The sequence below is a fragment of the Corallococcus sp. Z5C101001 genome (genome assembly GCF_007352635.1).
GTDB classification, from domain to species: domain Bacteria; phylum Myxococcota; class Myxococcia; order Myxococcales; family Myxococcaceae; genus Corallococcus; species Corallococcus silvisoli.
Genome location: NZ_VKLU01000004.1, coordinates 227,160 through 284,830, shown reverse-complemented (window position 1 = coordinate 284,830; position 57,671 = coordinate 227,160). Strand labels below are relative to the sequence as shown.

The 57,671-nt window shown below is 70.6% G+C and carries 33 protein-coding genes and 2 pseudogenes (1 of these 35 only partly in view); 11 read left to right on the top strand and 24 right to left on the bottom strand.

Translation table 11 applies throughout. From position 1 onward, the window contains the following. The first annotated feature begins 475 nt into the window (after window positions 1–475). Window positions 476–2,062 (top strand): glycosyltransferase family 39 protein, encoded by a 1,587-nt coding sequence (locus tag FOF48_RS09725; RefSeq protein ID WP_186001846.1) that lies wholly within the window; start codon window positions 476–478, stop codon window positions 2,060–2,062. A gap of 30 nt (window positions 2,063–2,092) precedes the next feature. Here FOF48_RS09725 and ruvX read toward each other — a convergent pair whose 3' ends face one another. After that, window positions 2,093–2,548, bottom strand: a complete 456-nt coding sequence (gene ruvX / locus FOF48_RS09720) for a Holliday junction resolvase RuvX (RefSeq protein WP_143900211.1) — start codon at window positions 2,546–2,548, stop codon at window positions 2,093–2,095. Between the two features lie 214 nt (window positions 2,549–2,762). Here ruvX and FOF48_RS09715 point away from each other — a divergent pair, with 214 nt between their 5' ends. Then, window positions 2,763–4,307 carry a hypothetical protein gene (locus FOF48_RS09715; RefSeq protein ID WP_143900209.1) on the top strand — a complete coding sequence of 515 codons (1,545 nt, stop codon included), beginning with the start codon at window positions 2,763–2,765 and terminating at the stop codon, window positions 4,305–4,307. A gap of 8 nt (window positions 4,308–4,315) precedes the next feature. Further along, window positions 4,316–4,840, top strand: coding sequence for a tetratricopeptide repeat protein (locus tag FOF48_RS09710; protein ID WP_143900207.1), 525 nt, complete (start codon window positions 4,316–4,318; stop codon window positions 4,838–4,840). Between the two features lie 199 nt (window positions 4,841–5,039). On the opposite strand, the gene FOF48_RS09705 is transcribed toward FOF48_RS09710, so the two are convergent. The 4 genes from FOF48_RS09705 to FOF48_RS09690 all read right to left on the bottom strand — a co-directional run bounded on the left by FOF48_RS09705 (window position 5,040) and on the right by FOF48_RS09690 (window position 9,735). Then, on the bottom strand, window positions 5,040–6,233 hold the full coding sequence (locus FOF48_RS09705) for a M48 family metalloprotease (RefSeq protein WP_143900205.1): 1,194 nt from the start codon (window positions 6,231–6,233) through the stop codon (window positions 5,040–5,042). 56 nt (window positions 6,234–6,289) lie between these two features. Then, the gene (locus FOF48_RS09700; RefSeq protein WP_143900203.1) at window positions 6,290–7,468 is read right to left on the bottom strand and encodes a tetratricopeptide repeat protein; all 1,179 of its coding nucleotides are present in this window, start codon (window positions 7,466–7,468) and stop codon (window positions 6,290–6,292) included. A gap of 237 nt (window positions 7,469–7,705) precedes the next feature. Beyond that, the gene (locus FOF48_RS09695) at window positions 7,706–8,818 is read right to left on the bottom strand and encodes an ArsA family ATPase (RefSeq protein WP_143900201.1); all 1,113 of its coding nucleotides are present in this window, start codon (window positions 8,816–8,818) and stop codon (window positions 7,706–7,708) included. Then, window positions 8,815–9,735 carry an ArsA-related P-loop ATPase gene (locus FOF48_RS09690; RefSeq protein ID WP_143900199.1) on the bottom strand — a complete coding sequence of 307 codons (921 nt, stop codon included), beginning with the start codon at window positions 9,733–9,735 and terminating at the stop codon, window positions 8,815–8,817. The genes FOF48_RS09695 and FOF48_RS09690 overlap by 4 nt, the downstream gene beginning before the upstream one ends. A 187-nt stretch (window positions 9,736–9,922) precedes the next feature. Here FOF48_RS09690 and FOF48_RS09685 point away from each other — a divergent pair, with 187 nt between their 5' ends. Beyond that, window positions 9,923–10,231: a hypothetical protein gene (locus FOF48_RS09685; RefSeq protein WP_143900197.1), complete on the top strand. Its 309-nt coding sequence runs from the start codon at window positions 9,923–9,925 to the stop codon at window positions 10,229–10,231. 19 nt (window positions 10,232–10,250) lie between these two features. After that, complete coding sequence (locus tag FOF48_RS09680) at window positions 10,251–11,057, top strand: ParA family protein (RefSeq protein ID WP_143900195.1); 807 nt, start codon at window positions 10,251–10,253, stop codon at window positions 11,055–11,057. Between the two features lie 45 nt (window positions 11,058–11,102). On the opposite strand, the gene FOF48_RS09675 is transcribed toward FOF48_RS09680, so the two are convergent. Beyond that, entirely contained in the window at window positions 11,103–11,774 is a 672-nt protein-coding gene (locus FOF48_RS09675; RefSeq protein ID WP_143900194.1) for a polyhydroxyalkanoate synthesis regulator DNA-binding domain-containing protein, read from the bottom strand. Window positions 11,775–11,942: 168 nt separating this feature from the next. Here FOF48_RS09675 and FOF48_RS37700 point away from each other — a divergent pair. The 3 genes and pseudogenes from FOF48_RS37700 to FOF48_RS09665 all read left to right on the top strand — a co-directional run. Continuing rightward, window positions 11,943–12,041, top strand: a pseudogene (locus FOF48_RS37700) (zinc-ribbon domain-containing protein); the annotation flags it as partial. A gap of 1,200 nt (window positions 12,042–13,241) precedes the next feature. Then, window positions 13,242–14,372 carry a DUF3426 domain-containing protein gene (locus FOF48_RS37000; RefSeq protein ID WP_255442024.1) on the top strand — a complete coding sequence of 377 codons (1,131 nt, stop codon included), beginning with the start codon at window positions 13,242–13,244 and terminating at the stop codon, window positions 14,370–14,372. A 6-nt stretch (window positions 14,373–14,378) separates the two neighbouring features. After that, window positions 14,379–15,170: a hypothetical protein gene (locus FOF48_RS09665; protein WP_143900190.1), complete on the top strand. Its 792-nt coding sequence runs from the start codon at window positions 14,379–14,381 to the stop codon at window positions 15,168–15,170. Here the strand turns inward: FOF48_RS09665 and FOF48_RS09660 are convergent. Next, entirely contained in the window at window positions 15,167–15,391 is a 225-nt protein-coding gene (locus tag FOF48_RS09660; protein ID WP_143900189.1) for a twin-arginine translocase TatA/TatE family subunit, read from the bottom strand. The two genes, FOF48_RS09665 and FOF48_RS09660, sit on opposite strands and share 4 nt — an antisense overlap. Before the next feature lie 118 nt (window positions 15,392–15,509). Between FOF48_RS09660 and FOF48_RS09655 the strand changes: the two genes are divergently transcribed. Continuing rightward, window positions 15,510–16,226 carry a glycerophosphodiester phosphodiesterase family protein gene (locus FOF48_RS09655; RefSeq protein WP_143900187.1) on the top strand — a complete coding sequence of 239 codons (717 nt, stop codon included), beginning with the start codon at window positions 15,510–15,512 and terminating at the stop codon, window positions 16,224–16,226. Here FOF48_RS09655 and FOF48_RS09650 read toward each other — a convergent pair whose 3' ends face one another. The 3 genes from FOF48_RS09650 to FOF48_RS09640 all read right to left on the bottom strand — a co-directional run bounded on the left by FOF48_RS09650 (window position 16,227) and on the right by FOF48_RS09640 (window position 21,639). Continuing rightward, window positions 16,227–17,135 (bottom strand): hypothetical protein, encoded by a 909-nt coding sequence (locus tag FOF48_RS09650; protein ID WP_143900185.1) that lies wholly within the window; start codon window positions 17,133–17,135, stop codon window positions 16,227–16,229. Window positions 17,136–17,325: 190 nt separating this feature from the next. Beyond that, on the bottom strand, window positions 17,326–20,571 hold the full coding sequence (locus FOF48_RS09645; RefSeq protein WP_143900183.1) for an MXAN_5808 family serine peptidase: 3,246 nt from the start codon (window positions 20,569–20,571) through the stop codon (window positions 17,326–17,328). 216 nt (window positions 20,572–20,787) lie between these two features. Next, window positions 20,788–21,639 carry an EI24 domain-containing protein gene (locus tag FOF48_RS09640; protein ID WP_143900181.1) on the bottom strand — a complete coding sequence of 284 codons (852 nt, stop codon included), beginning with the start codon at window positions 21,637–21,639 and terminating at the stop codon, window positions 20,788–20,790. Between the two features lie 59 nt (window positions 21,640–21,698). Between FOF48_RS09640 and FOF48_RS09635 the strand changes: the two genes are divergently transcribed. Next, complete coding sequence (locus tag FOF48_RS09635) at window positions 21,699–23,036, top strand: glutamate--cysteine ligase (protein WP_143900179.1); 1,338 nt, start codon at window positions 21,699–21,701, stop codon at window positions 23,034–23,036. Between the two features lie 54 nt (window positions 23,037–23,090). Here FOF48_RS09635 and FOF48_RS09630 read toward each other — a convergent pair whose 3' ends face one another. The 6 genes and pseudogenes from FOF48_RS09630 to FOF48_RS09605 all read right to left on the bottom strand — a co-directional run bounded on the left by FOF48_RS09630 (window position 23,091) and on the right by FOF48_RS09605 (window position 35,387). After that, window positions 23,091–23,717, bottom strand: coding sequence for an outer membrane protein (locus tag FOF48_RS09630; protein WP_143900177.1), 627 nt, complete (start codon window positions 23,715–23,717; stop codon window positions 23,091–23,093). Between the two features lie 119 nt (window positions 23,718–23,836). Further along, a complete protein-coding gene (locus FOF48_RS36995) occupies window positions 23,837–25,405 on the bottom strand; it encodes an Hsp70 family protein (RefSeq protein ID WP_255442046.1) in 1,569 nt (522 codons plus the stop codon). Window positions 25,406–30,601: 5,196 nt separating this feature from the next. Continuing rightward, a pseudogene (locus FOF48_RS09620) lies at window positions 30,602–30,898 on the bottom strand (TIGR02266 family protein); the annotation flags it as partial. Next, a complete protein-coding gene (locus tag FOF48_RS09615; RefSeq protein WP_143900175.1) occupies window positions 30,895–31,560 on the bottom strand; it encodes a hypothetical protein in 666 nt (221 codons plus the stop codon). The pseudogene FOF48_RS09620 and the gene FOF48_RS09615, both read right to left, overlap by 4 nt. Then, window positions 31,557–34,250, bottom strand: a complete 2,694-nt coding sequence (gene alaS, locus FOF48_RS09610) for an alanine--tRNA ligase (protein WP_143900173.1) — start codon at window positions 34,248–34,250, stop codon at window positions 31,557–31,559. The genes FOF48_RS09615 and alaS overlap by 4 nt, the downstream gene beginning before the upstream one ends. Window positions 34,251–34,436: 186 nt before the next feature. Continuing rightward, a complete protein-coding gene (locus tag FOF48_RS09605; protein ID WP_255442023.1) occupies window positions 34,437–35,387 on the bottom strand; it encodes an RNA ligase family protein in 951 nt (316 codons plus the stop codon). Between the two features lie 1,629 nt (window positions 35,388–37,016). On the opposite strand from FOF48_RS09605, the gene FOF48_RS09600 reads away from it, so the two are divergent. Further along, a complete protein-coding gene (locus tag FOF48_RS09600; RefSeq protein WP_143900169.1) occupies window positions 37,017–37,298 on the top strand; it encodes a hypothetical protein in 282 nt (93 codons plus the stop codon). Between the two features lie 679 nt (window positions 37,299–37,977). Here FOF48_RS09600 and FOF48_RS09595 read toward each other — a convergent pair. The 8 genes from FOF48_RS09595 to FOF48_RS09560 all read right to left on the bottom strand — a co-directional run. Beyond that, the gene (locus FOF48_RS09595) at window positions 37,978–38,421 is read right to left on the bottom strand and encodes a serine O-acetyltransferase (RefSeq protein ID WP_143900167.1); all 444 of its coding nucleotides are present in this window, start codon (window positions 38,419–38,421) and stop codon (window positions 37,978–37,980) included. Then, window positions 38,403–39,623, bottom strand: coding sequence for a GNAT family N-acetyltransferase (locus FOF48_RS09590; protein ID WP_143900165.1), 1,221 nt, complete (start codon window positions 39,621–39,623; stop codon window positions 38,403–38,405). The genes FOF48_RS09595 and FOF48_RS09590 overlap by 19 nt, the downstream gene beginning before the upstream one ends. Before the next feature lie 33 nt (window positions 39,624–39,656). After that, complete coding sequence (locus FOF48_RS09585; protein ID WP_143900163.1) at window positions 39,657–44,246, bottom strand: hypothetical protein; 4,590 nt, start codon at window positions 44,244–44,246, stop codon at window positions 39,657–39,659. Window positions 44,247–44,318: 72 nt separating this feature from the next. After that, window positions 44,319–49,436: a hypothetical protein gene (locus FOF48_RS09580; RefSeq protein WP_143900161.1), complete on the bottom strand. Its 5,118-nt coding sequence runs from the start codon at window positions 49,434–49,436 to the stop codon at window positions 44,319–44,321. A 6-nt stretch (window positions 49,437–49,442) separates the two neighbouring features. Continuing rightward, on the bottom strand, window positions 49,443–50,528 hold the full coding sequence (locus FOF48_RS09575; RefSeq protein WP_143900159.1) for a hypothetical protein: 1,086 nt from the start codon (window positions 50,526–50,528) through the stop codon (window positions 49,443–49,445). Continuing rightward, complete coding sequence (locus tag FOF48_RS09570) at window positions 50,525–53,164, bottom strand: hypothetical protein (RefSeq protein WP_143900157.1); 2,640 nt, start codon at window positions 53,162–53,164, stop codon at window positions 50,525–50,527. Before FOF48_RS09570 ends, FOF48_RS09575 begins: the two co-directional genes overlap by 4 nt. Further along, window positions 53,161–56,337, bottom strand: a complete 3,177-nt coding sequence (locus FOF48_RS09565; RefSeq protein ID WP_143900155.1) for a poly-gamma-glutamate biosynthesis protein PgsC/CapC — start codon at window positions 56,335–56,337, stop codon at window positions 53,161–53,163. Before FOF48_RS09565 ends, FOF48_RS09570 begins: the two co-directional genes overlap by 4 nt. Window positions 56,338–56,569: 232 nt before the next feature. Continuing rightward, window positions 56,570–57,671, bottom strand: the 3' portion of a protein-coding gene (locus FOF48_RS09560) for a hypothetical protein (RefSeq protein ID WP_143900153.1). 134 nt of this gene lie beyond the right edge of the window; the window shows 1,102 of its 1,236 coding nt (coding positions 135–1,236); its start codon lies off the right edge, out of view; the stop codon is at window positions 56,570–56,572.

The window sequence follows — 57,671 nt, the reverse complement described above, 5'->3', positions numbered from 1 at the left end:
CCCACTCCGAAGAGGTCCCAGGCGACGACAATCGCGAAGCTTCCGCCCCTTCGGGACCCCGCCGCGGAGTGGGACCGCGCGTCAGCTCGTGTCGGAGGGGAGCTGCCCTCCTTCACGGGGTGAAAAGGCACTTCGATTATAAGGACCCGGACGTGCCACGGGAGGAGCCCCCCCGGTGCGATGTGTCGGGTCCCACCTCTCCCAAGCGCGCACTTCCCGACGCTTGGTCCCCGCTGGAGAACACCCCGGACAGGCGTGCCCCCCTGTGGGGCGGCGTCCGTGTCCGCTCCACATGTCGGCGTGACGGCCGGCGCACCGGTTCCGCCCCGTCCAGAAGGGTCCGTAACGGCGCGAATCCCACGCTGCTCGGGGAAGTGTTTCGTGTGGAGGGGCGGCGGCAGGCGGGCGGGCATCAGCCAGGTGGGAGGTGCGCCGGCTTGGCTTTGAGGCCTGCCTGCGTATCCTCGCGCGCGCCATGGTTCCCGCCTCGAGTCCCGCCGCCGCTGCCCCCACCCCCGCCGTGCCCGGCCTGTCGGCCGTCCCGGCGCCCCAGCCCGAGCCGTCCACCCGGTGGTTGGTGGGCCTCTTGCTGGTGGCGGCGCTGCTCCCCCGGCTGGGGGTGTTCTTCCTCAACGAGAACCTGTTTGGCGACGCGGTGGTGCGCACGGAGCTGGCGGAGCGGTGGCTGGCGGACCCGCACGTCATCACGTCGTACAAGGATGGGACGTTCCAGTTCGGCCCCCTGCACCTGTACCTGGTGGGCGCGGTGCTGTCGGTGTTCGAGCGCGACGTGGCGGGCCGGCTGGTGAGCCTGGTGTTCGGCGTGCTGTCGGTGGTGCCGCTGTTCGCGCTGACGCGGCGGCTGTTCGGTTGGCGTGCGGGCGTGGCCGCGGGGCTGGCCTTCAGCGCCTGGGGCATGCACCTGCAGTTCTCCACCACCGCGGGCAGCGAGGCGGTGTCGCTCTTCTTCATGCTGTGCGTGTTCGCGTTGGTCGCGGAAGGGGTGGAGGAGAACCGCTTTCAGCCGCTGTTCTGGGGCGCGGTGCTGCTCAACTTCGCGTGCGCGCTGCGCTACGACGCGTGGATGTACATCCCGCTGCTGACGGTGGCGCTGGTGTTCAGCAGCGAGGACCGGGTGGCTTCGCTGACGCGCGCGGTGGGCTTCGGGCTGGTGTGTCTGCCGTTCCCGCTGCTGTGGATGCAGGGCAACGAGCTGGCGCACGGTGATCCGTTCTTCCCCATCAAGGCGGTGGACGCCTTCCACCAGCAGTGGGTGGTGGACTCCGGCGGGGCGGGAGGGCCGCTGGGCTGGCGGCTGCAGCAGCTGGGGTTCTGGCCCGCGGTGGCGCTCTTCACGCTGACGCCCGGCGTGGCCCTGCTGGGCGGGTGGGGCATGGTGAAGGCGTGGAAGCAGCACCCGGAGACGCGCTGGCTGGTGGTGATGGCGGTGGTGCCCGCGCTGTACTTCACCTTCCGCGCGGCGGTGCTGCTGAGCTTCGTGCCCCTGGCCCGCTTCACGGTGACGCAGCTGGTGCTGCTGCCCGTGTTCCTGGCGCCGGGCTTCGCGGCGGTGGTGGGGAGCCGGGGCGTGCTCGCGCGGCGCCTGGTGGTGGGCGTGAGCGCGGTGCTGGCGGTGGTGATGCCGGTGGCGCTGGGCATCTACACGTTCCGCACCGAGGGCGGCCTGCACGACTCGCTGCGCCCGGTGAGCCCCACGTCCACCAACCCGGTGGCGGTGATGCAGGTGGCGCGCTTCCTCAAGGAGGAGGTGGCGTCCCGGGGCGGCGCGGCGGCCATCGACGACGACCCGCGCTACATGGACCTGCAGGTGGCCTTCTTCTCCGGGCTGCCGGAGATGCGCATGGCGCGCGTGCGGTGGGACACCTTCCGCCAGCGCATGCAGGACGCGCGGCCGGACGTGCTGGTGCGCTTCGACCAGGGCAAGCTGGTGAAGGACCCGGGCGTGACGCTGGAGGGGCGGACGCTGACGCTCGACGGCGTGGCGTATCAGGAGCAGGACGGCTTCTCGGCGCCGCTGCACGTGTACCGCCGCCAGCCGTAGCGGTGGCGGGGCGTCCAGGGCCTGTGACGCTCAGGCCTCCGGGTCGTAGTCGTCCGGGTCGTAGCCGTCGTCCGCGGGGCGGTGCGCGTCCAGCCAGCCTTGCAGGATGAACTGCGCGGCGAGCTGATCAATGACCTCGCGCCGCTTCTCGCGGCGGACGTCCGCCTCCAGCAGGGTGCGCTGGGCGGCCACGGTGGACAGCCGCTCGTCCCACAGCTCCACGGGCAGCCCCAGAGCGCTCTCCAGCACCTCCGCGAACTTGCGGGTGGCCTCCGCGCGAGGCCCCTCCGAGCCGTTCATGTTGAGCGGCAGGCCGAGGACGAAGCGCGTCACCTCGTGCTCCTTCACGAGCCGGGACAGCTCCGCCAGGTCCGCCTTGAGCGACGCGCGCCGCACGGTGGTGACGGTCTGGGCGGTGAGCCCCAGTCCATCCGAGACGGCCACCCCGATGGTCTTGGTGCCGTAGTCGAGCCCGAAGGTACGCATGGGCGCGGGACTCTAGCCGCAATCCTCCGCCCTGGACCGCCCCGTCCACCTCCAGGGACGCCGCCGCGCCGCCCCTTCTCGCAACCCCTGGATTCGACTCGGCGCGTGCGTGCGCGTGCCCGGCATCGCCGCTGCAATGCCCCGTCCCGTCCGAAGAGACAGCGCGCGGCACCTTCCGGCAGCACCCACTTCAACCCGTCGCGCGGGAGTTTCGATGCTCGACATCCTCAAAGGCGTGGCCAATCTGCTCGGCGGCCCGATGGCCGCCGTGGTGGACCTGGGGGGGAACGCCCTGGGTCTTCCTCCGGTGCTGACCCAATCCATCAAGACGGCCGCGGGGGTGATGACCGGCAACGTGATGATGGCGGCCAGTGGCGCGCTGGGCGTCGCGGATGAGCTGAAGAAGAACCCCTCCGCGAAGACGGAGTACTGCGCGCCTCGGGACGCGGCGAAGGCGGGGGCGGGCTACGCGACGGCCGCGCGGACGGAGGACTCCCGGACGCAGGGCCCGTCCGGGAGCCGCAGCCCGTTGGATCCGAAGCTCCTGGACTACTCGGATGCGCTGCGCACGCTGGAGGCGAACTTCGGCTACCTGGACCTGCTGGACGGCAGGAAGGACGGCACGCTGTCGCACGGCGACCTCCAGCGCATCGCGCAGGACCCGCAGGTGTCTCCGTCGCTCCGGGAGGCGGCGAAGTTCCTCGTGGAGAACCGGGGCTTCTTCGAACAGGTGGACACGGCGAAGAAGACGCTGCTCGGCATGCCGATGCTGAACTTCAACGACGACCGCCTCGACCTGCGGAGCCTCCAGCAGGAGTCCCAGCGGCTGTCCGCGGAGTTCGCGAAGTACGGGCGCCCGGAGCGGCCGGGCCGTCCGGCTCCCACGCCGTCGGACGGTGGCCCGCAGCCGTCGGACTGCGCGCCTCCGTCCAAGGGCGGGGGCTCCGGGCCCGTGCCGGGCAGCGGAGCGGGGCGCCCGGGGAGCGGCGCGGGACGGCCGGGCGGCGGCACGGACGGCGCGTCGGGCCGGCCCGGCCCCGGCGCTGAAGGGACGGGGCGCCCGGGGAGCGGAGGGAGCACCGGGAGCACAGGGGCGTTGGATCCGAATTTCGCGGGCTACCGCGACGCGCTCCGGGTGCTGGAGCAGAACTGGGACACCTTCGACACGGCGGTGGGGACGAAGGACGGCAAGCTGGCGATGGCGAACTTCGAGGCGGTGCTGAACAGCCCCGCCGCGTCGCCCACGCTCAAGCGCGCCGCGCAGTTCTTCAAGGACAACCCGGAGTACTTCAGCCGCCTGGAGATGGCGGCGGGCAGCGGGGGCCGGGATGGCGTCGCCAGCCGGCAGGACCTGAGCGCGGAGCTGGCGGCGGTGGCGAAGCTGCCGGGCGGTTCGTCGTCCAGCGCGAGCGGCCGGAGCGCGGGGGGCACGCGGGCGCGGGACATCGTGGACAACCCGAACATGAGCATCGAGCAGAAGGTCCAGGCGCTGCTCATGGGCATCACGGAGGACACCGACGCGGAGCTCTTGGACGTGATGAACGAGATGGCCAGCGCCCGCGAGGAGCGCGCCACGCTGGGCAGCAGCGACGCGGACAAGGCGCGCGGCGCGAAGCTGGACACCAGCATGCAGGAGCTGGAGCTGCGGCTTCAGACGCTGATGGAGAAGCGCAAGGCGATGTTCGACCTGATGAGCAACATGTCGTCGAAGTTCAACGAGATGGCGAAGACGGCCATCTCCAACCTGCGCAGCGCGTGAGGGCCGCCATGGGACGCATCATCAAGCACGAAGGCGGCGAGGCGCCGAGGATGGAGACCGGAACGGCGCGCAGGCTGAAGGCGTTCGCTCGCGGGGAGACGACCTGGGCGGAGGTGGAGGGGATGACCTTCGAGGAGGCGAAGGCCATCGCGCAGGTGGGCTGCGACCTGGCGGCGGCGGGGAGGCTGGAGGAGGCGCGCATCCTCTTCGAGGGGCTCGTGGAGGGGAACCCGAAGGACTCGGCGGCGCATGCGGCGCTGGGCACGGTGTACCAGAAGCTCGGGCGGGTGGAGGACGCACTCACCGAGTACACGCACGCGCTGACGGGCGACCCGCGCAACCCCGTGGCGCTGACGGGCCGGGGGGAGCTGCACCTGCGCCGGGGGGAGCGGCAGGGCTTCACGGACATCGCCAACGCGGTGGAGGTCGATCCCCACGGGGAGACGGCCGCGGGCCGCCGTGCGCGGGCGCTGGTGAAGGCCATCACGCTGGTGGCGGTGGAGAAGCTGAAGGACGGGGCCCCGACGACGTAGAGACCCTGCTTCGGGCGTGGCGCCGTCAGGAACGTGGCGGGCCGCCCGATATGGAGAGAGGGGACGACGCTTCAAGCTTCAAGACGGATGTGCCGCCGGACAGTTGGGGAGCGGTCCGGGGGCGGCCACCGGAGGATGGGGATGGACGGCGAGGGGGAATGGAGTAGGGGCCCATCCACCGGTGGCTTCTTGAAGCGGTTCAGGGCGAGTCGAGCTGGGCGAGCCGTTCCCCGATGGGCGGATGGCTCATGCCCTTGAGCACGACCCAGCGGGGGGGCTCGGGGTCCATCTTGTTCACCCGGGCGGCCTTCACCAGCATGCGGCGGAAGGCAGCGGGGTCGCCGGTGAGGTTCAGGCCGTAGCGGTCCGCCTCGCGCTCGCGTTCGCGGGAGAGGGCTCCCGACACGGGGGCCACGAGCGTGATGAGGATGAACACCACGAGCGACACCAGGGGCTGGGTGCGGATGTCGCCGACGCGCTGGACGCCCCACCAGCCCCGGCGGGCGGAGAGGCGCAGCAGCTGGTCGATGAGGAAGAGCAGCGCCACCACCGACACGGAGGACGCGATGCGGCCGGGCCAGCGCGCCTCGTTGACGTGTCCCGCCTCGTGCGCCACCGCGGCCAGGATTTCGTCCTCCGCGAGCTCGCGCAGGATGACGTCGTTGAGGACGATGGTGCGCGTGGGGCCCTGGCCGGCGAAGTACGCCTGGATGCGCTTGGACGTCACGGAGGTCTTCTCCACCACCACGTCGGAGAAGGAGATGTCCGCCTGTCGGATCAGCGCGGTGATGCGCGAGCGCAGCGGACCCTCGGGCAGGGGCGTCTGGTCGAAGTAGAGGCGGGCGCGGTAGGGGTCCAGCGCGGACGACACCAGCATCAACAGCGCCACCGGCACGCCCAGCACCAGCCACCAGCGCCGCACGCGGCGGGCCAGGCCGTACAGGCCCACCACGAGCGCGGTGAGGGCGATGGCGCCCACGACGCCGCCCTTGAACCAGGTCCACGCGAAGGTGGCGGGCGTGTCGTTGGACAAGCCGTGCCGGTGCTCCAGCACGTAGTAGAAGTACACATTGGCGGGGGCGTAGAGCAGCTGGGTGGCCAGGTCGATGAAGAGCGCGAAGAGCAGCGCGGCGCCCCAGCCGGGCTCACCCCACAGCCGGTCCATCGCCCCGAAGAACGCGCGGCTCACCGGGGCCGTGCGCAGGAAGCCGAACCGGCGCTCCAGCGCCGCCGCCGCCGCCCCGGCCCCTCGGTGGAAGGGCCGCACGAAGACGGCCAGCAGCAGCACGAACAGCGTCAGGCGCACCAGCGGCTCCACCGCCGCCCGGATGTAATAGGGCTGGTGGTAGGCGTGGATGTCGGCGAGCTGTTCGGGGGTGAAGAGCGGTTCCATGGGCGGTGGAGCGCAAGGCTACGCCCGGCGGTGGCCCCGTGCCCAGCGGGGGCCCGTCAGCGGTGCTTCGCGCCCGCGTTGGAGGCGGGCATGGGCACGGAGACCGCTCCCTCGTCCGTCTCCGCGTCCGCGAGCAGCAGCGACTTCACCTTCTCCAGGCTCTGGCGCGTGCGGTCCACGAAGGCGCTCTGCGAACCGATGCGCTCGGCGGCCTCCAGGGTGCGCTCGTAGATGTTGATGGACTTGGTGAGCAGCACGCGGATCTTCTTGCGCAGCTCCTGGCGGTAGACCCCCGCCTCCTCCGCGTTGAGCTCCGGGGGCGTGGGCGAGCTCACCATGTGCTCGTAGAGGTTTTCGTAGAGGGCGCCAATCTGCGCTCCGGCGGCGGTGGCCCAGTAGCCGTTGCCCACGCGGATGGAGCGCAGGTAGTGGCCCTGCGCGGACAGGAGCAGCTCCGCCTTGTAGTTGAGGTCCTGCGCCAGCCCGTCGCTGCCCCGGCTGGCCTCCAGCTTCACCGCCTCGTAGTGCAGCCGGTAGATCTCCCCGACGAAGAAGTGCGCCTGCGCGGGGAAGTAATCCTCCACCTCCGTCTTGTCCGACAGGGCGTCATACGCGGCCAGCGCCTTGCGCAGCGTCGCCTCCGCGTCGTCGGTGCGGCCGGCCTCCACCTGGCAGATGCCCTGCTGCACCTGCGCTTCGATGCGGCGGCCCGCGGGCAGGTCCGCGCGCGCGGACAGCGTGGCCAGCAGCTTCGTGGCGTCCTCGTAGCGCTCCAGATGGTAGAGCGTCTCCGCCAGACGGAAGGACGCCTCCAGCGCGTCGCCCTGGCCCTTCTCCGGCTCCGCCAGTTCGGCGAAGCGCGCGTAGGCGTCGTCCCACTCCTTGAGGCGCTGGTGCGCGAGCCCCGCGTTGTAGAGGGCCTGCCGGCGGTGCGGACTGTCCGGGTGGAAGTCCGCGAGCCGACCGAAGTAGCGCGCCGCCTGCTTGAAGTCGTTGGCGGCGAAGGCGGAGGTGCCGCCCGCGAAGAGCTCCTCGTCGTTGAGGCGGTCCAGCTCCAGGTCCGCCGTCACCGTCACCGGGTCGAACTCCACCACCTGCTTGTTCGCCGTCGCGTCGGGCTTCGCCGCCGAGCCCGTGGTGCGGCAGCCCGTGAGCGTCAGCCCCAGGCCCAGCACGCCCACCCACAGCCACCGCCGGGCGCTTCCGGTCGCATCCATCCGCTTGCTGCCGTCCATGCACCTGCTCCCGTCCGGAAAGCCCCGGCGTCACCCGGCGTGGCTCCGGCATCGACACTCCGGAGACCCGGCGGGTTCCCCGGACCGCTTCCCCCGAAGGCCTCCGGGGGGCGCCAGTCTCCAGTCTAATGCGGTCAGGCATCCCGCGCGCCTGTCGCCCGTCCGCCCGGCACCAACGCGGCCACGCGCCGGAAATGCCCGGTGCCAGCGGGTGTCACGCGGGGTGGGGGAGGGCACTCAGGCGAGGACGTCGTCGCCCAGGAGGTAGCGCCCGGTGCCCCACAGCGCGGTGAGGTCGTGCACGTCCAGCCCGAAGCGGGGCACCTGGATGAGGGGCGTGCCCGGACAGGCCGCGCGCAGCTGCGCCATGCCCTCCAGGTCCTGCTGCGCCAGCACCTGGAGTTCGCGCAGCGTCTCCTCCACCTTCGCGCGCCGGGTGGGCGTCAGCGTGGCCGCGTCGCTCCACTGGGCCGGGGTGGGCACCGCGTGCACGCGGTTCACCACGATGGCCGTCATCTCCATGCGGTTCTGCTTGAGCAGCTTGTGGAAGTGGATGGCTTCGTCCAGCCGCTCCGGGTTGGGGCTCGTCACCAGCACGAATCCCGTCGTCTTGTCCTCCAGGAGCCCGCGCACGCCGCGCGCCCGTTCGCGGAAGCCCTCGTTCATGGTGGAGAGCGTCAGCATGAAGGAGGACAGCTCCTGGAGCATCTCCGTGCCGGTGAAGCGCGACAGCGCGCGCGTCACGTAGCTGCCGCCCAGGTTGAAGAGGTTCAGGCCCACCTTGCCCGCCTTCAGCGCGGGCGTGAGGAGCCACTTGGCCGCTTCGTTGTCCAGGAAGTCCAACACCCGGTTGGGCGCGTCCAGGAAGTCCAGCGCGTGCGCGGTGGGCGGCGTGTCCAGCACCACCAGCTCGTAGTCGCTGCTGCGGCGCAGGTCCCAGACCTTCTCCATGGCGATGTATTCCTGGCTGCCCGCCAGGGCCGTGGAGAGGGACTGGTAGAAGCGGTTGGCGAAGATGCGCTCGCGCTGCTCGGGCGGGGCCACGCGGGTGATGAGGTCGTCCCAGGTGGCCTTCATGTCCAGCATCATCGCGTGCAGGGAGGCCTTGGGCTTCACGCCCAGCGGCTCCAGCACCGACGCGTGGACCTCCGCCTCCGTGTTGCCCAGGCCGGACAGGCCCAGCGCGTTGGCCAAGCGCTTCGCCGGGTCGATGGTGCACACGATGCTGGGGCGGCCGTCCACCGCGGCCCTCAGCGCGAGCGTCGCCGCCACCGTCGTCTTGCCCACCCCTCCGGAACCCACGCAGATGAGCACGCGCTTGCTCGCGAGCGCCGCTTGCAGCGCCGTCATGCTCCCGTGCCTCCCGTCACCAACGCATCCAGGTGCCCCATCACCGTCTCCACCGCGTCCCGTCCGAACCGCGGCACGAACAGCCGGGGCACCGTGTACACCGGCGCGTGGAGGTTGCGCTCCAGCTTCGTGCCTGCGAGCACCGCCTGCGAGGCCCGGTCGTGGTGCGCCTGGGCCACGCGCAGCAGCTCCGGGTGGTCCACGAGCGCCTCCAGGTCCGCTTCCGTGAAGCGGGCCGGGAAGGCCTGGTTGAGCACCGCCGCGTGCGTGCGGATGTGCACCCGGTCCCGCAGCGCGCCGTGCAGCTCCAGCGCCTCGTTGACCGGCATCTCCTCCGGCAGCGCCACCAGCACCGCGGCGGTGACGGCGGGGTCCACCAGCAGGTCGCGCATCTTCAGCGCTTCGCGCGTCATGGGGCCCGGGGGCACCGTCTGCAGGAGCACCTGCGGCACGCTCAGGAAGGAGATGGCGTGGCCGGTGGCGGGCGCGTCCAGCACCAGCGTCTCGTACTTCCAGCGGCCGTCCGGCAGCTTCTCCTGGAGGTGGAAGAGGATCTTCCCCAGCAGCACCAGCTCCTGGAGCGACGGGATGAAGCGCAGGAAGTAGCGCACCAGCCGGTTCTCGAAGACCGTCTTGTAGAGGGTCTCGAAGCGCAGGACCATCAGGCCGTACTCGCGCATGGACTCCTGGGGGCGCACGTCCACCGCCCAGAGGTTCTCCTCCAGGCGCTTCACCTCGGGGCCCGCTTCGGGCAGCTCCAGGAAGCGGCTGACGCGCTCCTGGGTGTTCACTTCACACACCAGGGTGCGGCGTCCGGCGCGCACCGAGGCCAGGGCCAGGGCGGCGGCGACCGTTGACTTCCCCACGCCCCCCTTGCCGGAGACGATCCACAGGCGTTTGTCGAGCAGTCCGGCCATAAGAGGGCGCGCGAACCGTAGGGATGGCCCCCTGGAGAGTCAACGAGAGTCCACGACGTGAAACTCCCAGTGTTGCCCTGCTTGACACGCCGCGTTGCCCCCTCCCAGAGTGCGGCGTCTTTTTCCTGACGTCCCGCCTGCCCCGACGGACAAGTCCGTCGTCCGCGGGCCTGAACGGTTCCCAGCCATGCTCAAGAACAACCCGGTGATGAAGAAGCTCGTGGAGTCGGGCGAGGAGCGCGTGGGCAAGCTCGCGCAGCAGCTGCTCTCCAATGAGAAGTTCGTGGCGGCGGTGCAGTCGCTGGTGTCGCGCTCGCTCGCGGCGAAGGGGACGCTGGACAGCGCGCTGCGCACGGCGCTGTCGGCCATGAACCTGCCGTCCACCGCGGACCTGGAGCAGCTGCGCTCGAAGGTGGAGGACCTGGAGCGGCTGCTCGCCTCCGTCGAGGGCAAGGTGGACACGCTCGTGTCGAACGCGTCCTCGAAGAAGAAGTAGCGTCGGCGCTTCCAGGGCCATGCGGCGCATCGCGTTCATCAACGAGAAGGGCGGCACCTGCAAGACGACGCTCGCGGTGAACACCGCCGCGTGGCTCGCGCGGGAGAAGCGCCGCCGCGTGCTGCTGATGGACCTGGACACGCAGGGCCACGCGGGCAAGTCCCTGGGGTTGGACGTGCGCACGCTGCCCGCGAACGTCTTCCACCTGCTCACCGACCCGGGCGTGTCGCTGGCCTCCGTGGCGCGGCCCACGGGCGTGCCCGGGCTGGACGTGGTGCCGTCGTACAAGGAGATGGCGGACTTCCCGGTGATGGTGGCGCAGGACCCCCGGCGCGCGCACCGGCTGGCGGACCGGATGGGGGAGGCGGAGGCCGCGGGCTACGACGTGGTGCTGTTCGACGCGCCTCCGTCCATGGGGCTCACCACGCGCAACATCCTGGTGGCGGCCACGGAGGTGGTGGTGCCGGTGGCGCTCACGTACCTGGCGCTGGACGGGTGCGCGGAGCTGGCGGAGACGGTGCGCCAGGTGGGCGAGGCCGAGGGCCGGCCGGACCTGCGCGTCAACAAGGTGGTGCCGACGCTGTACCGCAAGACGGCGCTGGCGACGGCCATCCTGGAGCGCCTGCGGACGTACTTCCCCGACGCGCTCGCCGCCACGCCGCTGGGCTACAGCGTCAAGGTGGACGAGGCGCAGAGCCACGGGAAGACCATCTGGGAGTACGCGCCCCAGAGCCCGGGGGCGCGGATGCTCGCGGCCATCGCGGCGGAGATCCACGGAGGGCCCGCTCCGGCGAAGCGGAAGCGGACTCCTCCGAAGGTGGCCTGAGGCGGCGCCCGTTGCTCGTGGGCGCCCCGACCCCAGGGCCGGGCGCTAGGAGGCGCCCGGGTCCTTCTTGTCGCCCTTCTCCGCGGCGTCGAGCTTCTTCTCCAGCTCTTCCAACCGCTGCGTGAGCGCCTGCATGTCGCGGCCCAGGGCGGGGAGGTTACCGGTGAGGTTCTCCACGACCTGCTTCACGCGCTCGTCGATGCGGCGCTGGAAGTCCTCGAAGGCGCGCTGGCTGGCCTTGAGCAGCTCCGCCGGGTTGAGGCTCGCGGCGCCCGCTTCCGTCTGGGCGGCGGGCGTGGCGGCGGCGTCCGGAGCGGACTCCTGCGGGCTGCCGTCCTCGCGGCGCAGCAGCTTGTCCAGCCGCTGCTCGGCCTCCTCGCGGATGGAGGCCACTCGCGGAGTGACCTCCTTCTGGATGAACCCGGAGATGGACTCGCCGGGGTGGCGGATGATCTCCCGCAGCACCGACAGCGGCATCTGGTTCTTCTTCTTCTCCTCCTCGAAGATGATCTGCGCGAGGGTGACGGAGGTCAGGTCTTCCTTCGTGCGGTTGTCGACAATCCGCACCTCGGTGCCCTCCTTGATCATCGCGGCGATTTCATCGAGCGTGACGTACCGGCTCTCCACGGTGTCGTAGAGCTTCCGGTTCGTGTAGCGCTTGATGATCTTAGGCTCCTTGCTGCTGCTAGGAGCATTTGCTTGCTCGGCCTCGCTCATGTCTGTCGTCTCCGACCCCGGCTGCGCCTTGGCATTTACTCGTTTACTACCTGATTTCCAAAGGGGCGAACCTCGTATCAAAGGGGTTGGAAGCGAGCAAGTTGCCCGGGTCCGACTCGCCGTGTCCGGCAGGTGGGCTTATGCTTCGAGTCCCCCCGGCCCGACCCCATGATCGTCCAGTGCGAACAGTGCCAGACGCGGTTCAAGATCCCCGACGAGAAGGTGACGGAAAAAGGGGTCAAGGTCCGCTGCACCAAATGTCAGAACACCTTTCGGGTGGCGCGTGAGCCCACGCCTGCCCTGAGCGCCCCCCCGCCTGCCCCCTCCCCGGGTGGGCAGGCGGACCCGTTCCAGGCATTCGGTGACGCGCCGGAGCCTACCGGCGAAGTCACCCGCCCGGGCGCGGCCTACTACGCGCCGGGCGCACCCGGGGTGAAGTCCCTGGTCCATGCCTGGGGTGATGTGGAGGTGGACATCGACGTGGACCTCCCGCAAGCGACTCCCGGACGTGCCCCTGCCACGCCGGGCGCGGGGGGGCCGATGACGCCGTTCGATCCGCCCGTGCCGCTCCCGGGCGTCGCGTCCCGGAGGCAGGCGGCGCCGGTGCCCTCGCCGGGGCGCCTGGAGGGGCTGGACGCGGAGGATCCGTTCGCGGACTTCATGTTCGATGCGCCTTCGCCCGCTGCTCCCGCGGCGGCCCCTCGGCCCGTGGCCCCGGCGGGTGCGCCCCGACCGGCGCCTCCGGGGGCCTTCGCGCCGCCCACCGCCCGTGCCGCTCCTCCCGGGGCGTTCGCGGCGGGGCCGCCTGGCGCGTCCCGCCCTGGCCCCATGGCTCCCGTTCCCACGGCTCCACCGGGGGCGCTCGGGGGCGCTCCGGGCGCCTTCGCGGGCGACGCCTCGGCGCTGTCTGACTTCGGGGACTTCGCGGACGGCGCTTCATCGCTCGGGGCGCCTGGGAGCTACACGGGCGACGCTTCCGCGCTGTCCGACTTCGGGGACTTCGCGGACGACGCTTCGTCCCCGTCCGGGGCAGGGGCGTACTCGGCGGGGGCTTCGTCCCCGTCCGGGGCTGGGCCCTACTTGGCGGGTGCTTCGTCCCCGTCCGGGGCAGGGCCCTACTCGGCGGGTGCTTCGTCGCCGCCGGGTCACGCGACCCTGGGGCGCACTTCGTCGCATGCCGGACAGGGCGCACGCCCAGGCGGCGCTGGGACGCCTTCGGGAGCGGGGAGCCCTTCGTCTCCGACAGCACCTGGTGGCGTCCGCGCCGGGGCCTCGGTCCCTCCAGGAGTCGCCTCCTCGCCAAGGGCTCCGGCACCCCCGGTGGCTGCCCCCGCGCCGAAGGCTCCGGCGCCTCCACGGGCTGCTCCGCCCGGAGCCGTGGCTCCTGCCGCGGCAGCGACCCGCGCTCCGGCGCCGGGCGCCTTCGCGGGAGGGCCCACCGGACCGTCACGTGCTGGAGGCGCGGCTGTGTCTCCGGGCCCTTCCGCGGCCGTCGCGACGGACGCCGCGCCGGATCCGCTCTTCGACTTCTCCTTGGATGCCCCTCCGGCTCCGGATGCGGCGTCCCTGCGCCACGCCGCGAATGCCGCCGCCGCGCCCGCGCCGAGCGGGGCCGCGGCGGTCGGGCCGATGACGCCCGCCCCCAGCTTCGAAAGCGAGGATCCGTTCGCCTCCATCGACATGGTCGCGCAGGCCCCGAACCTGTCCGCCGCGCATGACGACCCCGGGGCCTCCCCGGAGCCGATGGGGGACCTGTTCGACTTCTCCGGCGCGGGGGCTTCAGGAGAGGAAGGCCTGGCCGCCTCCGACACCGGTCGCGCCGACCTGCTGGGCGACGTGCCTTCGGGTGCGGACGAGCCCGGCGGCATCTCGCTGCTGGGCGACGTGCCGGCATACGACGACGGCGACCCGTTCAGGATCACCACGCCCCGCCGCGAGGTGGTGGACCTGGCCAACATGCGCGGGGGGCCCGCCGTCACGGTGAACAAGCCGTCCGCCCGGATGGAGGACGTGGGCATGCCCCAGCGCCGGCTGCCCGGCCGCGCGCGGAAGCTCACGGGCTTCGTCGTCAACCTCACCGTCGCCACCGCGCTGGTCGTGGCCCTGGGCGCCTTGGGCACCGTCTACCTTCGCGACGGCAGGGTGGACCCCACCACGCTGTCCCCGGACCGGCTGCGCACGCTGGTGCTCCCGCCGTCCCGCCCGTTCATCGCCAGCGACGTGTCCAACGGCCTGTACGAGACGCGCGACGGCCGCATGCTCTTCATCGTGCGCGGGGAGGCGGAGAACCGCACCGGTGCCGCCGCCGCCGTGCGCGTGCGCGCCGCCCTGTTCGACGGAGATCAGCGGGTGCGTTCCTCGGAAGGGCTCGCGGGCGCGCTGGCCACGCCGGAGGACCTGCACGCCGTCACCACCCGCGAGGACGCCACCGCGCTCCGCCAGCGCATGGACGCGGCCGCCCTCCCGGTGCCCCCGGGGGGCAAGGTGCCCTTCCTCGTGGTGTTCCAGGAGTTCCCCGCGGACCTCAGCGGCTTCCGGTTGGAGGTGACGCTGGAGCCCGCACCCTCCGAACCCACGGCGGACCGCACGGGAGGCTGAGCCCACATGTCCACCCTGGAGGAGGCCCGCGCGCTCGCGCGCAACCTGCACGCCCTGGGCGGAGGCGCCACGGTGCGCCGCAAGGCCGCCGCGCGCGAAATGGCCCGGCGTGAGCCGTTCGACACGAACGAGCTCATCGGCCACCTGCTGTCCCTGTCCCGCGCCGGGCAGGCCCCCGCCACCTGCGTGCTGTCGGACTTCCTGGCCGCGTTGGATCAAGAGGCCGAGCACATCCCCCACGTGGAGGCGCTCCGGCGCATGGCCCACGTGCAGTCCCTGGAGGCGGTGGCGGACCTCTTCGCCCGAGGCCCCGCGCGCAAGGAGCTGGACGCGGACGCGGCGGCCCGCGCGGACGCCCTCGCGGCGCACCAGTCCCTGGGGCACCTGAAGCAGCAGGCCCGCCTGACGCGCGACCCGGACGTGCTGTCGCGCCTGGCCACCGTCAGCAACCCGGCCGTGCTGCGCAACGTGCTCCTCAACCCGCGCCTCACGGAGGACCTGGTGGTGCGCATCGCCGCGCGCAGGCCCGCCCGTCCGGAGCCGCTCGTCGAGATCTGGAAGTCACCGCGCTGGTCCGTGCGGCACAAGGTGCGCCGCGCGCTCGCCTTCAACCCGTACCTGCCACCCGAAGTGGGCGCGAAGCTGGTGCCGCTGCTCAACTCCGCGGACCTGCGCGAGCTGGTGGACGACGCCGGACTGCTCCCCGCCCTGCGTCAGCAGGCCGCGCGCCTGCTCCTGGCGCCAGCGCCCGGCAGCCCGCCCGGTCCACTGGTGCTCCCGGGCGGCGAGGAGTTCTAGGCGCGAGGGTCCTTGGGGCCGCCCTCGGTGAAGTCCGCGTCGGTGCTGCCCCGGCGTGAACCGGGCAGGTGCTTCACGTCCACCAGGTCCTCGCCGCGCGACGCCTTGCGGAAGGAGTAGACGAACTTGCCCACCGCGTTGCCCAGCTGCCCCATCCGGGCGGCCGAGAAGACGACCAGCAGGACGAAGCCGAGGACGATGAATTCTCCGAGGCCCAGCATGCTTCGGACACTGCAATAAACCCACCCGCGAGGCAAGCCGGGCCCGCGTCCACCCCTGGACGCCCGCCCGTCCCCGACACTGCGCCCGGCGCCGGTTCCAGGCGACACTGCGCGTCCCATGCTCCTGCTCGCTCACCGTGGTGCCAGCGCCGACGCCCCCGAGAACACCCTGGAGGCCTTCACGGAGGCCGTGCGCCAGGGCGCGGACGGCGTGGAGCTGGACGCGATGGTGTGCGGCTCCGGCGAGGTGGTGGTGTGCCACGACGAGCGCCTGGACCGGCTCGCCGGGCAGCCGTGGGAGGTGCGTACGACGCCCTGGTGGAAGCTCTCCCGCGCGGACGTGGGCACGTCCCTGGGCTTCGCCCCCGCGCGCATCCCGCTCCTGGAGGACGTGCTGGACGCGCTGCCGGAGCACTTCCTCGTCAACATCGAGCTGAAGTGCGACCGGTTCGATGACGGCGGTCTGGCCGCGGCCGTGGCCCGGCTGGTGCGCGACCGGGACCTCGCGAGCCGCGTGGTGGTGTCCAGCTTCAACCCGCTGTGCCTCTTCCGGCTGGCGGCGGCGGACCCCTCGCTGCGCCGGGGCTTCCTCATCGACCCGGATCGCCCCTGGGTGCTCCAGGCGTACGGGCTCAGCCCGCTGGTGTCGTCGCACTCGGTGCACCCCTTCCACGAGGCGTGCACGCCGGAGCGGGTGGCCGCGTGGAAGGACGCCGGGCTGCGCGTGGCGGCATGGACGGTGGACGACCCCCAGCGCGCCAGGACGCTGCGCGAGATGGGCGTCTCCTACCTCATCACCAACCGCCCGGGCCGCGTGCGCGAGGCCCTGCGGTAGCTAGAAGTCCAGGCCCAGCGTCGTGTTGAAGGCGAAGACGGAGGGCAGGTCGCGGCTGGTCGCACCGGTCTGGTCGAAGCTGCCCAGGCTGGTGATGGAGACCTCCGCGCCCAGCTGGAGCGCGCCGCCAATGAAGCGCGCGCCCGCGTAGAAGCGCGGGGTGAGGTTGTCGCCCGCGGACACCCTCGTGTACGAGGCGGTGTTGATCAGCGCGTCGCGCGAGTCGTTGCCCTGCGTGTCCGCCACGGTGCGGGTGGGGTCGAAGTCCAGCGTGCGCGTCGTGGCGCTGACGAAGTTGAGGTCCAGGCCGCCGTAGGGCGTCAGCGTCACCATGCCGCCCAGGGGGAACTGCTTGCCCACGCCGATGTCCAGGCCCGTGGTGGTGAGGTCCAGGTCGTGCGCGCCGAACAGCTTGGTCACGTGCAGGCGCAGGCCCACGTCCGGCAGGTAGGTGAAGCCCTCGTTGACGGCCCACTTCAGCTCGCCGGTGGCCGTCACCATGCTGCTCTTCTCCACCCAGCCCACGCGCCCGCCCAGCTCCAGCGAGAAGGGCAGGCCCTTGCGCACGTGGAGGGAGGGCACCAGCACGGAGCCCGGCTGCGCCCGCTCCGTGGGCAGCGCCACGCTGTTCGGGAGGGACACCACGGACAGCTCCGCGTTGAACGCGTAGCCCGAGTGGCCCGTGGTGCGGGGAGGCATCAGGTTCGCGGAGGACATCACCGCGCCGAACGTGCGCGCGAAGGCGCGGAAGTCCGCGCTGGCCTCCGCGAACTCCGTGCCGGTGATGACCGGGGTCGAGCCCCGGCGGTCGACGCCGAAACGGGCAATGGACAGGTCGTTGTCGTCCGCGTGGGCCGCGGCCCCGGACAGCGCCGTCGCGAGCACCAGCCACCGACTGAACGTCCGCATGGGGGAATCACGCCTCCGGGACGCATGCCGGCCAGCGGGCGCCCACCTGCGCGGACCCTAAATCGGCGCTCGGTGAAGCGTCAACAAAACGGGCGGCCCTCCTCCAGGGAAACGCCCTCCCGGAAGGGGAGGGTGTCCACTGGAAGTGAGCCGCCCGAGGGTCAGGCGCTCCGGCGGGCCTGCCCGGGGACTACTGCTGGCGCGGCTTCACCGGCGTCACCGCCGCGGCGGCGGGCGTCGTCACCTTCTGGGCCACCTCCGCCGGACGGCGGCGGATGACCAGGGTGCGGCGGCTGGCGAACTCGGTGCTCTCACGGGCCACCACCAGCACGTTGTTGTTGCCCTCCTTGAGCGCGAAGTCCGAGGTGAACTTCAGCGTGTTGGGCTCGCCGCCCTTGGGGTCCACGGCCTTGAAGTAGACCTTCTGGTCGTTGACCAGCACGTAGACGTCCAGCAGGCCGTTGGGGTCCTTCACCACGCCGGAGAGGGTGAACTTGTCGCCGTTCACCACCACGCCGCCGTGCGAGGGGTCCACGTCCAGCTTGATGTCCGGCGGCTGGTGCGTGGTGGTCCACGCCACCGTCTTGGGCGCCGCGGCCTTGCCGGTCTTCACTTCCTTCGCGTCCTGCGTGCGCACGAAGGCGAAGCGGTCCTTGTCCAGGGCGACCTTGTAGAAGCCCTTGGTGGTGGCCTCCATGGCCAGCGTCGCGCCCTGGGGCAGCTTCGCCACCGGACGGGCGTCCGCGGTGGGCGCGCCGAACAGCTCCGCCTTGTCCGACAGCTTCACCAGGCCCTTCTTCACCTCCAGCGGGGCCACCGGGCCGTCCTTCACGGGCAGCTGGAGCTTCTCCAGGACGAACTCCTCCAGGGGCTCGTCGAGGATGGCCAGCTTCAGCGGGAAGGTGTCGCCCTTGTAGCCCTTCTTCAGGGACACCTGGAAGCGCGCCGTCTTCGTCTCGCCGGGCTTGATCTCCCCCAGCTTGAAGCGGCCCTTCTCGATGAAGATGTTCGCGTCGCCGCCGTTCTTGATCTGCGCGAACGAGTCCAGCGCCGGGCCCACGCCCGTGTTGGTGACGTCCATCACCACCGTGACGTCCTCGCCGCGCTGCACGACGCCGTCGCCGTTGCACTCGGCGCAGTCATCCACCACCTGCCAGTTGAAGGCGAACGCGGGGCGGGGCAGCTCCACGAAGGACAGCTCCGACACGAGCGTGTCGCGCAGCGGGCCGTTGTCGTCGAACAGCTTCACCTTCACGTCGTCGCGGCGGCTGGTGAGGTCCTTGGGCAGGCGCACCTGCACCTTCCAGGACTTCTTCTCCCCCGGCGCGATGGCGCCGAAGAGGAACTCGCGGCGGTCGAGGAACGCGTTGTCGCTCTCCGTCCATCCGCGCACGCGCTTGAGCGGCTCCGTGCCCTTGTTCTCCACGTTGATGACCATGTCCAGCGCGTCGCCGGCGTTGATCTTCGCGTCGTTGCCCGGGGAGAAGCTGGCGTCCAGCTGCACGTTCTTCGGCGTGGGGCCGGGGCTCCAGTCCAGGCCCAGCGCGGCGATGGCGTTGTTGATGCGCTGCTCCTCCTCCTGGCGCTTCTGCTCCACGAAGGTCTTGCCCTGCTTGAGCTGCTCGGTGCGCTTCACGGCCGGCACGCGCACGATGAAGTCGTGGGCGAACTGGACCTCGAAGTCCTCCTTGATCTCCTCCTGGGCCTCCGCGTCCAGCTGGTCGTCCAGGTCCTCGCCCCGGCCGGCCACGTCCACGTCCAGCAGCGGATCATTCTCCCCGTGCTCCTTCTTGTCCTTGGCGCCCTTGGCCGCGACCTTCTCCTTGGGCTCCTCCTTCTTGGCGGCGGCGGCCTGGACGGCCTTCTCCTCCACCTTCAGGTACTTGAGGCTGGTGCCCGGCTTCTCGCGGTCCAGCACCTCCTCGCGCTTCTTGGCGATGGTGGTGGAGTCCGGGTTGCCGAAGTGCTGGTCCAGGTCCGCCTCGCCCATGGACTTCCGGGGCGCGAACACGTCCACCCGGTCCGCGGTGACGCGCGTGGGCACGAGCTGGATGTCCGGCACGATGCCGACCTCCTGGATGGAGACGTCGCCCGGCGTGAGGTACTTGGCGATGGTCAACTTGAGCGCGCTGTCGTCCGGGAAGTCATAGAGCACCTGCACGCTGCCCTTGCCGAACGTCTGCCGCCCGATGATGACCGCGCGGTCCAGGTTCTTGAGCGCGCCCGCGACGATTTCAGAGGCGGAGGCGCTGCCCGCGTTCACCAGCACCGCGATGGGGTAGGACTCCTCGCCCTCCGTGGGGCGCGCGCGCTTCTCCTCGCGCAGCTTGTCGCTGAAGCCCACCGTCGCGACGATGGTGCCCTTGGACAGGAACGTGTCCGACACCTGGATGGCCTGCTCCAGGAGGCCGCCCGGGTTGCCGCGCAGGTCGAGCACGAGGCCCTTGAAGCCGCCCTTGGCGTCCGCCTGCTTGCGCATCTCCGCCAGCGCGGACTCCAGGTCGCGCGTGGTGTTGCCCTGGAAGTTCTTCAGGCGCACGTAGCCCACGCCGCCCGCCAGCAGCTTGTGCTGCACGGACTCAATCGAAATCATGGCGCGCGCCACCGTCATGTTGCGCGGCTTGTCCCAGCCGTCGCGCTCCACGGTGATGGTGATGCGGCTGTCCACCGGGCCGCGCAGCTTGGACACGGCCTCGTTGAGGTCCATGTTGACGGTGGACTCCTCGCCAATCTTCTTGATGCGGTCGTCCTTCTGGATGCCGGCGCGCGCCGCGGGCGTCTTGGGCAGCACCTTCACCACGGTGAGGTTGCCCTCCTTCATCTGGATGACGAAGCCCAGGCCGCCGAACTCACCCTTGGTGGACAGCTTCATCTCCCGGTACAGCTCCGGGCGCAGCAGCACCGAGTGCGGATCCAACGTGGAGAGCATGCCGTTGACGGCCGCGTACTCGATGTCGCGCGTCTCCTCGATGGGGCGCATGTTCTTCGACAGGAAGTCGAACACGTCCTTCAGCGCGAAGGACATCTTCCACAGGGAGTCCACGTGGGAGATGTCGAACTCCTTCTGCTTCCCGTTCACGTTGACGTTGAGCTTGCCCGTCTCCGCGTTGCCGTCCACGAGCACGTCCGGGACGCTCTTCTCCACGTACTCCAGGGAGGCGATCATCATCTCCTTGGGCTTCACCCGCTTCGGGTCGACGTAGTTCTCCTTCACGTAGAGGATGACCTTCGTCAGCACGCGCAGGCTGTTGAGGTCGTGAGGGGCCTTCTCGCTCTTGCTGGCAGATGGCAGGGCGCCGTCCCAGGAGTCCTGCCCCGCCTCCGCGATTCCCACGGTGAGCGGGAGGGGTGCGCGGTCACTGCCCGCGAATGCCCAGGCCCCCAACAGAACGGCGACAGCGGTGATGCGGCGGAAGATACGCGGCATGCGGTTCATCCCAGCTGGGACGCGAGTGGCGCCCCGGGTGATGCGTGAAAAGCCCTGTGAATCCGAACGGTTCGACGTGAGCCAAGGGCCTGGCAGCGGCCGGGCAAGCCTAATCACGGCTTCCAGGTGCTTCAAGGCGTGGCCTTGTCACTAGCGACCGAGAACGTCTGCCGCAGGCAATGCGTTCCCGGAGGGCTTGGACGTACGGACACCCGGCCCTCCCGTTTATTTCGCCAGGGAGGAGGGGGGCGCAGGGGCCCCGGCCCGGGGGGTGGCGGGTCCGATCGCATCCGGTGGCGGGGGCAGGTCTCCGGCCGCGCGCAGGGCCCGGTACAGGAGGGTGCCGCCAATGATGGCCACCGGAAGGAAGAAGGTGTTGAGGATGGGGACCCAGAGGAGCACGTAGACGCCCGCGCCGAAGCCCAGGCACAGGGCCCGGCGCTCGCGCAGCATGCGGCGCACCTGGGCGAAGGGGTAGAGGTGGCGCGTCATGGGCGCGGCCAGGTGTTCAGCGGCCATCCAGAGCATCGTCCAGAGGCTGGCCAGCACGGTGAACACGACGCTGCCCACGCCCGGCACGGCGTTGAGCGGCAGGAGCAGCGCCAGCCCCAGCAGCAGCAGGGCCATGCGGGCGAGCGTGTGCAACAGCCCTGTCGTCAGCCCCCGCAGGAAGGAGACGGGCGAGGCGCCAGCGTCCGCTTCGCCACACTCGGCCTCGGTGGCCTCCGACAGCGGGTCCTGCAAGGGGGCCACCAGCAGGGGCGGCACCACGTTGGCGCCCACCACCCACGCGACGAGCGAGCCCAAGACGAGCGCGATGTACCAGCCGACGCGGCCGTACCAGGACTCAGGGCGGGTCCAGACAGATTCGAGCAGTCCGGGGGCGTAGCGGTAGAGCAGGACCCCCACGCCGACCAGGGCGACGGTGGTGAGGGCCGCGCACAGGCTGGACAGGAGGAAGAGGCGGCGGGAGCGGAACAGGAGCTGGAAGGCGCGGCCGAGCACCCCCACGCCCTGGAAGAAATCCAACAGATGGGGTTGGGGCGACAGGGTGGGGGTGGGGGGCGCGGGAGGCATGGGGGCGGGGTGCTCAAATGAGGGCAAGGCCAACGAGCCCCGTTATATAGGGCGCCCTCATGTCCCTCGACCTCAAGCGCGTGGCCTCCGAGCCCCTCACGTCCGCCGCCCCCCTGGTGGAAGAGCTCCGGAAGGCGGAAAAGCCCCGGGCCGAGCACCGGCTCGGGCTGGAGCACGAGAAGTTCATCTACCCCGTGGGTTCCGCCCAGGCCGTGCCCTATGAGGGACCGAACGGGGTGGGGGCGCTGTTGGAGCGCATCGCGCCGGGGGGCTACGAGCCCTTCCGGGAGACGCCCCAGTCCCCGGTCATCGCGCTGCAGCGCGGGATGGCGGCCATCTCCCTGGAGCCCGGCGGTCAGTTCGAGCTGTCCGGCAGCCCCTTCCACACGGCTCGGGAGGCGCACCAGGAGAACCTGGTGCACCTGAAGGAGACCCAGGCGGCGGCCTCGCAGCTGGGGCTGCGGCTGGTGGCGCTGGGGTACCGGCCGGTGGGCACGACGGGCGAGATGCCGTGGATGCCCAAGACGCGCTACCAGGTGATGCGGCGCACGCTGCCGGAGCGCGGCCGGCTGGCGCTGAACATGATGTTGATGACGTCCACGGGGCAGGTGTCGCTGGACTGGGCGGACGAGGCGGACTGCGTGAAGAAGACGGTGACGGTGGCGCGTCTGTCGCCGCTGCTCGTCGCGCTGTACGCCAACAGCCCGCTCGTGGAGGGCAAGCCGTCCGGTTACATGTCGTTCCGCAGCCGCGTCTGGGAAGAGGTGGACCCCACGCGGTGCGGCTACCTGCCGTCCTGGTTCGACGGCTCCTTCTCCTACCAGGCGTACGTGGACTGGGCGCTGGACGCGCCGCTGCTGTTCCTGCGCCGCGAGGGCGAGTACCGCCACCCGAAGCTCACCTTCCGCCAGCTGCTGACGGAGGGCTACGAGGGCAAGCCGCCGGACATGGGGGATTGGACGGACCACCTGTCCACGCTCTTCCCGGAGGTGCGGCTCAAGAAGGTGCTGGAGGTGCGCGGCGCGGACTGTAGCAGCGCGGCGATGACGGGGGCCCTGGGGGCGCTCTGGCGCGGCATCCTCTACGACGCGCAGGCGCTGAGCGAGGCGGAGCAGCTGCTGCCCCGGCTGAGCTTCACGGAGCACCTGGCCTTCCATGACACCGCGCGCCGCGAGGGACTGGCTGGGAAGCAGGGCTCGCGCGCGCTGCACGGACTGGCCGCGGAGATGGTGGCCATCGCGAAGCGGGGACTGCAGCGGCTGGATCCGCTGGACGTGCCGCTGCTGGCGCCGCTGGAGGCGGTGGCGGCTTCGGGGCGGTCGCCCGCGCAGGACGTGCTGGACGCGTGGGCTCAGGACCCGCGTCCGGAGACGTTGATGACGCGCTTCGAGCTGTGAGGGCGGGAAGCGCGCTCGTCGTCCCGGGGACGCGGGCCCTGGGTCACGGACGGCTCAGAAGGTGCCGCCGACGGTGAGGTTGCCGTTGAAGAGGTTGCCCTTCGCGTCCGAGTTGGTGTCGGGGATCCTGAACAGGTTCTCGCCCCCGAGGAAGCGGAAGGTCGTGCGCACGCCGGTGTACAGGTTGCCCACGCGGTAATCGAGCCCCGCCGACAGCGGCAGCTCCGTCTGCCAGTCGTTGTTGTAGACGCTCCGCGAGCCGTCGGACGAGTGCAGGTAGCTCAGGCCCAGGCCCACGCCGACGAAGGGGTGGAACCGGTGGTGGATGACCGGCCCCAGCTTGCCCATCACCGTGGCGTTGTTGCGCCAGATCTGGTTGCCGCTGGGCACGCGCGAGTCATCGATGGGGATTCGCTGGCCTTCGTAGCCGGCCTCCACGCCGATGTACTTCCAGGGTTGGGCGGTGGCGTTGATGCTGAACAGGGGGCCCACTCCCGTCTCCCTGCCAAGCTCGCTGGTGAAGCCGCCCAGGCCCACGCGCACGTCCACGCCGGCCTCGACGTCCTCCGGGCTGTAGCTGAGCTTGCGCGACACTTCGGTTGCATCCACCGCCGCCAAGGCCGGGCTCGCCACGCATGTACCGGCCGCCACCAGACCTGCCACCATCGAAGTCCGTCTCATGTCCGGGTTCCTCCCGATGCCGTGAAGGGTGAGACCTGGAATGGAAGCTGGGACGCGGGGGCCAGACGCAGCACCTGCCCGTGGGACGGAGGCGGGAGGGGGGCCGAGCGCCCCGCCCGCTAACGGCGGCCGAAGAGCTTCTTCAGGCCGGACAGCAGGCCGCTCGGGCGCGCTTCGGGGGCGGTGTGGAAGGGCGAGCGAGCGATGAGGGCATCCCGGGTCGCGTCGTCCAGGTCCTCCGTCGCGAGCGCCACGGGCTGACGCTTCGCTCCGGGCAGGGTGGCGCTGAAGGCCAGGGTGCCGTCGGTGGACAGCTCCAGGTGCACCTCCACCTCACCGGGGCGCTCCACGGTGAGGGAGAGGGCGCCGAGCCATTCATTCTCCACGGCGGTGGGGGCGGTGCCCTGGAAGAAGGCGAGCGCCAGCGGGCCGGGGGCGGTGACGGGGATGACCAGGGTCTTGGCCGTGGGCAGGCGGGTGTTGCGCTCCAGCACGCGGCGGAAGACGCCGGCGTCCTCGGCGACGCCGATGGGGGCGGTGAGCACTTCGGAGACGCTGGCGGCGGGCCTGCCCACTTCGGCGAGCAGCAGGGCGTGGCCGAGCAGCGCGGCGCCGCGCACCACGGCGGTGCGGCCGTCGACGTCGTCCTCTCGCACGGGGACGCCCAGGCTCTCTTCCAGCCGGCGGCGCACGAGCGGCGCGCGGGACTGTCCGCCCACGAGGAGGACGGCATCCAGGCCCTGGGGGGACAGGGCATTGGATTCCAGCACCTCGCGGGTGACGGAGACGACGCGCTGGGCGAGGTCGGCGGTGAGGGCCTCCATGCGCTCGCGATCCAGCGTGGGGCCGCGGCCGGTGGGCAGGGCGACGTCCACGGAGTTCTGGGTGGAGAGGGTCTGCTTGGTGGCTTCCGCGAGGGTGCGCAGGGGGCCCCAGTCGAGCGGGTGTTCAGGGCGGGGGTGGCCCTGTTCGGCGAGGTCGCTGACGAGCGCCTCGGCGATGCGAGCGTCGAACTCCATGCCGCCCAGGGTGGGGTCGCCGCCGGTGGTGACGACCTCCAGGTCGTCGCCGGTGACTTGCACCACGCAGACCTCCAGGCCACCGCCGCCCAGGTCCACGACGAGGACGCGCTTGCGCGCCAGGCCTCGGCCGTGCGCGTACGCGAGCGCGGCGGCGGCGCTGTTGGTGAGCACGCGAGGTACGTCCAGGCCGGCCAGGGTGGCGGCTTCGCGCAGGGCGGCGCGCTGGCGTTCGGTGAAGTGAGAGGGCGCGCAGAGGACGGCGCGCGTCACCTTGCGGCCGAGGTACGTGGTGGCGGCCTGGCGCAGCTCGCGCAGGAGCATCGAGGTGAGGAGGGTGGGCGCCACGACGCGGCCGTCGAACTCCACGCCCGCGTCGCCGTGGAGGTCGGTGGCGACGGGGAAGGGCAGTTGTGGGGCGAGCCAGCGGAGGTGGGGGGAGCGGGCGCGTACGCCGAGCAGGCGCTTGAGGCCGGATGTTGCGCGGCGGGGATCGCGGGCGGCTTCGGCGAGGGCGGCGGTGCCGACCTGGAATGCTCCGGCGCTGTCCATCGCGATGACGGAGGGGAGGCCGGTGCTGTCGGTGCCGGGGAGGGGGATGGGGGTTGCGACACCGTTGATGAAGGCCGCGACGCGCGCGTGCGAGGTGCCCACGTCGATGCCGAGCACGACCTCCGCCGCGGCCGGCGTGGTGGAGGGGACGGCGGGGGCGAGGTCGAAGAACGTGCGACGGCGGCTGCGCGCGGTGGGGACGTCCGAGGCGCGGCTCTGAGCGGGCTCCGTGGGAGGGATCGCGGCTTCGCGCGCCGTGATGGAGGCTTCCGCGCGGGACGGTGTGGACGCGATGGCGCTGGCGGGAAGCGAGACACCTTCCGTGGATGGAGCGAGAGGCGGAAGGGAGGTCGTGCTCGCGCCGTTGTCCTGCTGCGGCGGTGTGGACGCGGAGGCCGTGCTTTCAGTGGGGGCCGATGTGGCCGTGTTGCGCGGTGGGGAGGCGTTCGGGGGAGGCAGTTCCGAAGCGGAGGCGGTGCTCGCCGGTGAGGCGGATGGGCGCGTGCTGGGAGTTGAACCCGGGTCCGGGGGCGGCGGTGCCGATGTGGAGGGCGAGGGCTCCGCCGGGATGGATGCGCTTGCTCCGAGGGGACCGGCGTTATCCGGATGCGGCAGCGCTGAAGCGGAGTCCGTGCTCTGCGTGGCGGTTGATGCGCTTGTGCTGAGGGGGGCGGAGTTCTCCGGATTCGGCAGCGCTGAAGCGGAGTCCGTGCGCTTCGTCGGGACAGCAGCGCTCGTGCTGCGGGGCGCGGAGGTGTCCGGATGCGGCAGCACTGAAGCGGAGTCCGTGCGCTCCGTTGGGACAGCAGCGCTCGCGCTGCGGGGCGCGGAGGTGTCCGGATGCGGCAGCACTGAAGCGGAGTCCGTGCGCTCCGTTGGGACAGCAGCGCTCGTGCTGCGGGGCGCGGAGGTGTCCGGATGCGGCAGCACTGAAGCGGAGTCCGTGCGCTCCGTTGGGACAGCAGCGCTCGTGCTGCGGGGCGCGGAGGTGTCCGGATGCGGCAGCACTGAAGCGGAGTCCGTGCGCTCCGTTGGGACAGCAGCGCTCGTGCTGCGGGGCGCGGAGGTGTCCGGATGCGGCAGCACTGAAGCGGAGTCCGTGCGCTCCGTTGGGACAGCAGCGCTCGCGCTGAGCGGTGCGGCTTCGTTCAGAGCCGAAGCAGCGGTCGTACGCTCCTCAGCAGAAGATGATGCGCTCGTTCTGAGAGGAGCTGAGGAGTCCGGATGCGACTGTGCTGAAGCGGAGTCCGTGCGCTCCGTTGGGACAGGGGCGCTCGTGCCGAACGGAGCATCTTCGCGCGGATGCGGCGGTTCCGAAGCGGCGGTCGTGCGCTCTTCGTCAGCGGATGCGCTCGGGTTGCGAGTGGCTGAGGAGTCTGTAAGCGACCGTGCTGAAGCGGAGTTCGTGCGCTCCGTTGGGACAGGGGCGCCCGTGCCGAGCGGAACGGCTTCGCGCGGATGCGGCTGTGCCGAGGCGGCGGTTGAGCGCTCTTTGTCAGCCGATGCGCCTGTGTTGAGAGCGACGGCTTTGTCCGGATGCGGCAGTGCTGAATCGGAGTCCGTGCGCTCCGCTGGGACAAGGGCACTCGTGCTGAGCGGAGCGGCTTCGTGCGGATGAGGCAGTGTCGAAGCGGAGCTCGTGCGCTCCTCGGCAGCTGATGCGCTCGTGCTGAGAGAGCCGGAGTTGTCCAGATGCGGCAGCGCTGATGTGACGTCCGTGCGCTCCGTCGCGACAGGGGCGCCTGTGCTGCGCGGAGCGGACTCGTGCGGATGCAGCTGTGCCGAGGCGTCGACCGTGTGCTCTTCATCAGCGGATGCGCTCGCGCTGAGAGGGGCGGATTTATCCGGACGTGACAGTGCTGCAACAGAGTCCGTGCGCTCCGCTGGGACAGCGGCGCTCGTGCTGGGCGGTGCGGCTGTGTTCAGATACGACTGCTCACGCGTGGAGCCCGTGGTCTCCGTTAAGCCAGATGCGTACTCGCCGCGCAGTGCGGCTTTGTCGGGATGCGACAGCGCGAGCACTGAAGCCGTGTGCTCCGCCGTGCCAGATGTGTTTTCGCTGAGTGGCGCGGATTCGTCCGGATGCGGCTGTGCCAGTGTCGAGGCCGAGCCTGCCTCCGGGAAGAAGGCGCTTGCGTCGCCCGGTGCGGACTTGTCTGGACGAGTCAGTGCCGCATCGGCTGCCAAGCTCGCTATCGAGGGAGCCGCAGTCGCGCTGAACAGTGAGGATTCGCCCTCATGCAGTAGCGCCGAAGCAGCTGTGCTCTCCGCTGGAGCAGAGGCGCGCGGGCTGAGTAGTGAGGCGGCGTCCTGCTGCGGCGGTGCCGCAGTGGGGACTGTTGTGTTCTCAGTCGGAGTGGACGCGCTCTCGCTGAGTGATGCGGCGACATCCTGATGCGGCAGTGCCGCGGTGGATGCTGTGCCTTCTGCTGGGGCAGATACGTCCTCGCTGAGTCGCGTGGTCTCGTTCGGATGTGGCACCGCCGTCGCAGCGGCAGTGCGTTCCGTTAGCGCGGATGCGCTCTGGCTGAGATGCGTGGCGTCACTCGGAGCTGCCAGTGCCGCAGCCACGGCCGAGCTTTCCCATCCAGGAGACGTGGCTTCGTCAGAGGGCGCCGGTGCGATGGAGGCAGCCGCGTGGCCATCCGCCGCATGGATCGCGACCTGGGACGCGGTGACCGCAAGCGCGCCCTCATCCCAATCGCGTGTCTCAGCAGGAGCTCCCTCGCCGACCGACTTCGTGTCGGAACCAACCCTGCCCAAGACCGAAGCGTCCAACGGCGATGCGTCTGAGGAAGATGCTGTCGCGCTTGCCGGTGCGGCAAGCCCACTCGTGGCGGGCGCAGGCTGCGTGACAGAGGATGGCGACTCCTCCTCCTGGTCCAAGTCGTCCGCGAGCGTTGTCGCGAAGACTGGCGGCATGGAGGACGCTGAAAGCGCCTCTTCGAGAGGCGAAACACCCTCCTGGACCGTGGGCCCCCAGGACTCGGCTTCAAACGGGGACGTGACGGTTGCCGACGCATCCTGGGGCGCATTCGCAGGCGCCATCTCAGCGTCATGTGTGGCTTCGGAATCGTCGGATGGAGGGATCGTCTCGTCAGACGCGAGGGATGGCGCGAAAGCGGGGGGGCCTTCTTCGTGTTCCGACGCGAGGACGGAATCGGCCTCGGATATGGGCCATGCTTCCTCCGCATCCCCCAAGAAGACCGGCGCCTGTTCTTGAGAGACCGATGGAGCCGGGAGGAATGCGTCCTCATCCAGCACCTCCGCGGCCTCGGAGGGGGGCGTGTCTTCAGCCGCGAGCGCTGCATCCGGAAGGACTTCCGGAGGTGCGGATGCTCCGACGAGAGCGGTCCATGCGTCCTCGGCTGGTGCCTCGGCCAGCGTGGACGTGAGCAACTGCGTTTCGGACACGACCTCCGTGTCCGACTCCAGCACCTCGGTCGTGGTGCCCGAACCTGGCTCATCGAATCGTGATGGCGGCCCCGGTTTTTCGACAGCCTGCTCAAGCGCGGCGGTGAACGGGTCCACCTCCTCGGCGGCGTCGCTCGCTCCGTGAGGAGTGGACTCTGGGTCGATGCCCCATGCGCGAAGTCGCTCGGCTTCCAGTTGACGTGGAGCCGCGACCGGCGCCGTCGCATGCACCACTTCGGGCCGTGCGGATCCCGGAATGCCGTCGAGGGCCGGCATGGCCGAGGAGCCGCCCTCTGGCGAAGAGGGCTCCTCGTCTGAATCCAGGCTGAGATCGACATCGAACTCGAGGGACTGCTCGACCTCGCTCGACGCCTCCTCGGGGGGCGTTGTCGCCGCGAGAGCGCTCGACGGTCCTGTCTCGCTGGGCGTACCCGTTACGCTGCCCGCGAACGCAGGCGCGGATGCTCCCGTTCCTTGTGGGAACGAGAGGAGGGCTGGCCCTGCTTCCGCGTCGCCGGCCTCGTCCGTGTTCGCAGGGGAGGCCCACTGTGACTGTTCAGGGACGTGCGCATCCCCGAGCACGGCATTCGGGTCGAACGAATCCACCGGCGCGGGGACGAAGCCGAAGGAGTCGGATGCGTCTTCTTCCGCGAACCCAGGCGTGAAGCTGTCAGCCGGCGGTGCCTCGTGGAGCCCGTCATCCGCGACAGGGGCAGCCCACGCGGACTGAGCCTCTGGGGATGCTGGCTCCCAGGACTGCGTCCGCCCACGACCGTCGTCCGCCTCGACAAGCGGCGAAGCTTGCTCCCAGGAAGCGCTCGCTTCTCCGCTGTTGTCAGGCCCCGGAGTGGGGACTCCATCCGCTTCAACATTCCCAGCGGCCTCGCCAGGCGACGTGTACCACGATGCGGAGGTGGCGAATGGATCCGCTGCCACGTTCCCAAGGGTCTCGTCAGACGAAGCCGGAGCCCAGGAAGGAGCCGCGGTGAGACCTTCGGGCTCGGTGGCGGTGAACGGATCCGCCGCGATGCTCGCGGTGTCGCCAAAGGGCGCGGGCGAAGCCTGCTCCCAGGCCTGCGGCTCCGGACGGTCTGGCGCAGTGGGCGCGTCCGCGCCAATGCCGTCCGTGTTTCCGGAGGACTCGGCCGGTACCGGCTCCCATGAAGACGAGTCTGCACGGTCGTGGCCGGCTTCCGACGCGGCGAACGCATCCGTGCCGTGCGCATCAGCGGTGCCGGACGACTCCACGGATGCCGGAGCCGAGGAGGGGTTCACGTCCGGCTCGGACGAAGCCAGGGCCTCACCGTGCCCCGTCGAACCGGTGTCGGCCGGAGACGCCTGCACCGCGGAGAACGCGTCGGAAGCGGCTGGGAACCGCTCCGGTATCGTCCCCTCGGAGGACCCCGGAGGCGACGGGCGGACGGTGAACATCTCCTGCGTCGCTCGTTGCACCCCTGTCCCCGACGGATCCTTTCGCGCCTTCCGCGAAGGGCTCACATCCGGAAGCGGCGCGAGTTCCTCCTCTGCTTCCTCGTCCCCCTGTTCAGGAAACAGCGACACCGGCTCATCGGGATCCGCGAGGACCGGCGTCGCGACGGCGGCAGGAATCTGCACGGCCGGCAACGTCATGGACGCTTTCGCCGTCGCCGCGCGAGCCCACGGCTCGTTCCCGGAAGCCACCTCGACCTGTCGTGACGGAGGAGCCGGCGCAGGCGTGGGCACCTTGCTCGTCGCGGGTATTGTCTCCGGACTGGGGAACGCCACGGGGCGCGGCGGATTCACGGCCGGGGTTCTCCGGACGAGCCCCGGCGGGCGCGGCACCGTGTCTGTCTTTGGCGCGGCAGGTGAGGCCACCACCGCCTGGGCATCCTCGGCCCCATGGCGCCGAGAGACGATGCGGTCGATGAGCGCCTTGCTCGCGGCGTCCAGCCGGGTGAAGCGCACCGTCATCCCGGTCCGCGCGTTGCCCGCGTCCGGCTGCGCCTTGAGCACCACGCCTTCACCGCGCAACAGCCGGGTGCCGTCCGCGAGGACGAACTCGAACGCCAGCCCCGTGCCCTCCGGCTTGAGCGCCCGCGTGGCCACGAAGATCCCACCGCGCCCCACGTTCGAGCCATACCGCTCGATGAACTCCTCCTCCGCCGTGTACGGGAGTCGGATGCGCAGAGGGAGGAGCTTGGGGGCCGACCCGGTCATCGCAGGGGGATCCGCACGTCCCCGCCGGAGCCCTTCACCACGAGCTCCAACCCATCGTCTTGCACGGCCTCGGGAGGCACCTCGAACAGCAGCACCAGCTCCATGCGTTGCTCGGGCGCCCACGTGGTGGGCAGGGGCTTCGTGCCCGCCACCGCCTGCGCGTCACGCGCCAGCGGGTACGCCTGCCCCTTCGCATCCGTCACCTTCACGCCGTCCAGCGACAGCGGCGCGGGGGCCGGGCCCACGTTCTGGGTGATGAGCTCCACGCGCAGGAACAGCTCCTCCGTCGTGAGCCCCAACCCCACCTTGCCGGAGCCGCCCTTCACCGAATGCGACGCCTCCAGCCCCGTGACCTTCATCGCCACCGTGTCCACGTGCACGGTGTCGTTGCGCTCGGGCAGCCGCAGCTTGCGCGTGCCCTCGGAGCCGATCCCCGCGGCCAGGCCCGCGAGCCGCGACTCCTCCGGCTCCCGCGCGGCCTCCCGGGGCGCCGAGGGTGCTCCGCCCTGCTTCACCCGGTCCGCCTCCGCGCGCAGCTTCTGGAGCGTGCGCGCGTCGGCCTCCTGGCCGGGCTCGGACGTGGAGGACTCCTTCGTGCAGCCCCCCAGGAGGAGGGCCGCCGTCAGGAGCGCCTGAAACCGGGACGAAGCGCGAGGACTCACGCCGGGCTCGCGCCCTTCACCAGCTCGTAGAGCTTCTCGAGCGCCACGGGGAGCTTGTCCGCGTCAGGGCCGCCGGCCTGCGCCATGTCGGGCTTGCCGCCGCCCTTGCCGCCCACTTCCTTGGCCATCTCGCGCACCAGGTTGCCCGCGCTGATGCCCTTGGCCACCAGGTCCTTGGTGAGCGCGACCAGGATGACGGCGCGGCCGTCCTTCTCGCCGCCAATGGCAATCACGCCGGAGCCGATGCGGTCGCGCAGCTGATCGGCCATGCCGCGGAACACCTTGTCGTCCGCGGGGTCCACGCGCGTCGCCAGCACCTTCATGCCGTTGACGTCGCGCGCCTGGTCCATGAGGTCCTTCTGCGAGGCCGTCTGGGCCTTCACCGCGACCTCCTCCACCTTGCGCTCCAGCTCCTTCACGCGCTTCTGGGTGGCCTCCACGCGGAGGGCGACCTCCTTGGGCGACGTGCGCAAGAGCGCCGCGACCTTCTTGAGCTCGTGCTCCTGCTCGCGCACGAACTGGAGCGCGCCCACGCCGGTGACGGCGACGATGCGACGGACGCCGGACGCGATGCCGCTCTCGCTCGTCACCTTGAACAGGCCGATGTCGCCGCTGCGCTTCACGTGCGTGCCGCCGCACAGCTCCGTGGACTCCGGGTGCACGGTGACGACGCGCACCGTGTCGCCGTACTTCTCACCGAACATGGCCACGGCGCCGGACTTCTTCGCCTCGTCCAGCTTCATGACGCGCGTCTGCGCATCCGCGTTGTCGCGCACCCACGTGTTGACCAGGTCCTCCACCTGCTCCAGCTGCTCCTGGGTGGCGGGGGAGAAGTGCGAGAAGTCGAAGCGCAGGAAGTCCGGCGCGACGACGGAGCCCGCCTGCTTCACGTGCTCACCCAGCACGCGCTTGAGCGCCTTGTGGAGCAGGTGCGTGGCGGAGTGGTTCGCGCGGATGGCCTTGCGGCGCTCCACGTCCACGGACGTCTGCACCATGTCGCCGACCTTCAGCGTGCCTTCCTTCACCTCCACGCTGTGGACGATGAGCCCCTGCACCGGGCGCTGCGCGTCCTTCACCTGCGCCACGGTCTTGCCGCCGTGCGCGACGATGCGGCCGGTGTCGCCCAGCTGGCCGCCGGACTCGCCGTAGAAGGGCGTCCGGTCCAGCACCACGTCCACCGTGGCGCCCGCGGACACCTGGGGCACCTCCACGCCGTCCTGCACGAGCGCGAGCACGTTGCCTTCGCCCTCGTGGCCCTCGCCGTCGTAGCCCAGGAACTGGGTGGGGGCGGTGCGCGCGAGGATGCCCTGGAAGATCTCTCCGGTGGGCTTCTTCTCCGCGTGGAAGTCCTGGCTCGCGGCCTCCTGCTCCTGGAGCTTCTTGAAGCCCTCCAGGTCCACGTCGTAGCCGCGTTCGCGGGCGATGATCTGCGTGAGGTCCCACGGGAAGCCGTAGGTGCCGTGCAGCAGGAAGACGACCTCGCCGGAGAGGAGCTTCTGGCCGGAGGCCTGGAGCTTGGACAGCTCCTCGTCCATCAGCTTCAGGCCGCGGTCGAGCGTGCGGCGGAAGCCCTCCTCCTCGTGCTTGGCGACCTCCAGGATGAAGGTGCGGCCTTCGCGCAGCTCGGGGTAGGCGTCGCCCATCAGCTCGATGACGCGGTCCACGACCTTGAAGAAGAAGGGCTCCTTGATGCCCAGCTGCGTGTCGCCGTGGCGGATGGCCCGGCGCATGATGCGGCGCAGGACGTAGCCGCGCGCCACGTTGGAGGGCTGGACGCCGTCGGCCACGAGGAACGCGGTGGCGCGGGCGTGGTCGGCGACGACGCGCTGCGAGGCGCCGGTCTCCTGGGCGTAGGGCTTGCCGCACAGCGCGCTGACGGTGGCGAGGATGCCCTGGAAGAGGTCGGTGTCGTAGTTGGAGCGCTTGCCCTGGACGACGGAGGCGATGCGCTCCAGGCCGGCGCCGGTGTCGATGGACGGCTTGGGGAGGGGGATGAGGGGCGCGTCCTTCTCCTTGCGTTCGAACTGCATGAACACGAGGTTCCAGATCTCGAGCCACCGGTCGCAATCACACGCGACGCCCTGGCACTTCCTGCCAGCGGCCTCCTCGACACAGGGGATGTCGTCGCCCTGGTGGAAGTGGATTTCGGAGCAGGGGCCGCAGGGGCCGGTGTCGCCCATGGCCCAGAAGTTGTCCTTGTAGCCGAGCTTCAGGATGCGGTCGCGAGCCACGCCCTGCTTCGCCCAGAGCTCGAAGGCCTCTTCGTCCCAGGGGATGTTGTTCTCACCGTTGAACACGGTGACGGCGAGCCGGTGGATGTCCAGGCCGAGCGTCTTCGTCACGAACTCCCAGGCGTACGCGATGGCGTCGGCCTTGAAGTAGTCGCCGAAGGAGAAGTTGCCGAGCATCTCGAAGAACGTGTGGTGCCGGGCGGTGTAGCCCACGTTGTCGAGGTCGTTGTGCTTGCCACCGGCGCGTACGCACTTCTGGGACGACGTCGCGCGGCGGTAGTCGCGTTGCTCACGGCCCGTGAACACGTCCTTGAACTGGACCATGCCGGCGTTGGTGAACAGGAGGGTCTGGTCGCCGACGGGCACCAGCGAGGACGAGGCCACGCGGCGGTGGGCGCGCTCCTCGAAGAACTGGAGGAACGCCTCGCGGATCTGGGAGGCGGTGAGGGCGGAAGGCATGGTGTGGGTATATGCCACAAGAGGGCCGGGCGCAGCAGTTCCTGGACGGGTCATTCCTGAGGGGACGGCCCATGTAGGCACGGCTGACGGCAGGGGGGCAGGGGGGCGGGCGGGCGCCCTGGAGGCCGCGAGGGGCTCCAGGGGCTCCAGGAGGCCGCGCGGACTCTGCCTTGGGGCCATCCGTCCTCACGCTCCGTGAGGCGCGAGCGCGGCGCGGATGAGCACCAGGGCCTGCTCGCGAATCCGGGCGGACAGGAAGTCCTCCGCCTTCGCATCGAGCGAGCGACAGGCGAGAGGAAACGCCAGCTCCAGGTCCACCCGCACGTCGAGGACCACTTCGTCGAGCAGCGTGTCGAGCTGGTCGCGTCCGCACTTGGAGATGGCGCTGGCGATCCTCGCGGGGTTGACCAGTCGCGCGGACCAGCCCGCGAGCGTCTCCACCGAGAGGGCCTGGTGGGGACTCCACGCCTCGCTCTCGTCGAAGCGGCCCTCGCTGAACTCGTCGATCTTCCGTTTGAGGGAGGCACGGGTGCTGGGGGCGGCGCGCAGCTCGCTCTTGATGACCAGCCCCTCCGCCACGTTGTCGGGGATGGGGGGCAGTCCCAACACGCCGGGAACCCGCGTCGGATACCGCGTGGGGACGCTGTCCATGTCGCCGCGAGTCCCGCGTCGAAGCACGGGAGGCGTCATGAGTCCAGCGCCCTTGGCTGCGGCCTCCAGCTCCGAATGGGCCAGCAAGGTGCCCTCGTCTTCGTCATCCCGCACGAGCAGGACGTCGAACGGCGACCAGCGCAGCTCCGGCGAATACCAGATGCCGGTCTGCACGGCGGACAGCCCCGGCACGGGCGGGACCTCCGGATGTGGATAGTGCCCGCCGAAGAGCTCTCCGTAGAAATACACCGTGTCGGACGGGGCCCCCAGCGCCTGTGCCATCTGCTCAGCTGCGTGGCCCAGTTGCGCCCGCACGAGCTGCCAGCCGAAGAAGGACTCCTCCTCGGTCAGCCAGGCCTTGCGCTTGCCGAACCAGACCTGTCCCGCACGCACGGCGATGACGAGCTGCGCGCCATGAACCTTCTCCAGCGCGATCCACGGTCCACCTGGGCTGGGCGCTGACTTCGGTTGACCCGCCGCGGGCATCTTCGCGTAGGTCCGAAATGAAGGAGGCTGTCCCATGCCCGGCAGAATGCCCGAAGTGGCCGCGCCGCGCTGCCTCGGTCATGCGGCACGCAGCGACTTCGCCTCGCCTCTGCGCATCGCGCCGGGCGACAGGGTATGCGTGGAGATGGTTGTCCGCATCGGAGATGGCAACGACTTACCAGCGTGTGACAAGTGCCTGGCTGAGTTGAGTGGCTTTCCAGGGCGCCGCGATGCCGGGCCAGTCCGTGGTGCTCCATGACTCGGACTTGGACACGGTGGCCTATGAGGTCTTGGCCCTATTGCAGGCGGCGGTTCGGACCGCGCATCCAGTACGCGAGGAGAAGTCCATCTCCTCTTTCTACATCGCGGTTGAAATGCGCGGGTATTGTGGCGAACTGAAGGCAGTTCTCCTGGAGGAAGTCTGGGTGTCCCATGAAAAGAAGACCTGGTGGACGAGCTGTTCTGTTCATGTGCATGGGGGTGATGGTCTGTCTGGCGTGGGTATGCAGGCCATACTGGCTCTTGCTGACCCGAGACGACTTGGGTGTTCCTCGCGGTTTGTATCGTTGCTCGGTTCGCGCCGAGTCAGGGCTACGCACCCGTTCCTGCAATATTGGAGTGGATGGCATCATCCTGCGCGAGGAGCAGTTCGCGGATGGAACCCTTCGCCGGACCTGGCTCGCCGAGGGCCAGGTCACATGCAGCCGTGATGAGGTCGGGCCTACTGGCGCGCGACAGGTGTTGCTGGAAGACGACTGCCGCAGGATAAGCCACAGGAGTGCGAGGAGACCGTGAAGGGGAAGGACTTGAGGGCCGAACCCACGAATTCATGCTCCGTGACTCGTTTCGTGAACGTCGACCTCGATCTCCACAGTGCTTCGGGAGTTGGTGACCTGATCCGTGCCCTGGAGTCGTCAATGAGGGGCGTGCGGCTGACGGCGACGGAGGCCACATTGGAACATCGTGAGCGGCAGCTGACCGTGGACGAACGGTGTCGATGGCTGCTCGGATTGCGGAGGGGCTTTCGGATGATGCTCGCAAGTGCTGGGATGCTTGCGAGATTCATTGGCATCCAGGCCGGAGTGAAACTGCATGAGGCGCTGTTTTTCGGTTTCACTCGACGCAGTGGACGCACTGCTGCGGGTCAAGACTGAGTTGCTGTTCACGGTATACACCGAGGGCAGCGGGTACCGAGCCCCGTCGTCCTGCATGTTGACTCGGATGCGCCTGGATACGGTAGGCTCGCCCTCGGCCCGTGCGAGAGAAATTGGCTTGCTTCGCCAAGGGTCTGTTTACGGACGTTGATTGCATGGCTTTTTGGTTCCAGAAGGTAGTAGTCGAGTAGCATGCGCGTGCGATGGAGGAGTTCGCTGGAGTCGTCAATGGTTGATGTTTCGCTGATTGAGAAGATGGCGGCTATCTGTAATTCGAAAGCCTGTGCTGAGGTCGATGAGTGTAGGGCGGTGGTTGAATATGGGTCAGGCAGATCCTGTTGCGCGACGTGAGTTTGACTGGATTGATGGTGGTCGTATCTGCGTGTGTGTGTATGGGCCTGCCCGTCGTGGGGACGAGTATGTCTGCCTCGTTGAGGTCCGGGGGAGGACTGTTGTGGGACAGGAAGTTCTAGGGGTGGATAGCCTTCAGGCCCTGCGCTTGGGAATTGAGGCTGTTCGATTTCTTCTGCGCCCCATTGAGGAGGAGTTGAGATTTCTTGGTGATCCTTGGCTTGATCTTCCTGAGAACATCCCGTCAGGGCTCGGGGGGAAGAATGATTCGCGCTTTCGGAAGGTGGTTGAATCTGAGATGGATCGTGTTTCGCGCGAAAATGGCGACGACCCGGATGCGCTGAGGGCTACAGAGCGAATGTCGCTGGAGTCGAGGCGGGCGCGCTTATTGGCTGCGCTGAAGTGAGCGCGTTAGAGCGGGCGTCGCGCCTGACTCACGCCTCGGCTGATTGAGCCGGGTTCCAGGGAGAGCCGAAGAGGCTGAGCACCGCTTGGGCCGGGCACTGTAGTGGCCGAGTCCCAAGCGCAGCGCGTGCTGCAGTTCGATCATCTTGTCAGAGAGGGCATTGTGCGTAGCGCGCTGTTGATCGCCTGGTCTTGCGTCCTGGGCGCAGCAGTTGAGTGGCGATGTGCGTGCGATGGAGGAGTTCGCTGGCGTCGTCAATGGTTTTTATTTGGCTGACTGGGACGGATGTCGCGTTTGGGGATCTTGAGTAATTGTGGAGCGCGGATGATGCTATTCAGGGGGCGTGCCATTGGGGCTGGATATGAACTATGGAGACTGGATGCGAAGAGTCGGGCCGCGTCTGTTGGGATGGGGTATGGCCGTCTTGCTTGGAGTGATTTTGGGTCGGATGGCTGGTTATGGATTGTATCGTGAAGAGAAGGTGATGTCGGTGGGTTCGGACTCGGCGGAAGGTTGTGCTGGGTATGTGGGTTCTGGAAAAGTCTTTCTGGGGAATGGTTATGGACTTTTTGACGGAAGATACAGAATCGCGTGCGGAGAGCGGATGCGGCTCTCGGAGGAGGTTCAGGTCGTGTGTCAATGTTCTTGAGCTGTTCCGAGTTTCTTCTGACGACAAAGATCAAGTCCCCGTCGGTGGCGCGCGCTTCCTCAGCTCGCGGGCTGGAATTCCGGCCACGGTGGTTCCCGGAGCCACGTCCTCCAGCACGAGGGCGTTGGCTCCGACCGTCGCTCCGTCTCCAATCGTCACCGGGCCCAGCACCTGCGCTCCGACTCCGATGTAGACGTTGCTGCCCACGCGGGGCACTCCATCGACTCCGGGCAGTGACTCCAGGCTCACGTTCTGGGAGATGAAGCTGTTCTCTCCAATCTCCACCCCCGGCGCGATGATGACGCCGATGCCTCCGTAGCCCAGCACCACGCTGGGGTGCAGCGCGGCCTGTGTGTCCACGTGGCTGTGATGGAAACGGTCTCCCACCGCCGCCACCACGTTCGCGAGCCTTGGCGCCTGGAGCGCCTGGAGCCGCTTCGCGGCCCGGTAGAAGGTCAGCGCCGTCGGACCCATCTGCCCACCATCCTTTTCGCTGCTGGTGCCCAGTGGAACTTCGACCGCTGAAGCGTCTGTCCTACCCACGTGTCCCGGTAGATGAACAACCAGTGGTGCTGCCGTACCTCGTGTGCCCACTCGCGTTTGTAGGGGGCGTCATCCCCCAATAAATCCAGCTCGCTCAGTCCTCTCGCGATGCAATCGCGGACCAGGCTCTCGGTCAAAAGATGCCCCGGACTGACCTCACCCAACGTTTCGTCGTATCCAGGTTTCATCGCCAGATATCGACTTCCGTACGCCAGCCCGTACTGGAAGGCGATGGGTCTCGCGCCCAAACGCAGGAAATACAACCCCAGCCAGCCTCGTTCGGCCGCCGTCCGCGCCAGCGCCGTGTAGAAGCCTCGCCGGGCTTCCGCCTGCCCAATCGCTGTTCCCACCTGGGCCTTCCAACCGCTCTGCTCCAGCGCGAAGGCCTCTTCCAGCTTCGCCTCCAAACCCTCTCGCCCGGACACGCGCTCCACCTCCACGCGGCCCCTCTCCTCCAGGCGCCTCCTCCTCCGGCGCAGCGGCTTCGCGTTGCTCCGGCCCTTCGTCCAGACCTCCGCCGTCGGCGGTAGCGCCAGGTACGGTGAACGCGCGCTCGGCCACGCGCCCCAAGGCATTCCGGCGCCTCTCGCCGCGTTCACCAGCGCCCACGCCGCGCCCCCCTCCGGCACGTCCGACAGCCGAAGCACTTCCCAACTGGGGTCGCCCATCAAATGCGAGAGGAAGGCCACCGCGGCTCGCTTCGGCTCCTCCGCCACCAGGTCGAAGCGGCAGGAGTGCTTGTTCGTCAGTGACGTCAGCTGCCTCACGGGGACCCCGTACTGGTGGCCCTGTTCCTCCTGGAGTCCCAGCACCGCCACCAGTCTTCCCTCGCCGCTCCTCGCCGTGAGGATCCGCAGCGAGGCTTCAGGGGCGAAGCTCTGGAGCCAGCAGCGCACGAATTCGTGTCGGTAGAAGACTTGATCATCCGCGCGCATCACCAGCGCGTTCCACTCCGCCGCCAGCGCGTCGAAGCCCTCCAGGTCCCGCACCTCCGCTACCCGCAAGGGCTCCGTTCGCCCTCGGGCTCCGCGCGGCACCGGCTTCCACGCGGGCTCCTCCTCCGCGACATGTTCGCGGGAGAGCGAGGGGACGCGCTCCCCGAGCACCGCGTCCGGGATGGGACTCTCCTCCATGAATGTGTCTCCTCGGGTCTCGTGCTCGGAGACTCAGGACAGCGGTTCGCCTGCGTCGTCTGCTGCCGCATCGGGCCCCACGACGCCCGGTCCCTTCCTCGGGAGTGATTCGTCGCGCCTTTGAGCCGCTGCCTCACCCTTCGTCAGCGCGTTGGTGTCCGAGGAGGCAGGGCGCACCGGGACCTTCAGGCCGGACAGCTCCACCGTCTCCGTGAACACCCCCTGCGCGGCCGACGTGGGGATCGGCGTCTCCTCCACGACTGGCGCGGGCACCCGCACCGTTGGCATCGCCGCCAGCCGCTTCGGCTGCTTCTGGAGACCCCGGAAGAGCCAGCCGCCCTTCTGGCGCTCGTACAGCTTGCGCGTCTCCACCGCTGCCCGTGCGTGCGACACACGGCCCTGCTCCAGGTCGTCCAGCAACATCTCGCTCAGCCGCCGCCGCGTCACGCTGTCCAGGTAGTCGAACACCTTCTCCAGCCTGCGCACCACCACCTGGGTCGCACCGCCCGCCGACGTGTGCGTCAGCGCCGCCACCTTCGCTTCGTGCTTCGCCCGCGCACGCTCCGCCAGCTTGCGCAGCCGGTCCGCTTCATCCGGCGACGCGGCCCTGTCCACCAATCCCGGCAACACCGTGTGCGCCAGACCCGCGTCCACGAAGCCCGAGTCGTCGAACGTCTCCAGCGACTCCAGCGCCCGCCGCCGTGCCTCCACCGAAGTGCCTTCCAGCGCCTTCAGCGCCGCCGTCACCCGGTCCAGCGCCATCCAGCGGTACACCCAGTCCAGGCCCGTGCCCTTGATGTTCTGCGCGCCCATGATGCTCACGTGCGTCCCGGGCGCCACCGCGCGGGCACATGCATCCACCACCTGATCGCCCGTCGCCTGTGAGTCGGCCACCGGCACCAACTGCTCCAGCATCAGAGCCCGGTAGGCCTCACGGAACTTCGCGTGGAACGCCTTCACGCGTCCCTCCGCGTCGCCGTCCCCTCGTGGCAGCGCCTGCATCAATCGTGCGTGCACCACCATGCGCGCCAGCAGGTACAGCGCGTGCTCGCGCACCTCGTCCTTCGTCGCGGGCGTCAGCACCTCCGGCAGGGTTTTCGTCTGTGCGCGCGACACCGGCTCCAGCGCTGCATCGAGGAGTGGCCCCACCTCGCGCTCCAGCGCGCGGCGCACCTTCTCCACGCCCACTTCATCGTCGGCGCCCTCCAGTGCCTTCTCGACCGCCGCCGTCAACGCCACCGTGGGGATAGCCCGCAGGTCCGCGCCGGCTGCGTACCGCATGAACCGATCCATGAACGTGGCCGTCGTGGGACGCGGCACCTTCAGCCTCGCCAGCTCCTTCGCGAGCCGCGCTTCCGCCCGCGCCGCGCCTTCCTGGCTGGACAGCTCCTCGGCCGCCACGATCTCCGTGCCCAGCAGGTGCCGGTCCAGCGCGTCGCGCACGTATTTTCGCAAGCCCTCCAGGTTCGTGCCGATGAGCACGTGCCTGTCCGCGGGCGCGTCCTCCACCAGGATGCGCGCGAATACCTCCGAGCGTGACACCCGGTCCCAGCGGTTGTTGATGACCGTGATGACCGCTCGGTCCGGGTTCGCATCTGGATCCACGTCGCCCAGGCCCGTGCGCGTCCAGTTGTTCATGAAGCCCGTGCGCTCGTTCGCCGAGTGCCCGTTGATGAAGGTCAGCTGCCGCCCGCGCACCTTCGCCGGTGGGAAGACCTTCAGCACTCCAATCTCCGGTTGCACGTGCTCCGCCATCAGCGCCAGCGCGTACGGCCGGGACACGCCCAGTTGCTCGGCCAGGGTCGCCACCAGCGCCATGTTGCGCGGGTGCTCGCGGTAGGGGAACAGCGCGAGAAGCTCCTCCGGGATGAGCTCCGCCTCCCACCACGCGCTGTGCAGGAGCGTCGTGTCCTTCTCCTTCGCCACCTGCTTGAACAGCGGCAGGAAGTGGTCCTCCGTCGTCACCACCCGGCCACCCTTGGGCATGAAGTGGGTGATGACCGACGCCACGTCCATGCCCGCGGGCCCCTGGATGTCTTCATGGTCCGGATAGGCGTTGGTGAGCGTGGCGAAGTCGTCCTGCATCCAGTCGTTCTGGAGCAGTTCGACGAAGTTGGGCTGCAACGCCATGCACTCCCAGAGGAACACCTCCGTGCCCAGGCGCGCGCCCAGCTCCACCATGTCCTTCTGCTCCCAGATGGTGGCCTTGTCGTAGGGGCGGAAGATGAAGAACTCGGAGGGCCCGGCGCCCGGAGCGCTGTGCACGAACATCGCCTCCGAACCCGTTGTCTTCGCGAACACCTCGAAGCCCAGACCGGAGAAGAGCGCCGCCTTCAGGCGCTCCGTGCCCGACTTGCCGCGGGTGCCCCAGCCTCCAATGCACAGCGGAATCCTCGCGCGCGCTTCGCGCACGTTCTGGCGCTTCACGTACGTGTCGCCCAGGAAGACGGAGAAGAGCGCCGCGGTGAAGAGGCCCAACGCCGCGATGCCGTTGCCGCCCATCCCCAGGAAGTAGCCCTCGTTCTCCATGATGCGCTCGGTGAGGAGCGCCAGGAAGCCGCTCTGCAAACCCAGCAGCGCGGGCGTGTGCAGCCGGGCCGAGGACTCCGGCGGCTCTCGGAAGAGCGTCGCCAGTGGCGCGGGGGCCTGTCTGCCCTGTCCATACGGCGTGAAGCGCACCTGGACGCCCAGCTCCCGCTCCACCTGCTCCACGAAGCGACGACGCTCGCGCGGCTCCTCTCCGCCCAGCGAGTCGAGCCGCGTCGTCGCGAGCCGGTGGTAGTCCTTCGTCACCCGGAAGCGGTTCACCAGCCGGCGCAGTCGCGACGCGGGCGGCACCAGCACCGTCTCGCCGTGACTGCTGAACAGGTGCACCTTGCCGTCCTTCGACAGCGGCATGTCCAACAGGTCGTCCACCGTGGGCAGGTGCCGGCCCCAGCTGCCCTGGCTCGCCACGTGGACGCGCTCGCCGGGGACTCGCGTCTCCGTGATTTCGTCCAGGTGGCCCGGGTGCGCGCGCAGCGTGCCCGGCATCCTTCGGCCGGAGGTGTGCAGGAACGCCTGTCGCTTGTTCGGCGCGGGCCGGCCGAGCTCGTGCCACATGCGCCACAGCCGCCGCTGCTGCCGGTCGCCGTGCCACAGCGTCAGCGTCCGCTCCGTCCGCTCCGCGTACAGCCCGTGCCCGTCCTGCGACAGGTCCGCAAGGATGGCGCCCAGCCACGCATGCCCCTCCGGCATGGGCGGCAGGTTCTCTGGCGGCGGCTGGAGCGGGATGCGCGTGCGGCTTCCGGGCCGGAGTCCGGACACGCGGCCCGCGAGGAAGGCTGTCCATGCCTGACGCACCGGATCCTTCACCCGGCGCAGCACCTGCGCAGCCGCCGACGCGGCCTCCACCACCGGACCGGTGGCGTCCTGCTGCGTCGCCAACGACTCCACCGCGTCCAGCAGCGCCGCGTGCGCGGGACCCAGGCCCGCGGCTCCCAGCGCTTCCGCCAATGCGGCGGCGCGCTCGCATGACACCCGCAGCACGAGCGGCGCGGTGTCCCGGCCCAGCACCTCCACCAACACCTGGAGCGCCGCGCTCTTCACCTTCGGGACCGCGAGCGCCGCTTCCACGGCGGCCAGCACGGCGGCGGTGCGCACGCGCGGGCTGGGCTCCGACGACGCATGCGCCGTGGCCACCGTCTCCAGACCCGCCAATCGCCGCAGGAGGAGCTGTCCGTCGGGGCGCAGCGCGAGGAGGGCGCACAAGCCCATGCGGACGTATTCGCTCGGGTCGTGGTGCGCGACCTCGGTGAGCAGTGGCAGGCGGTGTTCCTCTGGAATCAGCGGCGCGCACTGCTCCAGCACCTGCCGGCGGAAGAGGAAGTCCTTCTCCGAGGGCGCCTTCGCGCGCAGCCGCTGGCGCAAGAGCGGCATGCCCGTCAGCACGTCCACGGTGAGCAGCGCGCGCAGGGCTTCGGCCTGGAAGAAGGGGCTCGCATCCTCCTGGCCCGCGAGGCTCGTCAGCGTGAGGCCGACCTCGGGCAGCGACGCCGCGACGCCCGGCACCGTCTGGGTGAGTTGCCGGAAGGCTTCCAGCGCGGCGAAGCGGTTCTGCTCGCGGGGCGCGTCCACGGCGCGGTCCAGCAGCTGCCTCGCCAGTGGCACGGCGGCTGATTGGAGCTCCCGCGCGGTGGCACGGGTGAGCACTCCCGTCAGCGCCCGCAGCGCCGTCTCCTCTTCAATCAACAGCTTGTGGCGGCGCTTCTCCTGTCGCTCACGCAGCGCATCGAAGCCCATCCAGCGGTCCAGGGCGCGCAGGTCCTCCCTGCGGTCCTTGCGGTCCTTCACCGTGGCCTTGAGGTGATCCACCAACACCTGGCGGCGCGCGGCGTCATCCACTGCTTCGTTGTACTGGCGGGTGAAATGGACGAGTTCCGTGTGGACCGAGGCCAGCTCTGTCTCCAGTGCCTCCAGCGCCACGCCCAGCCACGGGGCCAGGCCCTCCAGGCCCGCGGGGCGTGGGCACGTCTCCACCAGCCGCCGGGCCAGGCCTTCCGCGGAGGCCCGCCGCACCCGACGGTGCAGTGGGGGCAGGGCTTCCAGGAGCAGGGTTTCGAGTGCGTCAGTCGCCAGATGCATGCGCGACCAGACCTATTCACTGCTTGAGAAACCTGCCCGATCCGCCAGGGTCCCCGTTCGGATCAGGACAGCTCAGGGCTGGAAACGTCGCTCATCCAGCAGCTCTTCGAACTCCTCCTCGGTGGGGGTGACGTCCTGCAACCCACGTCCACCGGTCCAATCCCACCGCGCTCCGAGTGAGAAGACGTTCTGCGTGCCGTACGGGCCGGCGAGGAACGCCCGGTCCTCCGCGAAGAGCATCAGCCGGTTGCCGGCCTTGCCCATCCACACGTTCCAGTCCATCCGCCCCGACACGCGGTGGCGCAGATAGGCCGTGGCGCGGTGGTCGTCCGCGAAGCGCTGTGACGCGCCGTAGCCCAGCTCCACGCGGGTGCCCCGGAGCCTGCCGCCCAGCAACGCCGCCCAGCTCGCGTAACCGCCCGCGTTGTCCACCGTGTAGAGGTTGCCGTTGCTCACGGCCAACACGCCCACCGTGGCCACGTGGTCCTGGAGCGGCTGCCAGCGCAGGGACAGCCGTGGCGACAGCCGCTGCGGGTGGTCCTTGCCATAGCGCCAGTAGACGCTCTGGTCATAGCGCGACGCCTCCACCGCGCTGCCGCCCTGGAAGGACTCCACCGTCAGGCCGAGCCCGGGGATGACGCCCGCGTCCGGTGACAGGCGCAGGTAGCGGTCCGCCGACACGCGGCCTTTCGCGCTCCAGCGCATCGCGCCGCCGACGGTCTGCGAGAACACGGCGCCCTGCAGGGACAGGCGCAGGTCTCCTGGGAGCTGGTTCACGTACGCCGCCACGGTGCCGCCCAGCACGGCGCTCCGCCCCAGCGGATAGCGCGCCTCGGGCGTGAAGCGCAGCCACGCGCGGTCCGGGGACAGCTCGCGGCGCAGCGACATGCGGACCTCCAGTCCCGTCTGGAGCGGGCGGTCGAGGAGTTCGCCTTCCTCCACGTCCTCGCTGCGGTAGCCCACCTCCGCGGACAGCATGCCCAGTCCGTCCGTGCGCGCTTCGGGGGGCATGCCCTCCGGCAGCAGCGACAGGCTGGGCGGCAGCGCGGGCCAGGGCAGGGGCTCCAGGCCGGTGGTGCCCTGGGCCCACGACGAGGGCGCGAGCGCGCTCGGATCCGTGGCGACACCCAATTGCACCTGCACCAGCGTCTCCCCCATGGGCGACTCCAGGGTCACGCGGTGCGGCCCGCGCGAGGGCAGGAGCAGCCACGTCTCCCCCATGCGGCCCAGCGGCTGGGACGCGCCCTGGAGGCCTGGGTCCGTGTCCTCGGGAAGGCCCAGGCGCATGAGCGGGCCCTCCTCCGCGCTGGAGCCGCCCGCGCCATCGCCAGCGGGCAGGGGCATGCTGCGCAGAAGCAGCTCGCGGCCCGCCGTGGGCGCCAGGGCGGAGGCGCGCACGCGCAGCGCGGTGGGGCCCAGCACCGTCATCACCACCGGTGCTCCGGGACGACTGCGCAGCAGCGACAGGGGCTGCGGGGCCGCCATGACGCGGGCATGGGCCGCGCCCTCCTCGGACGCAACGAAGCGCACGAGACCGGTCTGCTGCGTGTCGGCCCGCGCCAGCACCACCTCCACCTGATGGCGGCCGGGAATGTCCAGGCGGGTCCCCAGCACGGCCGTCTCGCCCTCCGCGACCTTCAGCTCGCGCACGACGCGGCCGTCCACGCGGAGCGCGAACGAGCAGGTGCCGGCGGAGTCCACGCCCGGGCGTGGGGTGGTGCCACAGAGGACTTCCGCGCCCAGGGGCCGGGGCCGCTTCACCATCAGGCTCATCACGCGCGAGGCGCCCGCGGGCAGCAGCTTCGCCTCGGACAGATTCCACGGGGGCGCGAGCAGCGCCTTGCGCACCGACATGGCGGCGTCCTCGTCGTCCATCCCGGCCTCCGACGTGGCCAGCAGCGAGCCCGCGGCTTCTTCCGCGTCGCGCAGCCCTTCCCAACGCGTCCAGCGGCCCGCGATGAAGCGCATGCGGCGCACGTCCGGGTGGTCCGCCCAGCTCTGGAGCTGGCCCGCCAGCGCCGCGCCCAGCGGAGCACCGCCGTCCTTCCACGCCTGGGGTGAGTCCTGAAGTCGCTCCAGCATCCCGAGCGCCTCCAGGCCCACCTGAGGCAAGCCCGTCTCCCGATACAGCGCCGCCATCGTCAGCGCGCCCGCCGCATCCTCTCCCGAGGCGGACAACAGCCGTGCCCGGAGGTAGCGGCCCGCGATGCTCTTGTCGACCGACACCGCGGCGAGCGCCGCGTCCACCTGTCCGTCGCGCACCCGGGCCCCGAGGTCCGCGAGCATCGCGCTGCCCGACATCATCGCCCTCGTGCTCCGCCGCCCTTTCGCGCCAGGGTCCTCGGGCTCCTCGCCGTCAGGGAGATCCACCGAGGCTCGCGCTTCCTCGGCAGGCTTGTCCCCGGACCTCGTGCCGCCCAGGTCCTGGAGCGCCGGGAAGGCTGGCGACACCAGCGTGGGCCGCGTGATGGGCTGCGTGAAGCGCACCGCGCGCGGAGAGACCTGTGACAACTGGTCCATCAGCGCGAGCAGGCGCCGCTGCTGTTCCGGCGTGAGCTTCGCCTGCGCATCCAACAGCCGCCCCACGTCCGCGCGGGCGAACCCCTCCTCCTGCAACGACGCGAGCAATTCAGCGCGAGCAAGGCGCGGCTCCGCGTCGCCGGGCTCGGTGCGCAGCGCGCGGGAGAGGGCCTGGAGCGTTTCATAGGCCGTGCCGGCCTGCGGCTGCCTCGGGGCAGGGGACTCCGTGGGCGCGGCCACCTCCGCGCGACGCACCGCCAGCGAGACGGCGAGCGTCACCTTGGCGTCCTCGGGCTCGAACCAGACCTCACGCGCCTGCGGCGGCAGCGTCACCACCGCGGACACGGGCGCGGAGGACGTCCCCTTGGCACCTTCCAGCGCGACGTGGCGCCCGCTCGCCACCGAGGGCAGCAGTACCAGCCGGCGCGGCTGCCCTACGTCGGTGTTCATGCGCACCACGAGCGGCTTGTTCGTGGGCGCATTCATGGGACGCAGCTGCACGCGCACGGGCGAGGGCAGCTGTGAGTCTGGCACCCGGAAGCGCACCGCCTGCTTGCCGACCGTCGCAGGCCACTGCGTGCGCACGTAGCCCACTTCCCCCGGTGTGCCCTGCACCTGTGAGGGCGCGAGCGACAGGAACGCGCGCGTTCCTCCACTGCCCTCCAGCTTCAGCGCGTGCTCTCCCGGAGGCAGCGCGATCTCCACCGGCTCCACCGCTGACAGGGGCAGCAGCGGGAAGGCGTGGCTCCCCACGCGCAGGATCGGGTTGGTCTTCGCACCCGGCGGCGTCATCACGTAGGCGCGCAGCAGCGTGGGGACCTCGGCGAGGCCCGTGGCCTTCACCTGCGTGGTGCCTCCCACGGCCAGCGGCCACAGCGCGCTGCCCGCCACCGATGCGTCGGCGTCCATGCCCTGGAGATCCAACCACTGCGACGGCTTCACCTCGGCTCCGTCGCCCCGGGGGGCGGGCGTCACCTGCGACCAGCGGCTCGCTCGCCACCACGCGGTGCGGTAGCTCCGGCGAATGTCTTCCGACAGCGGCTCCGCGCGCCACGCCAGCTCCAGCGCGGCCAGCTCGCGGCTGCGCAGCGGATCCCCCAGCGGCAGCCGGGCCACGAGCGCTGACGCCTCGGCGGTCAGGAAGCCCGCATCCGGCATCGCGGGCGCGGTGCCCAGGAGCGCGTGCGCGGCGTCCGCCTTGCCCGAGTCCAGGAGCTGCGTCGCGGTGAGGATCCGCAGGTGCCACGCGAGCGGCGAGGAATCCGCGCCCTTCAGGGCCTCCACCGCCGCGTCCGTGTCGCGCTCCCCCACGGCGGCCAGCGCGCGCAACAGCGGCGACAGGGTCTCGGTCTTGAGCTTCCCGTACGTACCGCGTGCGAGGTCCGGCATCAGCGCCACCAACTGCTGGCGCAACAGCGACGGGCGGGGCGCGGTGTCCTTCTTCACCACCTCCCACGCGCCCTCCGCCAGCTCGGTCCAGTGCGTCTGGTGCCTCAGCGCCTCGGAGAGCGTGGGCCTGCGCGTGGCGACGCGTGCACGCAGGAGCGGCGGCGGACCCTTCCAGCTCACGCGGTAGTTGTGCTTGCCCAGCGGCAGCGAGACGCGCATCTCCTCCGCGACGCCCACGTGCTCGCCCGACGCGAGCACGCGCGCCGTTCGAGCATCTGGCAGCGCCGCGCCCTCGGGGGCTTCCGACCACGCGGGCTGCTGCGTGAGCCGCGCCTGCGCGAGCACTCCGCCCACGCCGTAGACCTCCACCGTCGGCGCCTCGGAGGGAGCACCGTCCCCCAACACCGAGCGCGCCTCCAGCGACAGCACGCCCGGCCCCTCCAGCTCCAGCGCCCAGACCGAGCCCTTCTCCTGGGGGCGGTACCAAGGGGCCTCCATGCCCTCCAGCAGCTCCTCCTTGCCGGCGGGGCGCGGGCGCTCCACGCGCACCGCCTGGCCCCACAGGGGCGACACCAGCGACCACTCCCTCAGCGCCGCGGCCTTGCGCCACGCATGCACCGCGTCGCGGAAGGGGGACGTGTCCGGCTCATCCCGCACGAGCTCCGCTTCCAGCTCGGCATCGACGTCCAGCCTCGCGCGCGTGGCCGCGTCGAACGCCAGCGCCGGGCGGGGTCCCTGTCCGTCCACCCACTTGAGGAGCGCGTCGCGCATCCGCTCCTCGGTCCTCGTCGAGGAGGTGTGCGTGGGCCGCTCCACCACGACGCGCGCCTTCTTCGTCGCCGTGACCCACCAGATGCTGCCGGCGCCCATGGGCTCCGCCAGGTACCAGCGGCCAGGGCGCTCCGGCACGCCTGCTTCCTCCACGCGCAGCTCGGGAGCCTCTTCTCCTTCCGCCAGCGGCACGCGGGTGAAGCGCAGCGCGCCCGCGGGACCGGAGACGCGCACCACGTCCAGCGGCCCCAGCCACACGGCCGCGCCCTTCCGCGGCGTCACCTCCAGGGTGCCCGTGACCTGGGGCACGCCGCCGGGGACGTAGGGCGCGCGGCCCCGGAGGTCTTCAAGGGCCACCGGACCCCGGACGGCGCGCGGCTGCCAGGTCATCCCCTCTTCGCTGCGGGCGGAGACGGACGGCGAGGGCGTCGCCGGCTGCGCGATGACGGGCAGCGCCGCGAGCGCTCCCACGAGCAGGGTGAAACGGGCGCGGCGTCGAACAGGAGACATCGGCGCTCAGTCCTCCAAGGGTGCGAACAGAATCTGGGCCAGCCGGTCCAGACGCGCCGGGTTCATCAGCGCTTTGCGCGTACGGGATGACAGTTCCAGGTGGAGGAAGCGGGCTTGTGGATAGGCCTGGAGCAGCCGGGCCTGCGCGTTCTGCGTCCCGCCCAGCACCTGAACCCCCTCCGGGTACAGCTTCACGCCGCCTCCCAGTGCGTCCTCCATCGGCGCGGCCACCCGCCTTGCCCATGCGCCGGGCTTGCGCGTCCCGTCGCTCACCACCGCCGTCAGCGTCTCCGTCCGGCCCTTCTGGACCTTGGACTCGCCGAAGCCGTGCAGCTGCACCACGCGCGGCGCGGGCAGGTGGCGCGCGGCCAGGTCCGTCACGGTCTGGAACAGGTGGTCCGGGTTGTGCGCGACGTCCGCCGGGTGCTCTGGATCCTCGGGCGTCTCCCCGGGTGTGCCTTTGTAGCGGTGCGCGGTGGCGGTCATGAACAGGCGCGGCGCCCGACCCTGGGGCGGACACGCGAACAGGCCCGCGCCGATGTCCTCCGTGCCGATGTCGAAGTAGGGGTGAGGCACCTGCACCACGTCGCTGGTGGCCTCACCCGTGCGAATCACGTACGCGCCCGCTCCGTGGTAGCCGTCCGGCCGCTCACGCAGCACCCAGAAGGTGTCGCGCGGCGTCGTCCACGTCTCCAGGAAGAAGCCCACGGACGCGGCCACGTTCGTCAGCTCTGGAGGCACGTCCTTCTGCTTCGGCGCCGCCGCCAGCAGCGCGGGGACGAGCTTCGCGAACGTCGCCTTCTCCTCCAGCGTCGTGGGGTGGAACGTCACGGCGTCCGCGCGGGGCCACAGCCCGGAGAAGCGCGCGTCCACGTGGCACCCTGTCTGCCCGGGCACGTTCACGGATGGATCCTCCTGAGGGATGCGCTCCAGCGGCGCGGCCTTCGCGCGAGCACCGGAGCGGGCTGCCTCCACCTTCGAGCCCTTCAACGGCACCGTCTGCGCCCGGGCGCTCATCGCGACGCCCAGCAGCGACACCCCCGCCACGGCCACCAGCGGGCGCCACGACCCGGTCCACCGGCGAGGCGTCACAACAGGTCCTCGCCGGGCTGCCAGCCGCCCCGGTTCCACGTGCGCGGCGCGGTGTCCTCCACCGCCTGTCCGAAGACGAAGAAGCGCGCCCACAGCGCCTGGGGGCCCAGGGCTTGGATGCGCACGGTGTGCAGTCCCGGCGCGATGTCCTCGCCCAGCGTCACCGGCACGGTGCGCGCGTACCACTTCACGCCTGGACGGCCGACGGGCATGGCCGGGTCGCGCTCGGAGGCGGGCAGCACCACGGTGCGCTCGGCGCGGGTGACGTGCGGCACCAGCACGCTGGCGCGGCGCGCGGGATTGCCGCCATCCACGGTGACGGACAGCTGGGGTTGAGTGGCGCCCTCCGCCACGGGTGTGTAGACGACGACGTTGAGGGTGACGGAGCCCAGGCCCTTCTTCCGAACCGGCACGCGCAGGCCGCTCTTGCCCACCGGATACACCGTGCGCGAACGCAGACCGCTGCCCGCCGAGGGAGGCCGGTTGAGCATCGCCGTCAGCCCCGCCGCGGACGAGCGCAGCAACACCTCATGTTCTCCGGGTGGAAGCGGAGGCAGCAGCTCCCGTGAGCGCGTGGCGCGCACGGTGAAGCGGTGCAGCGGCTCTCCGTCGAGCAACACCTCTACCTCGTTGCCCAGCGCCGCCGAGTCCTTCAACGACAGGCGCAGCTCCGGACGGGTGGGCGTGCGCGCATCGAAGCGCGCGCGCACCGGGCGGCCCGGCTCCAGGACGGTGGACAGCGCCTTCACTCCGTCCCCGCGGTCGTGCTCCTGGGTCGGCTCCAGGACCTCCACCACCATGGGCGTCCCGTAGGGGCGCACCACCACCGGGTCCCCCGACGGCTGCGGCGTCTCCTCCCCCGGGCCCACGGGCTCCAGTCGCACCTGGCTGAGCAGCTCCAGTCGCGCGCCGCCCTGCATCAGCTCGGTCAGGTTCGCGGGACGCATCGGGTGCCACGCGCGTTGATCCACGGGCGCGTTGCGCCAGCGCACGCCGATGAGCGCGTCGTTCGCGTAGGGCGCCATCGCCGTGAGGGCCTGCGTGCCAGCCAGGAAGCTGTAGAGCTGCACGATGGTGGAGCGCGGCGCCTCCACGCGCAGCTTGCGCGCGCCCATCGGCAGGAACACCCGCGCGCTCGCCACGCCGGACACCCAGGCAGGCAGCTTCGTCACTTCCCCCGTGCCCCCGGAGTCCGTCTCGTGCTCCGCCTTCGCCTGGGGCATGCACGGCAGCGCGCCACCGGGCAGCGGCACCAGGTCCGCGCCCTCGAAAGGCGCGGGCTCTGGCGTGGCGTCCAGCGAGGCCTGCCCCAGTGACTGTCCCTGGCCATCCAGCACGGTGAGCTTCAGGTGCAGGGGCTCATGCGAGGGCGCGCGGTCCAGCGAACGCGCGTCGATGCGCACCAGCCGCCCCACCGCGTCCATGCGCGGGTCGATGTCCAGCTCCAGCACCGGGCACGCCGGACCCGTGGCGAATGCCTCCGTACGGCGCGTGTCCGGCAGGAAGGCCACCCGACCTTCCGCGGCGGCGCCGGGCTTGGGATTCGACTCGGTGGGCAGCAGCCACGACTCAAACGCCCCCTCCACCGTGTAGCGGAGGTCCTGCTGGCCGTCGTTGCTCACCGTCACGGTGTGCACCCCCGCGGGCAACTCCAGCGGATGCGACATGGGCGAGCCCGCGACAGGCCCCGGCAGCTCCAGCGTGCGCGCAGTGCCGTCCGACGACAGGGTGCGTACCGTCACGGGCCCGTGTGGCCGCGCCTTCGCGTCCGCCGCGTCGCTCCACAGCCACAGCACCGGCGTCGCGGGCCCGGTGACGTTGAGGGCCACGGCGCGGCCAGCACCCAGCCGCTCCTGCACGGACTCGGTGGCCTCCACCAGGGGCAGCCGGAAGGCGGTGCGGTAGACGGGCTCAATCTGGTAGTCGGTGCCCGCCTCGCCCTCGGCGTTGAGGCGCTCCCAGTGCTCCTCGGCGAGCCAGCGGCGCGTCCCGGCGGACAGCTTCTCGAAAGGCTCGAAGGTGGCGCGGCCGGCACGCAGCTCGGCGCGGGCCTGCGCCAGCTTTTGAGACGCGAGGAGCGGCAGGGTGCGGTGCGCCCGGACGTACACGCGCGCCAGCAGCGTGCCGTGCGTGTCCGCGGGCCGCAGGTACAGCACGGAGTAGTCCGGCCGCTCCGCCGGCAGACGCAGCACGAACTCGCGCTCGTCCGTCACCTGCTGGTCAGCGCGGGGCGTGAACGCGCTCTCCTCCAGGAAGGTGCCATCCTCCTGCGGCTGGCCCTTGCTCTGGCGCGTGCGCGTGAAGATGGCGCGCTCCAGGAGGATCCCGGACGGCGTGCGCAGGATGGCCTGGAGGCCGTATTGGTATTGCTTCTCCGGCGCGTAGGGCGTTCCGTCGGGGAGCAGCACATGCGTGACGATGAGCAGTTCTTCGGCGTCCACGGGGACGCGGACGCGCATCTCCCGGCCGGGCTCCAGGCGGTAGAAGAGCAGGCGCTCGGCGTTGACGAACTTCGCGTCGCGCCTCGCGGTGGGCGTGTCGGTGTTGTCCAGCACGGCGAGGCTCGCGCCCCAGACGAGCGCCAGCCCCACCATCAGGCCCAGGAGCGCCAGGAGTGCGCGGCCGCGGGTCTTCATCGACGGGCCTCTTCACGGGGGACTTCCCCGGTCAACACCACCGGCTGGCGGTGCCGCAGCGCCAGGTCCACCGCGCTCGCGAGCCGCGCGTCCCCCGCGGTCAGCTCCACGCGCTTCAGGGGCGACGGGTGCTGCTGAAGGAAATAGACGGCGCGCAGCACCTGCGGGCCCTGTCGCGCCTCCACCAGGAGGAAGAGCAGGCCGTGCTCGGCGCTGAACCCGCACTTCACCTGCGGCGTCACGGTGCCCACGCGCTTCGCCTGCGACAGCGCGCGCAGGTCGTGCACGTTCTGCTGTGCCAGGTAGCGCTCCGCGCGGGCGGTCAGCTCCGCGAACTGCTCCTTCAGCGCGGGGGACACCGGGTGCGAGGGCGCCACCAGCCGGTCCGCCAGGAGCGCGCGCTCGGGCGCCTCGCGAGACTCCTCGGGCAGCAGGCCCGTGAGCGCCAGCTCCTCCGCCACGAGCCGGGGGCCCACGAAGGCGCCGCGCAGCGGCTCGGACAGCCACAGCGTGGCCAGCCGCGCTCCGCCGAAGGTGCGCGAGAAGACCTGCTGCGGGCTCGCGTCATCGAGCCCCGTCAACTCCGGAGCGCCGTCGTGGTAGCGCACGCGCGGTCCCAGCCAGCCCAGCGGTCCCTCCCGCGACAACAGCCGCTCCAGGTCCGCGGGCCGCTGCGCCGGAGTGAGGACCGGACTGCCCACGTCCACCAGCACGTCCGCGTCCACCGACGGGCGGCCGGAGAAGCCACGCAGGTGCAGCACCCAACCTTGCTCCTTCGGCAGCGCGCGGTGCACCGCCTGATGGAACGCCTGGAACGCGGTGCGCAGCTCACCGAACGTGGCCGGGTGGGGCATGTCGGCGGAGCCGGAGGCGAACACCAGCGCGGTGGCCTCCGCTTCGTGCCACAGCTCCGCGGCCACCGGCAGCGTGCCCGCCTCGCGAGCCGGTGACGGCACCTCCAGCGCGAGCGGCGAGCCGCCCGGACGCAACAGCAGCCCCGCGCCCAACCGGCCCGGCGTGGCCTCCGCGTCCGTCACCCACCAGCACACCTTCGCCCGAGCGCAGTCCGTCACCGGGTGCACCCGCAGGCCCAGGAGCGACGCCATGGCCCCGGCCCAGCGCGCGCGCAGCTCCGGGGGCACGTCCGCCATTCCACCACCCAGCAGCGGCGCGGCCACCTGCTGCTCCAGCACCAGCAGCTCCGCGTCCGACGGCCGCACCGCCGGCACGCGCGGCGCTTCTGGCGCCACCATCAGCGTGCCCAGCGCATCGCGCTCCGTCATCGGCGTCGCCAGCGCCTGGGCCTGCTCGAGCACCAGCGCCGCGAGGTCCGACGGGCCGGCGCGCAGCACGCTCAGCCGCGCCTCGCCCCAGTTCTCACCGGGCTCTGGCGGTGCATCGGCCGTCACCTTCGCGTCGGGCCACAGCGCGTCCAGCCCCCGCGCATCCTGCGTGTGCAGCACCACCTGCCCGGGCTTCAGGGACACGTCCACCCGCACCTGCACCCGCTCGCGCGAGGACAGCGCGTCGTGCGCCTGACGCAGCGGCGTCTCCGACTGCGCCAGCGCGTCGCCCAGCACCATCCCCGAGCGGCGCGAGTCCACGCCGCTCACGATGATGGCGCGGCAGTGCACGCGTTCGCAGAGGACCGCGGCGGCCTCGGCGCTGGGAGCCTCCGTCAGCGGACGCGGCACCTCCAGCACGGGCCCCCGCGCGCCGGGCACGAGCAGCGAGGTGTCCCAGCCTGCCTTGCCATCGCCCTCCACACGCTCCACCAGCGCGAAGCGCGCGGGTGAGCCATCCCGTGTCGGCAGCTCCCTCAGCTCCAGTCCCAGCGCCACCGCCTGTGTGCGCAGCGCGGGCAGGCGCTCCGCGCGCCCAGACTCCAGCCACGAGTCCAAGCCGTTCCACAGCCCGGTGTACGCGCGCAGGTCGCCGTGCTTCAGCCGCAGCGACACTCCGCCCGCGTCACTCTCGCGCGCGGTGGCGCGGCCCAGCACCATCAGGCCCAGCGGCGTCTGGTCCAGGCCCAGCCCGGGCACGTGGTCGCGCGGTGCCTCCGCGGTGAGCGCGATGGCCGGCCGCGGCTCGACGAGCGACAGCCCGAAGCCCGCGAGGCTGCCGATGAGGAAGCCCGCGAGCGACGTGTGCAGCGTGGGCAGCAGCACGCGCGCCACCACCTGCTTCTGGAGCATCTTCACCGCCAGCAGCGTGGGCACCAGGTATCCGAAGCCGAACAGGTCCGTGACCTTCAGGCCCGGAATGCGGCCGCCCATCGCCCAGCCGACGCACCACTTCACGAGGAATCCCAGGCAGAAGACGAGCACCGTCTTGCGAGGCCCCTCCAGGTTGAGCGTGCGCAGCCCCGGCAGCGACAGCACCGCCTTCGCGGCCACCACCAGCAGCAGCACCTCCGCCAGCGTGGCCACGAGCTTCAGCGGCTCCAGCCACGTGAGCGCCAGCAGCGCGGGCACGAGGATGCCGTTGAAGTCCCAGCCGTACTTGAGGTTGAAGCGCGCGGCGAGGAACGCCGTCGTCAGCAGGATGATGTAGGCCTTGGGGCTGGACAGGAAGTCCTGCGCCACGTCCTCGTACATCAGCTCCAGGCTGGAGAAGGACAGGTTGGTGGCGGGCAGCAGCACGAAGCGCAGCAGCACGTACGTGAGCGCCACGGGCACGCCCACCTGCCAGAGCCCCCGGCGCAACTTCAGCTTCCAGAGGGCGTTCGCGGTGAGCGGTACCAGCACCAGGCCGATGCTGTGCAGGCCACGATCCACGATGAAGGACGTGCCCCACCGGTCGTCCATCCACCGCCCGAACACAGGCAGCAGCCACGTTTCGCTCACCGCGCGAACGAGCACGCTCGCGAGCACGACGGCGAAGAACCGGTCGCGTCCGAAGAACTCGCTCCACGCCCCCGTGCGGGAGAGGCCACTGGAGAACGCCAGCGCGACCCCGTACGTGAGCAGGGATTCGGCCACCACCGTGCACCCAGCCTCCGGGTGGATGACGAACACCGACGCCAGATAGCCGGGGACGACCAGGCCCACGAAGACCCATCCCAGGGTCTCCGTCAGGAACGCCAGGATGAGCACCCCCACGAGCACCGCCACCAGGATGGAGGTGTCCAGGGAGTAGGCCGGGAAGAGTGTCAGGGTCGAAAGGAGCGCCATGGTGGCAGCGCTCGAATCTAGGGAGGCTCATCCCTCCGACCAGGGTTACCCCTCCCAGCGGAGGGGAAGCGTCCGCTGTCCAACCGATGATCCGCGCCTCCAGTGCCGAGGAATGCCCACGCCCTGACACTGGGGTGGGACCGGGTGACAGGTTCCACGGAGGTCTGTCCGCGCGCTTCACACTCGGGGAGCGGGTTTCTCCCGCGAGGTGCGAGGTGGAGTGGGCGACTGGCTACGGGCAGTCCTGCGCGGCCACGGCCTGGCACCCCAGTCCGGAGCCGGTGAGCGAGCACGGCACGGTGTCCGCGAGCGCCTGGAGCACCGCCTTCGATGACGCGCCAGTGCCACGCAGCGTGGAGGACTGCTCCAGATGGAGGAAGCGGTCCGTGGCGGCGGTGGCCTCGGTGAAGCATGCATCGGCGGCGCCGTTGTCGATACGGCCCTGCACGTTGCCGGTGCCACACAGGGGCCGGTGCTTGCCCGCGTCCTCCGCCGCGTTGCAGGAGAAGGCCTTCTTCGTCCCCGTCAGGTGGGTGTTGAGCGCGTCGCGCAGGCGGTTGGAGAGGGCGCCCGCGCGCTCCACGCCGGTGCCGTCGCTCACCACGGCCGCCTCGGGACCATCCCCGGAGTCCATGCCATGGAGGCTGACCGCGACCGCGTCTAGGTAGGTGTCACGTAGCGCGCGGTGGGCGGCGGTGAAGAAGGTGTTGCCGTAGTGCGCGGCATCGGAGAGCCGCAGGCCCTTCGTGCCGCACACGCGGGTGGTGCCGCTGCATGGGCTGGGGGTGGTGACGGCGCACCGGTTGCTGCCGGTGATCAGCAACGCGCGCGCGCCCAACGTCACCAACTGCGTGGCCGTCTGGCGCAGCGTGCCCTCGTCGGAGTCCGCGTGCGGCGCCTCCAGCCAGAGGTCGCGAGCGGGGAACAGGTTGACGATGAAGGTGCCACCGCCTCGAGGCGACAGCCCCTGCTCCCGCACCACCAGCCACGCGCCTCCGTTGTCGCCGTGGAACGTGGACACGCCATAGCCCAGCCCCTCCAGGTCCCGCACCACCTGCGGCGTGGGGCCTTCGGTGAGCAGCGCGCGGAAGGTGCCCTCGAACGCGGTCAGCTCCGTGCCGCCCGGCTCCTTGAATCCGCCGCTCAGCGCCGTCGCGATGGGCGTCGTCAAAAGCCACGTGGCCAGGTTGCCCCGCAGGCTGGCCAGCGTGCCGAGCGGCGTGCACACGCTCGTGGAGGGGGCGGGCGAGGTGACGACTGGTGTCTCGGTGGCTGGCGCCTCCACCGGGTCGCCGGGCGACGGGCTCACCTCTTGGGAGGGGGCTGTCGGCGAA

Excerpts from the sequence above, each read along its gene's own strand:
- FOF48_RS09725 (WP_186001846.1), top strand. The coding sequence starts at position 476 with ATGGTTCCCGCCTCGAGTCCCGCCGCCGCTGCCCCCACCCCCGCCGTG.
- ruvX (WP_143900211.1), bottom strand. The coding sequence starts at position 2,548 with ATGCGTACCTTCGGGCTCGACTACGGCACCAAGACCATCGGGGTGGCC.
- FOF48_RS09715 (WP_143900209.1), top strand. The coding sequence starts at position 2,763 with ATGCTCGACATCCTCAAAGGCGTGGCCAATCTGCTCGGCGGCCCGATG.
- FOF48_RS09710 (WP_143900207.1), top strand. The coding sequence starts at position 4,316 with ATGGGACGCATCATCAAGCACGAAGGCGGCGAGGCGCCGAGGATGGAG.
- FOF48_RS09705 (WP_143900205.1), bottom strand. The coding sequence starts at position 6,233 with ATGGAACCGCTCTTCACCCCCGAACAGCTCGCCGACATCCACGCCTAC.
- FOF48_RS09700 (WP_143900203.1), bottom strand. The coding sequence starts at position 7,468 with ATGGACGGCAGCAAGCGGATGGATGCGACCGGAAGCGCCCGGCGGTGG.
- FOF48_RS09695 (WP_143900201.1), bottom strand. The coding sequence starts at position 8,818 with ATGACGGCGCTGCAAGCGGCGCTCGCGAGCAAGCGCGTGCTCATCTGC.
- FOF48_RS09690 (WP_143900199.1), bottom strand. The coding sequence starts at position 9,735 with ATGGCCGGACTGCTCGACAAACGCCTGTGGATCGTCTCCGGCAAGGGG.
- FOF48_RS09685 (WP_143900197.1), top strand. The coding sequence starts at position 9,923 with ATGCTCAAGAACAACCCGGTGATGAAGAAGCTCGTGGAGTCGGGCGAG.
- FOF48_RS09680 (WP_143900195.1), top strand. The coding sequence starts at position 10,251 with ATGCGGCGCATCGCGTTCATCAACGAGAAGGGCGGCACCTGCAAGACG.
- FOF48_RS09675 (WP_143900194.1), bottom strand. The coding sequence starts at position 11,774 with ATGAGCGAGGCCGAGCAAGCAAATGCTCCTAGCAGCAGCAAGGAGCCT.
- FOF48_RS09665 (WP_143900190.1), top strand. The coding sequence starts at position 14,379 with ATGTCCACCCTGGAGGAGGCCCGCGCGCTCGCGCGCAACCTGCACGCC.
- FOF48_RS09660 (WP_143900189.1), bottom strand. The coding sequence starts at position 15,391 with ATGCTGGGCCTCGGAGAATTCATCGTCCTCGGCTTCGTCCTGCTGGTC.
- FOF48_RS09655 (WP_143900187.1), top strand. The coding sequence starts at position 15,510 with ATGCTCCTGCTCGCTCACCGTGGTGCCAGCGCCGACGCCCCCGAGAAC.
- FOF48_RS09650 (WP_143900185.1), bottom strand. The coding sequence starts at position 17,135 with ATGCGGACGTTCAGTCGGTGGCTGGTGCTCGCGACGGCGCTGTCCGGG.
- FOF48_RS09645 (WP_143900183.1), bottom strand. The coding sequence starts at position 20,571 with ATGAACCGCATGCCGCGTATCTTCCGCCGCATCACCGCTGTCGCCGTT.
- FOF48_RS09640 (WP_143900181.1), bottom strand. The coding sequence starts at position 21,639 with ATGCCTCCCGCGCCCCCCACCCCCACCCTGTCGCCCCAACCCCATCTG.
- FOF48_RS09635 (WP_143900179.1), top strand. The coding sequence starts at position 21,699 with ATGTCCCTCGACCTCAAGCGCGTGGCCTCCGAGCCCCTCACGTCCGCC.
- FOF48_RS09630 (WP_143900177.1), bottom strand. The coding sequence starts at position 23,717 with ATGAGACGGACTTCGATGGTGGCAGGTCTGGTGGCGGCCGGTACATGC.
- alaS (WP_143900173.1), bottom strand. The coding sequence starts at position 34,250 with ATGCCTTCCGCCCTCACCGCCTCCCAGATCCGCGAGGCGTTCCTCCAG.
- FOF48_RS09605 (WP_255442023.1), bottom strand. The coding sequence starts at position 35,387 with ATGCCCGCGGCGGGTCAACCGAAGTCAGCGCCCAGCCCAGGTGGACCG.
- FOF48_RS09595 (WP_143900167.1), bottom strand. The coding sequence starts at position 38,421 with ATGGGTCCGACGGCGCTGACCTTCTACCGGGCCGCGAAGCGGCTCCAG.
- FOF48_RS09590 (WP_143900165.1), bottom strand. The coding sequence starts at position 39,623 with ATGGAGGAGAGTCCCATCCCGGACGCGGTGCTCGGGGAGCGCGTCCCC.
- FOF48_RS09585 (WP_143900163.1), bottom strand. The coding sequence starts at position 44,246 with ATGCATCTGGCGACTGACGCACTCGAAACCCTGCTCCTGGAAGCCCTG.
- FOF48_RS09580 (WP_143900161.1), bottom strand. The coding sequence starts at position 49,436 with ATGTCTCCTGTTCGACGCCGCGCCCGTTTCACCCTGCTCGTGGGAGCG.
- FOF48_RS09570 (WP_143900157.1), bottom strand. The coding sequence starts at position 53,164 with ATGAAGACCCGCGGCCGCGCACTCCTGGCGCTCCTGGGCCTGATGGTG.
- FOF48_RS09565 (WP_143900155.1), bottom strand. The coding sequence starts at position 56,337 with ATGGCGCTCCTTTCGACCCTGACACTCTTCCCGGCCTACTCCCTGGAC.